50 protein-coding genes (1 of these 50 only partly in view) are annotated in these 55,773 nt (G+C 71.5%); 29 read left to right on the top strand and 21 right to left on the bottom strand.

Annotation, left to right across the window (positions count from 1 at the left end):
- A protein-coding gene (gene rmuC, locus ACSBPG_RS27665) for a DNA recombination protein RmuC (protein ID WP_435540471.1) crosses the window boundary here: on the top strand, positions 1-1,121 show its 3' portion. The gene continues 292 nt to the left of window position 1, outside the view; the window shows 1,121 of its 1,413 coding nt (coding positions 293-1,413); the start codon falls outside the window, past its left edge; the stop codon is at positions 1,119-1,121.
- A 10-nt stretch (positions 1,122-1,131) separates the two neighbouring features.
- Here the strand turns inward: rmuC and ACSBPG_RS27660 are convergent, their stop codons facing one another.
- Positions 1,132-1,791, bottom strand: a complete 660-nt coding sequence (locus tag ACSBPG_RS27660; protein ID WP_435540470.1) for a hypothetical protein — start codon at positions 1,789-1,791, stop codon at positions 1,132-1,134.
- A gap of 304 nt (positions 1,792-2,095) precedes the next feature.
- On the opposite strand from ACSBPG_RS27660, the gene ACSBPG_RS27655 reads away from it, so the two are divergent.
- From ACSBPG_RS27655 to ACSBPG_RS27645, 3 genes are all read left to right on the top strand, one after another.
- Entirely contained in the window at positions 2,096-3,121 is a 1,026-nt protein-coding gene (locus ACSBPG_RS27655; RefSeq protein ID WP_435540469.1) for a glycosyltransferase family 2 protein, read from the top strand.
- On the top strand, positions 3,118-4,809 hold the full coding sequence (locus tag ACSBPG_RS27650; protein WP_435540468.1) for a glycosyltransferase family 39 protein: 1,692 nt from the start codon (positions 3,118-3,120) through the stop codon (positions 4,807-4,809). The genes ACSBPG_RS27655 and ACSBPG_RS27650 overlap by 4 nt, the downstream gene beginning before the upstream one ends.
- Positions 4,810-5,009: 200 nt before the next feature.
- Entirely contained in the window at positions 5,010-6,209 is a 1,200-nt protein-coding gene (locus tag ACSBPG_RS27645) for a serine hydrolase (RefSeq protein ID WP_435540467.1), read from the top strand.
- Here the strand turns inward: ACSBPG_RS27645 and ACSBPG_RS27640 are convergent.
- Together ACSBPG_RS27640 and ACSBPG_RS27635 are read right to left on the bottom strand one after the other, a co-directional pair.
- Positions 6,196-7,887 (bottom strand): methyl-accepting chemotaxis protein, encoded by a 1,692-nt coding sequence (locus ACSBPG_RS27640; protein WP_435540466.1) that lies wholly within the window; start codon positions 7,885-7,887, stop codon positions 6,196-6,198. The genes ACSBPG_RS27645 and ACSBPG_RS27640 overlap by 14 nt on opposite strands.
- 466 nt (positions 7,888-8,353) lie before the next feature.
- Positions 8,354-9,301 (bottom strand): AEC family transporter, encoded by a 948-nt coding sequence (locus ACSBPG_RS27635; protein WP_435540465.1) that lies wholly within the window; start codon positions 9,299-9,301, stop codon positions 8,354-8,356.
- Positions 9,302-9,454: 153 nt separating this feature from the next.
- Between ACSBPG_RS27635 and ACSBPG_RS27630 the strand changes: the two genes are divergently transcribed.
- From ACSBPG_RS27630 to ACSBPG_RS27605, 6 genes are all read left to right on the top strand, one after another.
- Positions 9,455-9,859, top strand: coding sequence for a tellurite resistance TerB family protein (locus ACSBPG_RS27630; protein WP_435540464.1), 405 nt, complete (start codon positions 9,455-9,457; stop codon positions 9,857-9,859).
- A gap of 2 nt (positions 9,860-9,861) precedes the next feature.
- A complete protein-coding gene (locus tag ACSBPG_RS27625; RefSeq protein ID WP_435540463.1) occupies positions 9,862-10,749 on the top strand; it encodes an NAD(P)-dependent oxidoreductase in 888 nt (295 codons plus the stop codon).
- Positions 10,750-10,870: 121 nt separating this feature from the next.
- Complete coding sequence (locus ACSBPG_RS27620; RefSeq protein WP_435540462.1) at positions 10,871-11,527, top strand: 2OG-Fe(II) oxygenase; 657 nt, start codon at positions 10,871-10,873, stop codon at positions 11,525-11,527.
- Between the two features lie 299 nt (positions 11,528-11,826).
- Positions 11,827-13,734: a hypothetical protein gene (locus ACSBPG_RS27615; RefSeq protein ID WP_435540461.1), complete on the top strand. Its 1,908-nt coding sequence runs from the start codon at positions 11,827-11,829 to the stop codon at positions 13,732-13,734.
- 21 nt (positions 13,735-13,755) lie between these two features.
- Positions 13,756-14,760: a thioredoxin-disulfide reductase gene (gene trxB / locus ACSBPG_RS27610; RefSeq protein ID WP_435540460.1), complete on the top strand. Its 1,005-nt coding sequence runs from the start codon at positions 13,756-13,758 to the stop codon at positions 14,758-14,760.
- 102 nt (positions 14,761-14,862) lie between these two features.
- Positions 14,863-15,099, top strand: coding sequence for a hypothetical protein (locus ACSBPG_RS27605; protein ID WP_435540459.1), 237 nt, complete (start codon positions 14,863-14,865; stop codon positions 15,097-15,099).
- 134 nt (positions 15,100-15,233) lie between these two features.
- Here ACSBPG_RS27605 and ACSBPG_RS27600 read toward each other — a convergent pair whose 3' ends face one another.
- Both ACSBPG_RS27600 and ACSBPG_RS27595 read right to left on the bottom strand, forming a co-directional pair.
- Positions 15,234-15,701, bottom strand: a complete 468-nt coding sequence (locus ACSBPG_RS27600) for a Dps family protein (RefSeq protein ID WP_435540458.1) — start codon at positions 15,699-15,701, stop codon at positions 15,234-15,236.
- 154 nt (positions 15,702-15,855) lie between these two features.
- Positions 15,856-17,148, bottom strand: a complete 1,293-nt coding sequence (locus ACSBPG_RS27595; protein ID WP_435540457.1) for a diguanylate cyclase domain-containing protein — start codon at positions 17,146-17,148, stop codon at positions 15,856-15,858.
- A 305-nt stretch (positions 17,149-17,453) separates the two neighbouring features.
- Here ACSBPG_RS27595 and ACSBPG_RS27590 point away from each other — a divergent pair, with 305 nt between their 5' ends.
- From ACSBPG_RS27590 to ACSBPG_RS27580, 3 genes are all read left to right on the top strand, one after another.
- Complete coding sequence (locus ACSBPG_RS27590; RefSeq protein WP_435540456.1) at positions 17,454-18,383, top strand: 2-dehydropantoate 2-reductase; 930 nt, start codon at positions 17,454-17,456, stop codon at positions 18,381-18,383.
- Positions 18,384-18,580: 197 nt separating this feature from the next.
- Entirely contained in the window at positions 18,581-20,617 is a 2,037-nt protein-coding gene (locus tag ACSBPG_RS27585; protein WP_435540455.1) for an elongation factor G, read from the top strand.
- An 89-nt stretch (positions 20,618-20,706) separates the two neighbouring features.
- A complete protein-coding gene (locus tag ACSBPG_RS27580; protein WP_435540454.1) occupies positions 20,707-21,093 on the top strand; it encodes a hypothetical protein in 387 nt (128 codons plus the stop codon).
- Here the strand turns inward: ACSBPG_RS27580 and pncA are convergent.
- From pncA to ACSBPG_RS27565, 3 genes are all read right to left on the bottom strand, one after another.
- Entirely contained in the window at positions 21,080-21,736 is a 657-nt protein-coding gene (pncA, locus tag ACSBPG_RS27575; RefSeq protein ID WP_435540453.1) for a bifunctional nicotinamidase/pyrazinamidase, read from the bottom strand. The genes ACSBPG_RS27580 and pncA overlap by 14 nt on opposite strands.
- Positions 21,737-21,877: 141 nt before the next feature.
- Entirely contained in the window at positions 21,878-22,666 is a 789-nt protein-coding gene (fabG, locus tag ACSBPG_RS27570) for a 3-oxoacyl-ACP reductase FabG (RefSeq protein ID WP_435540452.1), read from the bottom strand.
- A 14-nt stretch (positions 22,667-22,680) separates the two neighbouring features.
- Positions 22,681-23,700 (bottom strand): phosphotransferase enzyme family protein, encoded by a 1,020-nt coding sequence (locus ACSBPG_RS27565; protein WP_435540451.1) that lies wholly within the window; start codon positions 23,698-23,700, stop codon positions 22,681-22,683.
- Between the two features lie 213 nt (positions 23,701-23,913).
- Here ACSBPG_RS27565 and ACSBPG_RS27560 point away from each other — a divergent pair, with 213 nt between their 5' ends.
- The 4 genes from ACSBPG_RS27560 to ACSBPG_RS27545 all read left to right on the top strand — a co-directional run bounded on the left by ACSBPG_RS27560 (position 23,914) and on the right by ACSBPG_RS27545 (position 27,971).
- A complete protein-coding gene (locus tag ACSBPG_RS27560; RefSeq protein WP_435540450.1) occupies positions 23,914-25,065 on the top strand; it encodes an ABC transporter substrate-binding protein in 1,152 nt (383 codons plus the stop codon).
- A 66-nt stretch (positions 25,066-25,131) separates the two neighbouring features.
- On the top strand, positions 25,132-26,238 hold the full coding sequence (locus tag ACSBPG_RS27555) for an ABC transporter ATP-binding protein (protein WP_435540449.1): 1,107 nt from the start codon (positions 25,132-25,134) through the stop codon (positions 26,236-26,238).
- A 5-nt stretch (positions 26,239-26,243) separates the two neighbouring features.
- Positions 26,244-27,149, top strand: a complete 906-nt coding sequence (locus tag ACSBPG_RS27550; protein WP_435540448.1) for an ABC transporter permease — start codon at positions 26,244-26,246, stop codon at positions 27,147-27,149.
- A 12-nt stretch (positions 27,150-27,161) separates the two neighbouring features.
- Positions 27,162-27,971 carry an ABC transporter permease gene (locus ACSBPG_RS27545; RefSeq protein ID WP_435540447.1) on the top strand — a complete coding sequence of 270 codons (810 nt, stop codon included), beginning with the start codon at positions 27,162-27,164 and terminating at the stop codon, positions 27,969-27,971.
- A 34-nt stretch (positions 27,972-28,005) separates the two neighbouring features.
- Here ACSBPG_RS27545 and ACSBPG_RS27540 read toward each other — a convergent pair whose 3' ends face one another.
- Entirely contained in the window at positions 28,006-28,716 is a 711-nt protein-coding gene (locus ACSBPG_RS27540; RefSeq protein ID WP_435540446.1) for a cysteine hydrolase family protein, read from the bottom strand.
- Positions 28,717-28,925: 209 nt separating this feature from the next.
- Between ACSBPG_RS27540 and ACSBPG_RS27535 the strand changes: the two genes are divergently transcribed.
- On the top strand, positions 28,926-29,747 hold the full coding sequence (locus ACSBPG_RS27535) for a DeoR/GlpR family DNA-binding transcription regulator (RefSeq protein WP_435540445.1): 822 nt from the start codon (positions 28,926-28,928) through the stop codon (positions 29,745-29,747).
- On the opposite strand, the gene ACSBPG_RS27530 is transcribed toward ACSBPG_RS27535, so the two are convergent.
- From ACSBPG_RS27530 to ACSBPG_RS27505, 6 genes are all read right to left on the bottom strand, one after another.
- A complete protein-coding gene (locus ACSBPG_RS27530) occupies positions 29,741-31,072 on the bottom strand; it encodes an aspartate aminotransferase family protein (protein ID WP_435540444.1) in 1,332 nt (443 codons plus the stop codon). The genes ACSBPG_RS27535 and ACSBPG_RS27530 overlap by 7 nt on opposite strands.
- A 404-nt stretch (positions 31,073-31,476) precedes the next feature.
- Positions 31,477-31,737: a DUF2283 domain-containing protein gene (locus ACSBPG_RS27525; protein ID WP_435540443.1), complete on the bottom strand. Its 261-nt coding sequence runs from the start codon at positions 31,735-31,737 to the stop codon at positions 31,477-31,479.
- Positions 31,738-32,018: 281 nt separating this feature from the next.
- Positions 32,019-33,224 carry a pyridoxal phosphate-dependent aminotransferase gene (locus tag ACSBPG_RS27520; RefSeq protein ID WP_435540442.1) on the bottom strand — a complete coding sequence of 402 codons (1,206 nt, stop codon included), beginning with the start codon at positions 33,222-33,224 and terminating at the stop codon, positions 32,019-32,021.
- A 143-nt stretch (positions 33,225-33,367) separates the two neighbouring features.
- Entirely contained in the window at positions 33,368-35,413 is a 2,046-nt protein-coding gene (locus tag ACSBPG_RS27515) for an ATP-binding protein (RefSeq protein ID WP_435540441.1), read from the bottom strand.
- Complete coding sequence (locus ACSBPG_RS27510) at positions 35,410-37,428, bottom strand: ABC transporter substrate-binding protein (RefSeq protein ID WP_435540440.1); 2,019 nt, start codon at positions 37,426-37,428, stop codon at positions 35,410-35,412. Before ACSBPG_RS27510 ends, ACSBPG_RS27515 begins: the two co-directional genes overlap by 4 nt.
- A 174-nt stretch (positions 37,429-37,602) precedes the next feature.
- Positions 37,603-38,577: a homocysteine S-methyltransferase family protein gene (locus ACSBPG_RS27505; RefSeq protein ID WP_435540439.1), complete on the bottom strand. Its 975-nt coding sequence runs from the start codon at positions 38,575-38,577 to the stop codon at positions 37,603-37,605.
- Positions 38,578-38,760: 183 nt separating this feature from the next.
- Here ACSBPG_RS27505 and ACSBPG_RS27500 point away from each other — a divergent pair, with 183 nt between their 5' ends.
- Both ACSBPG_RS27500 and ACSBPG_RS27495 read left to right on the top strand, forming a co-directional pair.
- The gene (locus tag ACSBPG_RS27500; protein ID WP_435540438.1) at positions 38,761-40,560 is read left to right on the top strand and encodes a hypothetical protein; all 1,800 of its coding nucleotides are present in this window, start codon (positions 38,761-38,763) and stop codon (positions 40,558-40,560) included.
- Between the two features lie 135 nt (positions 40,561-40,695).
- Positions 40,696-41,154, top strand: coding sequence for a c-type cytochrome (locus tag ACSBPG_RS27495; protein ID WP_435540437.1), 459 nt, complete (start codon positions 40,696-40,698; stop codon positions 41,152-41,154).
- A 43-nt stretch (positions 41,155-41,197) separates the two neighbouring features.
- Here ACSBPG_RS27495 and ACSBPG_RS27490 read toward each other — a convergent pair whose 3' ends face one another.
- Positions 41,198-41,878 carry a cytochrome b/b6 domain-containing protein gene (locus tag ACSBPG_RS27490; RefSeq protein WP_435540436.1) on the bottom strand — a complete coding sequence of 227 codons (681 nt, stop codon included), beginning with the start codon at positions 41,876-41,878 and terminating at the stop codon, positions 41,198-41,200.
- Between the two features lie 197 nt (positions 41,879-42,075).
- On the opposite strand from ACSBPG_RS27490, the gene ACSBPG_RS27485 reads away from it, so the two are divergent.
- Positions 42,076-42,324 (top strand): DUF4170 domain-containing protein, encoded by a 249-nt coding sequence (locus ACSBPG_RS27485; protein ID WP_435540435.1) that lies wholly within the window; start codon positions 42,076-42,078, stop codon positions 42,322-42,324.
- Between the two features lie 71 nt (positions 42,325-42,395).
- Entirely contained in the window at positions 42,396-42,911 is a 516-nt protein-coding gene (locus tag ACSBPG_RS27480; protein WP_435540434.1) for a metallophosphoesterase family protein, read from the top strand.
- A 52-nt stretch (positions 42,912-42,963) separates the two neighbouring features.
- Here the strand turns inward: ACSBPG_RS27480 and ACSBPG_RS27475 are convergent, their stop codons facing one another.
- Complete coding sequence (locus ACSBPG_RS27475) at positions 42,964-44,223, bottom strand: serine hydrolase (RefSeq protein WP_435540433.1); 1,260 nt, start codon at positions 44,221-44,223, stop codon at positions 42,964-42,966.
- A 342-nt stretch (positions 44,224-44,565) separates the two neighbouring features.
- On the opposite strand from ACSBPG_RS27475, the gene ACSBPG_RS27470 reads away from it, so the two are divergent.
- The gene (locus tag ACSBPG_RS27470; RefSeq protein WP_435540432.1) at positions 44,566-45,165 is read left to right on the top strand and encodes a hypothetical protein; all 600 of its coding nucleotides are present in this window, start codon (positions 44,566-44,568) and stop codon (positions 45,163-45,165) included.
- Here ACSBPG_RS27470 and ACSBPG_RS27465 read toward each other — a convergent pair.
- Positions 45,146-45,907 carry a peptidase gene (locus tag ACSBPG_RS27465; RefSeq protein ID WP_435540431.1) on the bottom strand — a complete coding sequence of 254 codons (762 nt, stop codon included), beginning with the start codon at positions 45,905-45,907 and terminating at the stop codon, positions 45,146-45,148. The genes ACSBPG_RS27470 and ACSBPG_RS27465 overlap by 20 nt on opposite strands.
- Before the next feature lie 361 nt (positions 45,908-46,268).
- On the opposite strand from ACSBPG_RS27465, the gene ACSBPG_RS27460 reads away from it, so the two are divergent.
- From ACSBPG_RS27460 to ACSBPG_RS27440, 5 genes are all read left to right on the top strand, one after another.
- The gene (locus ACSBPG_RS27460; RefSeq protein ID WP_435540430.1) at positions 46,269-46,796 is read left to right on the top strand and encodes a phasin family protein; all 528 of its coding nucleotides are present in this window, start codon (positions 46,269-46,271) and stop codon (positions 46,794-46,796) included.
- A 258-nt stretch (positions 46,797-47,054) separates the two neighbouring features.
- On the top strand, positions 47,055-47,531 hold the full coding sequence (locus ACSBPG_RS27455) for a phasin family protein (protein ID WP_435540429.1): 477 nt from the start codon (positions 47,055-47,057) through the stop codon (positions 47,529-47,531).
- A gap of 327 nt (positions 47,532-47,858) precedes the next feature.
- The gene (clpS, locus tag ACSBPG_RS27450; protein ID WP_435540428.1) at positions 47,859-48,185 is read left to right on the top strand and encodes an ATP-dependent Clp protease adapter ClpS; all 327 of its coding nucleotides are present in this window, start codon (positions 47,859-47,861) and stop codon (positions 48,183-48,185) included.
- Positions 48,186-48,193: 8 nt separating this feature from the next.
- Entirely contained in the window at positions 48,194-50,506 is a 2,313-nt protein-coding gene (gene clpA / locus ACSBPG_RS27445) for an ATP-dependent Clp protease ATP-binding subunit ClpA (RefSeq protein WP_435540427.1), read from the top strand.
- 99 nt (positions 50,507-50,605) lie between these two features.
- Positions 50,606-51,718: a CaiB/BaiF CoA transferase family protein gene (locus tag ACSBPG_RS27440; RefSeq protein ID WP_435540426.1), complete on the top strand. Its 1,113-nt coding sequence runs from the start codon at positions 50,606-50,608 to the stop codon at positions 51,716-51,718.
- 100 nt (positions 51,719-51,818) lie between these two features.
- On the opposite strand, the gene ACSBPG_RS27435 is transcribed toward ACSBPG_RS27440, so the two are convergent.
- From ACSBPG_RS27435 to ACSBPG_RS27425, 3 genes are all read right to left on the bottom strand, one after another.
- Positions 51,819-53,105: a pentapeptide repeat-containing protein gene (locus tag ACSBPG_RS27435; RefSeq protein WP_435540425.1), complete on the bottom strand. Its 1,287-nt coding sequence runs from the start codon at positions 53,103-53,105 to the stop codon at positions 51,819-51,821.
- Between the two features lie 82 nt (positions 53,106-53,187).
- A complete protein-coding gene (locus ACSBPG_RS27430) occupies positions 53,188-54,345 on the bottom strand; it encodes a GNAT family N-acetyltransferase (RefSeq protein ID WP_435540424.1) in 1,158 nt (385 codons plus the stop codon).
- A gap of 78 nt (positions 54,346-54,423) precedes the next feature.
- A complete protein-coding gene (locus ACSBPG_RS27425) occupies positions 54,424-54,891 on the bottom strand; it encodes a RidA family protein (RefSeq protein WP_435540423.1) in 468 nt (155 codons plus the stop codon).
- Between the two features lie 391 nt (positions 54,892-55,282).
- Here ACSBPG_RS27425 and ACSBPG_RS27420 point away from each other — a divergent pair.
- Positions 55,283-55,773, top strand: a 491-nt coding sequence (locus ACSBPG_RS27420) for a flagellin (protein ID WP_435540422.1), incomplete at its 3' end; no start/stop codon positions are given.

Genomic DNA, 55,773 nt, shown 5'->3' with positions numbered 1-55,773 from the left:
CCGAGAAGCTGGCCCTGCTGGAGAAGGCCCGCGACGGCCTGGGCGAGGCCTTCAAGGCGCTGTCGGCGGAGGCCTTGAGCCAGAACAACCGCAGCTTCCTCGATCTGGCGCGCGAGACCCTGGCGACGACCCAGCAGGCGGCGCGCCACGATCTCGACACCCGGCGCACGGCGGTGGCCGACCTGGTGGCGCCGCTGCGCGAGGCGCTCGACGCCATGGGCCGCGAGGTCCAGGCGATGGAGAAGGCCCGCGCCGGCGCCTACGAGGGCTTGCGCCAGCAGGTGCAGTCGCTGGCCGAGAGCCAGGAGCGGCTGCGCGGCGAGACCGGCAACCTGGTGCGGGCGCTGCGCACCCCGGCGGCGCGCGGCCGCTGGGGCGAGATCCAGCTGCGCCGCGTCGTGGAGATGGCCGGCATGCTCGACCACTGCGACTTCCAGGAGCAGGCGAGCGTCGACACCGAGCGCGGCCGGCTGCGCCCCGACCTGCTGATCCGCCTGCCCGGCGGCAAGACCATCGTCGTCGACGCCAAGACGCCGCTCGACGCCCATCTCGACGCCGTGCAGGCCGAGGACGAGGCGCCGCGCCGCGCCGCCCTGGCCCGCCACGCCCGGCACGTGCGCGAGCACATGCGCCAGCTCGGCGGCAAGGCCTACTGGGACCAGTTCGCCGAGACCCCGGAGTTCGTGGTGCTGTTCCTGCCCGGCGAGAACGTCTTCTCCGCCGCCCTGGAGCACGACCCGGCGCTGATCGAGGCGGGCATCGAGCACCGCGTCATCCTCGCCACGCCGACCACGCTGATCGCGCTGCTGCGCGCCGTCGCCTACGGCTGGCGCCAGGAGGGGCTGGCCCGCAACGCGCGCGAGATCGCCACGCTGGGGGCGGAGCTGTACAAGCGCCTGTCCGACCTGGGCGGCCACATGGAGCGGCTGGGCGGCCAGCTCGGCAAGGCGGTGGCCTGCTACAACGGCGCGGTCGGCAGCCTGGAATCGCGGGTGCTGGTCACCGCGCGCCGCCTGCGCGACCTGGACGCCGTCCCGGAGGGCGCCGACCTGCCCACCGCCGAGCCGCTCGACCACCGGCCGCGGTCGCTGCAGGCGCCGGAGCTGCGCGGCAACGCGTAGGCGGGTCGGGTCAGGCCGCCCCCACCCCCGCCCCCACCGCCGGGCGCCGCGCGTCCGCCCACGCCCGCACCGTCGTCGGCCGGCCGGCGGCGTCCACCAGCCCGCGCTCCACCAGCTCGTGGGCGTGGCCGGCGAACCAGTCGGCGGTTCCCGGGCGGTCCCAGGCCTCCATCCAGTTCTGCTCCATGAAGGCGAGGATGGCGGGATGGCCCAGCTCGGCCTCCCACAGGATGCCGAGCAGCGAGGTCTGCGCCTCCTCGTGCATGCACTGCTCGAAGGTGAGGACCTGCTGGGCGCGCGCCTCGCGGCGGCGCGACGTCTCCGGCCCCGGCCCCAGGCCGTGCTCGAGCAGCCGCCGGCGCTCCGGGGCGGCGCACAGCCAGTGCGCCACCTCGTGGACGATGACGGTGGCCTCCACCTTGGTGCGGATCACCGTCCCGTCCCACATGAAGCAGGCGCTCGGCTCCTCGTCCAGGGTGCCGATGCCGTGGGCGTGGGCCAGCGCCACGCCGTCGGCGCGCTGCTCCGGCGTGTCGACGCCGCCGGCCACCGGCCAGGTGGCGGCGATGCGGCGGAACGCGGCGAGCGCCACGGGACGGTCGGCGAGATGGCCGGCGAAGGCGGCGAGCGCGGCCGGCAGATCGTCGGCGGGAATGGGGGTCAGGATCATCGCGGCATGGACGGTGACGGAACGGGCCGGGCTGTTGTGCCCAAAGGACGGCGCCGACCGCAAGGGGCGGGCGGTCGCAGGCCGAACATTTCACCGAATTAACCCAACCGGTCTACACCGTTCGGGAATATCCGCCTGCCGGCCTTGTTGATGCTGTCCAGGCAGGAGGCGATTTGCCGGTGGAGAGAGCCATGCTATATGACGTTCGGCGGAGGGTGCGGGCCGCCGGGTGCGGCGACGGTCGCGGCGGGAGCCGTCGGCCGTGACCCACATGACCCCGCTCCATGCCTCACCGCGAGGACCCATGGCCTGCGTCGCAACGCCCTACACGCCGGTACCGGCCGCCGACGGCGACCGCTGCCGCCTTTCCATCGTCATACCGTTCTACAACGAAGGGACCAACGTCGAGGCGCTGTTCGCCCGGCTGGTGCCGGTGCTCGACGGGCTCGGGCTGGCGTGGGAGGTGGTGTGCGTCGACGACGGCAGCCGCGACGACACGCTCGGCCGTCTGGTCGCCGCCCACGCCCGCGACCGCCGCATCAAGGTGGTCGAGCTGTCGCGCAACTTCGGCAAGGAGCTGGCCCTGTCTGCCGGCCTGGCGCACGCCCGCGGCGACGCGGTGGTGCCGATGGACGCCGACCTGCAGCACCCGCCGGAACTGCTGCCCGAACTGGTCGACCGCTGGCGCGCCGGCTACGACGTGGTGATCGCCGTGCGCCACGCCCGCGTCGGCCAGAGCCTCAAGCACCGCCTGTTCGCCCGCGCCTTCTACTGGATCTTCGACAATCTGTCGGAGGTGAAGCTGCCGCGCGAGGCCGGCGACTTCCGGCTGATGGACCGCAGGGTGGTCGACGTCCTCAACCGCATGCCGGAACGCACGCGGTTCATGAAGGGCATGTTCGCCTGGGTCGGCTTCCGCCAGACCAGCATCCTCTACCAGCAGGGCGAACGGGCCGGCGGCGACACCAAGTGGGGCTTCATGAAACTGCTCCGCCTGTCGATCGACGGGCTGACGGCCTTCTCCGACTTTCCGCTGAAGGTGTGGAGCCTCGTCGGCATGGCGGTCTCCGGCGTCGCCTTCCTCTACATCGTGGTGCGGCTGCTGCGCACCCTGCTGTTCGGCATCGACGTGCCGGGCTACGAATCGCTGATCGTCTCGGTCCTGTTCATGGGCGGCATCCAGCTGATCACCCTGGGGATCATCGGCGACTACCTCGGCCGCGTCTTCGCCGAGGTGAAGGGCCGGCCGCTGTTCATCGTCCGTGCGACCCACGGCTTCGCGGCGGCACCGGCCGAGCGCGCCGCCCCCGTCGAGGAGCGCGTGGCGTGAACCACCTGACCCCGATCCAGCTCCGCGACCGCGCCGCCAGCGCCGCCTATCCCCCTCGCCCGGCGTTCGCCTGGGACGACCTGACCCGCCTGCTGCTGCTGGCGCTCGTCGTGCTGGCGGCCCTGACCTTCCGCAACTACGCCATTTCCATCGACGAGGAGGTGCAGCACGTCTACGGCAAGAAGCTGCTGGCCTACTACCTCAGCGGCTTCGCCGACCAGTCGGCCTTCGCCTTCAAGGACCTGTTCTACTACGGCGGCCTCTTCGACCTGACGGTGGCGTCCCTGCTGCCGATCTCGCCCTTGTCCGAGTACGACACCCGGCACCTGCTGTGCGCCGCGGTGGGCATCGTCGGCATCGCCGGCACCTGGCGTCTGGCGCGCCATCTCGCGGGGCCGCGCGCCGGCTTCTTCGCCACCGCCCTGCTGGCGCTGAGCGGCGTCTATTACGGCGCCATGTTCAACAACACCAAGGACGTTCCCTTCGCCGCCGGCATGGTGTGGACGCTCTATTTCGCGACGCGCCTCCTCGACCAGGCGCCGCGGCCGCGCCGGGCGACGGTGCTGAAGTTCGGGCTGGTGCTCGGGATGACCCTGGCGACCCGCGTCGGCGGCGTGCTGGCGGCCGGCTATCTCGGCCTGGCGCTGCTGCTGCACTGGGCCCTGGTGTGGCGCCACCAGGGGCTCGGCCGGGCGGCCGAGGCGGCCCGCGGCACGGTGGCGGCGCTGCTGCCGGCGGTGCCGCTGGCGCTCGCCGTGGTCGCCGTGTTCTGGCCCTGGGTGGTGCAGGAGCCGGGCAACATCGTCAAGGCGCTGGAGGTGATGTCGAAGTTTCCGATCAATCTGGAGACGCTGTTCGACGGCCGCCTCGTCCAGGCGAACGACCCGCCGGCCCTCTACCTGCCCGTCTATCTCACCCTCAAGCTGCCGGAGGCGGTGCTCGTCGGCCTGGCGGCGGCCCTGGGCGTCGCCGCGGCGGCGCTGCGCCGTCCCGACCCGCTGGGCCTGCGGCCGGCCGCCATGGTCCGCCTGACGCCGATCCTGCTGGCGGCGCTGCTGCCGGTCGTCCTCTTCATGGCGATGCGCCCGACCGTCTACAACGGCGTGCGCCACTTCCTGTTCGTCGTCCCGCCGCTGGTCGTGCTGGCGGCGATCGGCGTCGACGGGCTGTGGCGGCTGGCGCAGCGGCTCGGCCGGCGCGCCACCCACGCCCTGGCGGCCCTGCTGACGGCGGTCGGCGTGCACGGGGCGTGGCAGCTCGGCACCATGCACCCCAACGAGTACGTCTACTACAACGCCCTGATCGGCGGCACCAACGGGGCGGAAGGCCGCTTCGAGCTGGACTACTGGGGGAACTCGATCCTCGAGGCGGTGCAGCGCCTGCAGGAGTTCGTCGAGCTGGAGAACGACGGCCGGCCGCCGCCGCGGCCCTACACGCTGGTGGTCTGCGGCAACGCGCTGGCCGCCCGCTACGAGCTGCCGCCGTACCTCAGGCTGGTGAACGGCCGGCCGGACTGGCGCGACGCCGACTTCTTCATCGGCTTCACCCAGGACCGCATCTGCCCCGACCTGCTGGACGGCCGGCCGATCCTCGAGGTGGAGGCGGACGGCGTGCCGCTGTCCATCGTCAAGGACCGTCGCCCCGCCCCCGCCGAGCCCGCCCCCAGCGAGGCCGCCCCGGGGGAGTGACCCCGCGCGCCGCCCCGGCCCGCCCGTTCGGGCCGGGGGCGTACCCCCGCGCCCCCGCGAAGTGCCCCGATCCGCTGGGCCGGCGCCCTTCGGCATGATCGCCGCCTGCACGGACGACACAGCACCGCCCGCCGCCAATCTGTCCCCCCACGGGTTCGCCCGGCCTCCCGGCCGGCCCGCGGTGGAGGGGATCGATGCGGATGCGCGGGGAGAGGATCGGTGTCGGGCTGGCGATCGCCGCCGTCATCGGGTTGGCCGTTCCGGCACGGGCCGACGCCACCGACCCGCTGCGCGATCTCGTTGCCCAGGTGGCCGAACAGCGCCTCGCCGAGGCGGGTCACGGCGGCCTCGTCGTCGGGGTGGTCCGCGACGGGCGGTCGCTGGTGGTCGGGCTGGGCAGCACGGGGTGGCCCGGCAGCGGCCCGCCGGACGGCCGCACGGTGTTCCAGATCGCCTCGCTGACCAAGCCCTTCACCGGCACGATCCTGGCGGAGCTGATCCGCAGCGGCCGGGTCGCCCCGTCCGACCCGCTGCGCCGCCACCTGCAGTCGGCGGCGCGGGTGCCCGACTTCCAGGGCCGGCCGATCCGCCTGGTCGATCTCGCGACCCACACCGCCGGGCTGCCCAACGTGCCGGAGACGCCGAACTTCTCGTGGGCCCGCCTGGCCGACCCGCGCAACCCCTACAAGCCGCTCACGCCGGCCGAGGTCGACCGCTGGCTGGCCGGCTACGAGCTGTCGGCGCCGCCGGGAACGCGCTTCAGCTACTCCAACGTCGGCATGGCGGTGCTGGGGGAAGCGCTGGAGCAGGTCACCCAGGCGAGCTACGCCGAGCTGCTGCGCCGGACGGTGACCGAGCGGTTCGGCCTGCACGACACCACCCTGACCCTCGACGCCGACCAGCGCGCCCGCAAGGCGGTGGGGCACGCCCGCGGCCAGGCCGTGCCGGACTGGGAGGCGCCGGCCATGCAGCCCGCCTTCGGCCTCTATTCCACCGCCGACGACCTGGTGCGCTGGCTGCGCGTCAACATGGGCGACTGCCCCGGCGGCTGCCCGGCGGCGGCCGTGCAGACCCTGGCGCTGGCCCAGTCCGTCCAGGTCGAGGGGCCGGCGCTGGCCGATCCCGGCAGCCTCGGCCAGGGGGCGATGGCGCTGGGCTGGTTCGTGGCGTGGGCGCAGGACGGTTCGCCGATCTTCTGGCACAGCGGCGCCACCGGCGGCTTCAACACCTACATCGCCTTTTCCCGCGCCCACCGCTGGGGGGTGGTGGCGCTGAACAACAGCGATCCCGCCCGCGTCGTCGCCGACCGGACCGCCATCGACCTGCTGCGCCTCTTCGAGGCCGACCGGCCGGAGCGGCTGGAGCGCCGCCCCGCCCGCCTGGCGCTCAGGCAGCCTTGATGCCGGCGAGGAAGCGCTCGACCTCGCCGCGCAGGGTCTCGGCCTGCTGCGACAGCTCGCCGGCCGCGCTGAGGACCTGACCGGCCGCGGTGCCGGTCTCGCCGGCGGCCTCGGTGACCTGGCCGATGGTGCCGCTCACCTCGTGGGTGCCCTGGGCCGCCTGCTGCACGTTGCGCGAGATCTCCGCGGTCGCCGCCCCCTGCTCCTCGATGGCGGCGGCGATCGAGGTGGAGATGTCGTTCACGGAGGTGATCACGCTGCCGATCTCGCCGATCGCCTTGACGACCCCGCCGGTCGCCTCCTGGATCGCCGCGACCTGGGCGGCGATGTCCTCGGTGGCGCGGGCGGTCTGGTTGGCCAGGCTCTTGACCTCGGAGGCGACGACGGCGAAGCCCTTGCCGGCCTCGCCGGCGCGCGCCGCCTCGATGGTGGCGTTGAGCGCCAGCAGGTTGGTCTGGCCGGCGATGCTGGTGATCAGCTGCACCACGTCGCCGATCTTCTGCGCCGCGTCGGCGAGGCCCAGCACCCGCGCGTTGGTGCGCGCCGTTTCCTCCACCGCCCGGCCGGCCACCGTGGTGGAGCGGGCGACCTGCTGACCGATCTCGCCGATGGAGCCGGCCATCTCCTCGGCGGCGGCGGCCACGGTCTGGACGTTGGCGCTGGTCTGTTCGGCGGCGCTGGCGACGGTGGTCGACTGGCTGCTGGTCTGGCGGGCGATCGCCTCCATGCTGCGCGCGGTGGCCTCCAGCTCGGACGCCGCGGCGGCGACGGTGCGCAGGGCGCCGGTGGCGCTGCGCTCGAACCCGGACACCAGCGTCTCGATCCGCTCGGTGCGCCGCAGCTTGGCCTCCCGCTCGGCCGCCTCGGCCGCGGCGAGGCGGTCGGCCTCGATCAGCCCGTCCTTGAAGACCTGCACCGCCCGCGCCATGGCGCCGATCTCGTCCTTGCGCTCGGTCTCGGTCACCGGCGTGTCGAGCTCGCGCCGCGCCAGACGGGCCATGATGCCGGTCAGCGTCTGAACCGGGCGGGAGATGGTCGACACCATGGCGACGCCGGCGAGGACGGACAGCACCAGCACGAGTGCCATCGCCCCGGCGATCCACCAGCGGGCGTTGAGGTAGACCGCCTCGCCGGCGTCGGCGACGCTGCGGCCGATCCGCGCGTCCGTGTCGACCAGCTGTTGGAGCAGGTCGGTGGCCTGCCCGAACGCCTGGCGCGACTCGCCGCGCGACAGCCGGAACGCCGCGCCGCTGTCGCCCGACCGCGCCAGCGGCAGCAGCCGTTCCTTGCTGATGGCGAAATAGGTGTTCCAGGTGTCGGTGAAGCGCCGATACAGGTCCTTCTCCACCTCGGCGCTCAGCTTCGCCTCGAACCGCCCGCGGGCCTTGCCGAGGTTGTCGAGAGCCTTGGCCATGCGGGCGTCGGCGTCCTCCCGGTCCTCGGCCGTGGCGGCCATGATCGAGGCGATCTCCTGCACCCGGTAGCTCTGCACGGCCGCGTTGATCGCCCCGAGATGCTCGACGCTGGGCAGCCAGTTGTCGCGCACCTCGGCGGCGGAGTCGTTCACCGTCCCCAGGCGTTCGATGGCGAACGCTCCCAGTCCGGCCGTCGTCAGCAGGACGAGGGCGAAGATCGCGAGCACTTTGGCCCGGATCGTCAAATCCGTGAATGCGGTCATGGCGTCATCTCCGTTGGCCGCGCCGCACGACGGCGGGGCGATGGACTCTTGGGTCGAGCGGTCGGGAACGATGCCTGACGCTCGGGATAGCCCGCTGGCCGCTCTTCGCCCCACCACCAATCATACGATCATATGCATAGGATTTCTGGGAGTACAGTAACGAAATGCGACATAAAGTCTCAAATCCACTAAAGCAACAGATAGGAAACAATATATGACTTTTAAAAATCATACGTTGACGTTCTAATTTCCGAAATGCAGGCGAATCATATTCGGTCACGGCGCTTCATTACATTGGTTTGCAGCAGAAACAATCAGAGATTTACGGTCCGATACACAAGCATACGGTGAAGAAGTGCGCAAAATCGCGCCGAGAACACCTTGTATCCTTCTGTATTGATCAACTGTCCCGACGCCAGCGGGCGGGCGAGGCGCGGAAGGGCCGTGCCGGGCGGGGCGAACAGTGTCAGGAGGCCGGCGCGTACAGGGCCAGCAGGACGCTCAGCGTCACCACGCTGAGGATGGTGGAGATCAGAATGGCCGCCGAGGTGCGCTCCACGTAGATCCGGTACTGGGAGGCGACGACGAAGGTCAGCGCCCCGGTCGGCAGCGCCGCCAGGATGATCGCCGAGGCCGCCCAGAACGGGTCGAGGGGGAAGGGACCGGCGATCAGGGCCCAGGTCAGCGCCGGCTGCACCAGCAGCTTCAGCGCGACGATCCAGCTCATCTCCAGGAGGTCGGCCCGCAGGCGCCGGCCGGCCAGGAAGAGGCCGATGGCGACCAGCGCGCACGGTCCCGCCGCCGCCCCCACCAGCTCGCAGAAGGTGACCACCGGGCGCGGCAGGTCGACGCCCGGCAGCAGCACCGACCACAGGACGCCCAGCACCGACGAGACGATCAGCGGGTTGCGCGACACCGCCCGGCCGACGTCGGCCAGCGAGCGGGCGAGGCCCTTGCCGTGGCTCTGCACCAGCTCGAGCCAGATCACGGCGATGCCGACCATGATCGCGCTCATGATGACGGTGGCGAGGATGGCCGGTGCCAGCCGTTCCGCCCCGAAGGCGGCGAGGAACAGCGGGATGCCCATGTAGCCGGTGTTGGAGAAGCAGGCGGTCAGCCCCTGCATGCACAGGACGGCCGGCTTCTCCCGGTGCAGCAGCCAGCCCAGCAGCGCGCCCAGCGCGTAGGTCGCCAGCATGGCGCCGAGGAAGGCGCCGATGAAGGGGCCGTTGAACAGCTCGGGCAGAGGTCGCCGGGCCGTGCCGACGAACAGGACCGCCGGCAGCGCCATCCAGTAGACGAACTTGTTCAACGCCTCCGACGAGGAGTCGCCCAGCAGCTTCGCCTTCCCGGAGAGGAAGCCGGCGAGGATGATGGCGAAGACGGGAAGGGCGACGTTGAGGACGGCGGACATGGGCGCAGACTTTAGGGCAGCGTCCCTGTCCCGTCGAGGGGGCCAGCTATCCGATTGCGGCATCCCTCCCCTGAGAGGCGCGGCGGAGTAGCCCTTGACGGCCGATTGCGGCCGGGCGACCTTCGCTCGCTCCCGCCGCCTTCAGGAGGTCCGATGCTCGACCATCACAGCGCGCTCATCTACGTCATGGTTCTCGTCTCCGCCTCCGATGGGGACATGACCGATGCCGAGCTGGAGACCATCGGCGAGAACGTGAAGTATCTGCCGATCTTCGCCGATTTCGACGTCGACCGGCTGACCGCGGTGAGCCGCGAATGCACCCGCCTGCTGGCCGAGGAGGCCGGGCTGGACAAGACGCTGGAGCGGATCAAGGAGGCGCTGCCGGCGAAGCTCTACGAAACGGCCTACGCCGTCGCCTGCGACATCGCCGCCGCCGACGCCGCCGCCAGCCAGGAGGAGCTGCGCCTGCTGGAGCTGCTGCGCCACAAGCTGGGCGTCGACCGGCTGTGCGCCGCCGCCATCGAGCGCGGCGCCCGCGCCCGCCACATGAGGCTGTGACCATGGACACGCGCCCCGACCTCGCCGGCCGCACCGTCGGCTTCATCGGCCTCGGCCTGATGGGCCGGCCGATGGCGCGGGCACTCGCCCGCTGCGGCGCCTCGCTCGTCATCCACAGCCGCAGCCGCGGCCCGGTCGACGAACTGGCCGGCGAGGGCATGACGCCGGCGGCCGACCCGGCCGCCGTCATGGCCGCCGCCGACACCGTGGTGCTGACCTTGACCGACACCCCGGCGGTGGAGGCGGTGACCGAGGGGCCCGGCGGCCTCCTGGAGTCGTTGCGCCCCGGCTCCCTGGTGATCGACATGGGGACGAGCGCCGTCGGCGCCACCCGCCGCCTCGCCGCCCGCGTCGCCGAGCGGGGCGCCGGCTGGGTGGACGCTCCGGTGTCGGGCGGCACCGTCGCCGCCGAGGCCGCCACCCTGACCATCATGGCCGGCGGCGACGACGCCGCGGTGCAGCGCGCCTGGCCGCTGTTCCAGGCCATGGGGCGGCGGATCACCCACGTCGGCGCCGTCGGGGCGGGCCAGGTGGCGAAGGCGGCCAACCAGGTGATCGTCGCCCTGAGCATCGGCGCCGTGGCCGAGGCGCTGGCGCTGTCCCGCGCCGCCGGCGTCGACCCGGCCCGCGTGCGCGAGGCGATCCGCGGCGGCTTCGCCGAATCGCGCATCCTGGAGCTGCACGGCGAACGGATGGTGACCGGCAACTACGCGCCGGGCGGCCGCGCGGCGGTGCAGCTCAAGGACCTCAACCAGGCGCTGGCGCTCGCCGCCGACTCCGGCGTCGAGCTGCCGGCCGTGGCGCTGAGCCGCACCCTCTACGAACGGCTGGTGGAGCGGGGCGACGGCGCCCTCGACCACGCCGCGCTCTACCGCCTGTTCACCGACTGACCGCGGCGCCGGCGGAGGGGCGCCCCCTGCGACATAAGAGCGCTCCCCCCCGGCCAATTCTCACCCGGTGCCGGGACGTCGTGCCATAAGGGCGGAAAACACGCGCCTTCGGAACACGTCCATGACCTCACCCGCCACCGTCCGCCAGAGCTTCCTCGCGTGCCTGGATCGCAGCACGCTGCTGACCGATCCCTACCACCACTGGCTGCTCAGCGGCGCCCTGCCGGACGACGCGGCGGAAGGCATCGCCGCCCTGCCCTGGACGCCGCCGGCGGTGGGCGACACCCACGGCAAGCGCGAGACCAACAACGCGTCGCGGACCTACTTCAGCATCGCGAACCGCGCCGCGCACCCCGTGTGCGAGGCGGTGGCGCAGGCCTTCCAGAGCCGCGACGTGACGGCGGCGGTCGAGCGGACCTGCGGCGTCGATCTCGCCGGCACCTTCCTGCGCATCGAGTACTGCCAGGACACCGACGGCTTCTGGCTGGAGCCGCACACCGACATCGGCGTCAAGAAGTACACGATGCTGATCTACCTGTCGCGCGACCCCGGCTCGGAAGACTGGGGCACGGACATCACCGACGCCGCCGGCAACCTGATCCGCCGCGCGCCCTACGCCTTCAACGACGGGCTCATCTTCATCCCCGGCACCGACACCTGGCACGGCTTCGCCAGGCGCCCCATCGCCGGCGTGCGCAAGTCGATCATCGTCAACTACGTCGGCCCGGAATGGCGCGCCCGGCACGAGCTGAGCTTCCCGGAACAGGCGGTGGCCTGATACCGTCGAGCGGAATGGCTGACACGCCTCCTGCCCCCACCCTCCCCACGGCTCCGCCGCGGGTCCCCTCCCTCCCCCGCTTCGCAGGGGAGGACCTGACTCCCTCCCCTGCGAAGCGGGGGAGGGCCGGGGTGGGGGCAGGAGGTGTGTCAGGGTTTCGGCTCGGGAGCATGAGGCGCGGGCGGCCCCGGGACGAGCGTCCCGCCCCTTTCCCGCGCCGCCGTCCGGTTTAGGTCTGTCGCTACCCCGATCGACGGGCTATAACCGTCGACCCGGCCAACGCGACCCAGTTCCTTGCCATGCCTTTGCGGATCGAGACCTTTTCCAACGCCACCGGCGGCTTCAGCTTCTTCAAGGCGGTCGGGCACCCGCTGGCGGCGCCCAAGGCGGCGGCGCTGGTGGAGCGGCTGGCGGCCGGCGGGCCGGTGGCGCTGGTCGACCCCCACGGCATGGCGGGCGGCTTCGCCGAGTTCTACGACCTCGCGCGCGTGCCGATCGAGGGCGTGTACGTCCAGGACGTCGAGGCGGTCGGCCGCTCCGTCCTCGGCCACACGGCCAAGCCGGTCACCGCGCTGCCGGCAAGCGGCGCGCGCACGGTGTTCATCGTCGCCTTCGACTCGCAGCGCCTGGAGAACGCCCTCGCCCACCTGGTGCCGGCGGGAGCGGCGGTGGTGTCGCTCGACGCCATGCGCCTGCCCGAGGACATGCTGACCGACACCGGCCATTACCTCGCCAGGTTCAACTGGGCCACCAACTTCGCCTGGCTGCGCGACGAGGGCGGGCGGCACACCCGGATCGTCTCCGCCAACTACTGGACCGGCTACGGCGCCAAGGCGCCGCGGCTGTGGGCCCGGCTGTTCGACGCCGGGGGCGGCGTGCTCGCGGAGTGGACCGAGGCGATGCCGCCGGCCGGCGGCACCGTGGTGATCGACAGCCGCGACGTGCGCTGGCGTTTCGGCCTCGGCGACTTCTGCGGCTCCCTGTTCCTGCACGTCATCGGCGCCGCCGGCCACGACGTGGTGAAGTACGCCCTCGACACCTACGGGGACGGCCCCGACGAGCTGTCGTGCACCCACGACGCCAACGCCTGGCCGGCCGAGCGCTACGCCGGCCTGCCGGCGCCCAAGGCGGACGAGCGGGTGCTGCTGTGGGTGCAGAACAGCCATCCCTGCGCCATCCCGGCCGGCGCCGTCGGCCTCAACCTGATGGGCCGCGACGAGGTGCGGCGGCTGGAGACGGAGGTCCCGCCCTTCGCCACCGTCGCCGTCGACACCCGCGACCTGTTCCCCGACGCCCGCTGGCCGCTGCAGTTCGAGGTGCGGGCGGGCAAGCACTTCGTGCGCCCGCGCTACGAGGTGCTCGCCGACAACGGCCGGCGCCGCATCGCCCACGCCAACGTCGAGCGCGCCGACCTGAAGCCCGACCCCCGGCTGGCGGTCCTGGAGCCGCTGCTCGGCAAGGGCCACGTCCTGCCCGCCCCGCTGCTGCCGCCGGAGCGCTGGCGCACCATCCTGTTGCCGACGCCCATGAGCACGGCACAGGAGGCGCTGCCGGTGCAGGCCGTCGCCTACGACGCCTCGGGCCGGGAGGTGGCGCGCCACCGCTTCGGCAACCTGGGGCGCGCCGACAGCGTGGCGCTCGACGTGACGGAGCTGCTGGACGGCACCGCCCTGCCCGGCGGCTGGGGCCATGTGGAACTGCTCTACGACTTCGCCGCCGGGGACTGCGCCGACGGCTGGCTGCACGCCCTCTTCCGCTACGAATGGCGGGCCAGCGGCCACGCGGCGGAGACCAGCTTCGGCAGCCACATCTTCAACACCGTGCTGACCTACCGCGACGAGCCGCAGAGCTACCACGGCCGGCCGCCCGGCCTGTCGACGCGGCTGTTCCTGCGCCTCGGCCCGGACCCCTGGGACACCTTCTGCCACCTCGTCTATCCCGCCTCCACGCCGTGGCACGAGTCGAGCGACACGCAGCTCGTGCTGACCCGGCGCGACGGCGTCGAGGTGGCGCGCCGGCGGATCGCCATCCCCTGCGGCGGCTCGCGGCTGTTCCAGTACACCACCACCTTCACCCAGGCCGAACGTACGGCGGCCGGCGAGCACGCGTACGTGCTGATCCGCGACCCCACCTGCCGCCTGTTCGGCTATCACGGCTGCCTGACCGGTGACGGCGCCTTCAGCCTCGACCATATGTTCGGTTTCTAGGATTCACGCGAGATCGTCGCCATGGCCACCACGCATCATTCCAAGGTCCTGATCATCGGCGCCGGCCCGGCCGGCTACACCGCTGCCATCTACGCCGCGCGCGCCAACCTGCAGCCGACGCTCGTCCAGGGCATGCAGCCCGGCGGCCAGCTCACCATCACCACCGACGTCGAGAACTATCCCGGCTTCGCCGACCCCATCCAGGGCCCCTGGCTGATGGACCAGATGCAGAAGCAGGCGGAGAACGTCGGCACCCGGACGGTGTTCGACCTGATCGTCGACGTCGACTTCACCAAGCGCCCCTTCGTCGCCACCGGCGACTCGGGCGACGTCTACACCGCCGACGCCGTGATCATCGCCACCGGCGCCCAGGCCCGCTGGCTGGGCCTGGACAGCGAGGAGACCTACCGCGGCGCCGGCGTCTCGGCCTGCGCCACCTGCGACGGCTTCTTCTTCCGCGGCAAGGAGGTCGTGGTGGTGGGCGGCGGCAACTCGGCGGTCGAGGAGGCGCTCTACCTCACCCACCACGCCTCCAAGGTGACGGTGATCCACCGCCGCGACAGCTTCCGCGCCGAGAAGATCCTGCAGGACCGCCTGTTCGCCCACGAGAAGATCGCGGTGGTGTGGAACGCCGTCGTCGAGGAGATCGTCGGCGAGGGCGGCCAGAGCTTCGACAACCCCAAGCGCGTCACCGGCGTGCGCGTCCGCGACGTGAAGAGCGGCGAGACGTCGATCGTTCCTGGCGAGGGCGTCTTCGTCGCCATCGGCCATTCGCCGGCCACCGAGGTCTTCAAGGGCAAGGTGAAGATGGACGAGGGCGGCTACATCCTCACCGCCCCGGACAGCACGGCCACCAACATCCCCGGCGTCTTCGCCGCCGGCGACGTCAAGGACAAGGTGTTCCGCCAGGCGGTGACGGCCGCCGGCATGGGCTGCATGGCGGCGCTGGAGGTCGAGCGCTGGCTGGCGACGCGGGAGCCGGCCGCCGGCGCCCACGCCGTGGAGAGCCCCGCCGGGTCGTGGTGAGCGCGGGCGGCCCCGGCGGCGCTCTGACGGACCGCCCGCTCCCTCCCGCGGCCCCGGCGGCGGGACGGAGCGGGCGGCCGAACCGGTAAGGACGGCGCAGGCATGGCGAAGCCGATGGGAAACGGACGGGACCGGCTGGCCCGGGCGCTGCTGGCCGCCGCGGCCGCGGTGTCCGCCGCGAACACCGCCATCCTGTTCCTGGCGAATCTCTGGGACACGACGGGGCGCCTGTTCAGCGGCGCGAACGGCGTCGGCACCTCGGCGTACGGGCTGCCGCTCCTGCTGTCGCTCGTGGTCACCCTGCTGCTCGGGCTCGGCCTGTACCTGCTGCGGCGCTGACGCTCCCTCCCCGGCCGGGCCGGGGAAGGGGCTCAGGACGGATCACCCTCAAGGAGATGCGTGAACCGCCACCCCCGGCCGGGCGGGGGATCGGCCACGCGCCGCCCCCCTGCGGCGGCGCGCGTCCTTCCGGCTTACGCCAGCAGGCTGCGCAGCATCCACGCGGTCTTCTCGTGGATCTGCAGGCGCTGGGTCAGCAGGTCGGCGGTCGGCTGGTCGTTGGCGGTCTCGGCGGTCGGGAACACCTTGCGCGCCGTGCGCGCCACCGCCTCATGGCCCTCGACGAGCTGGCGGATCATGTCCTCCGCCTGCGGCACCGCGGTCTCCTCGCGGATCGTCGACAGCTCCGTGTACTGCGAGAAGCTGCCGGGCGCCGGGAAGCCGAGGGCGCGGATGCGCTCGGCGATCTCGTCCAGGGCGTTCCACAGCTCCGTGTACTGCTCCATGAACATGGCGTGCAGCGTGTTGAACATCGGCCCGGTGACGTTCCAGTGGAAGCTGTGGGTCTTCAGGTACAAGGCGAAGGTGTCGGCGAGCACGCCGCTCAGCCCGTCGGCAATGGCCTTGCGGTCGCCTTCGGCGATTCCGATGTCGATCTGCATGGTATCGTACCTCCAATGGTCTTGATGCCCGTTCGCGGCGGAACCCGCCGGCGGGCCGTGGTCGGCACCCGGGAACAGGGTACCGCAGCGAGATGAATTAGAACAGTTCTAGTCTGTCGCACCCCCTCGCCCCGCTCTTCGCCGCCGGCGGCCATCACAGCTCGTCCAGGCAGCCGACGGGATCGGCGGAGTAGAAGCGGAAGGCGTTGCGGCCGCCGGCCTTGGACCAGTACATGGCGGCGTCGGCGTTCTTGACGAGCTGCGCCGACGCGTGCCCGTCCCGGGGATAGACGGCGACGCCGATGGACACGCCGATGCGCACCTCGCCGACGTCCAGCTCGAAGGGCCGGCCGACCGAGTCGATGATGCGCGCCGCCACGTCCGCCGCCTCCTCGTCGCGCGACAGATCGGTCAGCAGTATCACGAACTCGTCGCCGCCCAGGCGCGACACGGTGTCGTACTCCCGCACGCAGGCCCTCAGCCGGTAGGCCACCTCCAGCAACAGCTCGTCCCCCACCTCGTGCCCGTAGGTGTCGTTCACCTGCTTGAACAGGTCGAGGTCGAGGAACATCAGCGCCAGCAGCTTGCCGCTGCGGTGGGACCGGGCGATGGCCTGGTTGAGGCGGTCCTCGAACAGGGCGCGGTTGGGCAGCTCGGTCAGCGGGTCGAAGTGGGCGCGCTGCCAGGCCCGGCGCTCCGCGTCCTTGCGCTCGGTGATGTCCTCCTTGACCGCGACGAAATGGCGGATGGCGCCGCCGGCGCCGAGGACGGGGGCGATCGAGGTCTTCTCCCAGTAGCACTCGCCGTTCTTGCGGCGGTTGTAGAATTCGCCACGCCACTCCTTGCCGGCGCGCAGCGTCTTCCACATGTCGCGGTAGACCTCCGCCGGGGTGTGGCCGCTCTTGAACAGCGCCGGCGTCCGCCCCAGCACCTCCGCCGCCGTCCAGCCGCTGGTCTCCGTGAACTTCGGGTTGACGTAGTCGATGACGCCGCGCGGGTCGGTGATGACGATGGGCACCGGGCTGTTCTCCATGGCCGCCAGCAGGGTCTGCACGCGGTCCTCCAGGCGGGCCCGCTCGCTCTCGCCGGCGCGCAGCGCCGCGGCGTTGCGCTTGAACACGTCGACGGCGCGCGCCATGGCGCCGATCTCGTCGGCGCGCGCCGTCTCCGGCACGGCGACGTCGGCGTCCCCCTCGGCCAGCCGGTGCATCGCCCGGGTGATCCGCGACAGGGGCCCGAGCACGCGGCGCTGGACGTAGAGCAGGGTGCCGGTCATGGCGGTGAAGGCCAGCACCGTCAGCAGCGCCTGCAGCACGAAAGCGGTGGCCAGCCCCGACGCGTCGCCGCCGCCCGCCCGCGCCATCGCCGCGACGCCGGTCCACGCGCCATGGATGGCGACGGCGGAGCCGGCCAGGAACAGCAGGGAGACGGCGAACAGAAAGGCCACCAGCGTCCCGCCGATCAGGCGGGGCGCAGCGGAGGCGGGGTCGGAACCGGCGGGTCGGTCGGTACGGGAGATGCGTGCCTCCACGCCGAAACGGCGGCACGGCGACGGAGGCCTCCCGGAGGGGAGGTCCGCCGTCGCCCCTGCCGCGGGCGGCCGCTGAACTGTTTGTCCGCATTGTTGGCGGTCGCGGCGCCAGCGTCAAGCGGTTAAGCCGCCGTTAAGCCGCCGCTCGCCGTCTCTTGCCGCGCGGCGCCGCGCGGGTCCACTATGGCCGGCGGCGGCGGAGCGGAAACGGAGGACACGCCATGCGGATCGCGGTGATGGGCAGCGGCGGTGTGGGCGGCTATTTCGGCGCGCGGCTGGCCGCGGCCGGCGCCGACGTGACCTTCCTGGCGCGCGGCCGCCACCTCGCGGCCATCCGGCACCAGGGGCTGCGGGTGGTCAGCGACGCCGGCGACCTCCACCTGGAGCGGCCGGCGGCCAGCGACGACCCGGCGACGGTGGGGCCGGTGGACGTCGTGCTCTTCTGCGTCAAGCTGTGGGACACCGAGGCGGCCGCCGCCCAGTGCCGGCCGCTGCTGAAGCCGGGCACCGCGGTGATCACCCTGCAGAACGGCGTGACCGGCACCGACGCGCTGGCCGCCGCCCTGGGACGCGAGCACGTGGTCGGCGGCGTCGCCCACGTCGCCGCGACGATCGCCGCCCCGGGAACGATCCGCCACACCGGCACGCTCGCCCGCATGACCTTCGGCGAGCTCGACGGCCGCCGCTCGGAGCGGCTGGAGGCGTTCCACGCGCTGGCCGAGCGGGCCGGCTTCGACGCCATCCTCAGCGACCACATCCTGCGCACGATCTGGGAGAAGTTCGCCTTCCTGGCGCCGCTCAGCGGCCTCACCGCGCTGACCCGCCAGCCCGTCGGCGTCATCCGCTCGGTGGCGCCGACGCGCGCCCTGTTCTTCGACGCCGTGGCCGAGGTGGCAGCGGTCGCCGCCGCCCACGGCGTGCCCCTCGGCGCCGACCTGGTCGATCGGGTCGCGGCGCTGGTCGACGGGCTGGTGCCCGGCATGCGCTCGTCCATGCTGAACGACCTGGAGCGCGGCGCCCGGCTCGAGTTGCCGTGGCTGTCCGGCGCGGTCGTCCGGCTGGGCGCCGGGCACGGCGTGCCGACCCCGGTGCACCGGGTCGTCGCCGCAGCACTCGCCCCCTACGCCGACGGGCCGCCGGGCGCCGGCTGACCGGCCGCCCCCCGCGGCCGTGTGCCGCCTTTTTTTCCATCGACAGGCCGCCCCGGCCGGGTGAAGCTTGACGACGAAAAAGACCGGCACACCCAACGCACGAGCCGCGGCGCGGCGACCCCAGGTGGCGGCCGCCGGCCGCGGCCGACCGCGGCGAGACGCGCGCGGTTCGTGCCCAAGCCATCCGGGAGGTCTGCATGCCCCACACCCAGGTCCCGACCGCGCGCTGCGCTGCACTGGTCGGCCCCTATCTCAGCGGCAAGACGACGCTGCTGGAAAGCCTGCTGTCGGCCACGGGGGCCGTGACGCGCAAGGGCAGCGTGAAGGACGGCAACACCGTCGGCGACGCCTCGGCCGAGGCCAAGGCGCGGCAGATGAGCGTCGAGGTCTCCCTCGCCTCCACCGAGTATCTCGGGGAACGCTGGCACTTCCTCGACTGCCCCGGCTCGGTCGAGCTGGCCTACGAGACGCAGTGTGCGCTGATGGCCTGCGACGTCGCCGTCATCGTCGCCGAGCCGCAGCCGGAGAAGGCGGTCATCCTGGCCCCGCTCTTCAAGTTCCTCGACGACTACAAGATCCCCCACCTGCTGTTCATCAACAAGGTGGACACCCTGGTCGACCTGCGCGTGCGCGACGTGGTGCAGGCCTACCAGGCGGTGTCGTCGCGGCCGCTGGTGCTGCGCGAGGTGCCGATCCGCGAGGGCGACAAGATCACCGGCTACGTCGACCTGGTGAGCGAGCGCGCCTACCACTACAACCCGCACCAGGCGTCGGACCTCGTGAAGATCCCCGAGTCCATGAAGGACCGCGAGGCCGAGGCGCGGCAGGAGATGCTGGAGGCGCTCGCCGACTTCGACGACGCGCTGCTCGAACAGCTGCTGGAGGAGGTGACCCCCGACGCCACCCGGGTCTACGAGGACCTCGCCAAGGACTTGGCGTCGGACCTGATCGTGCCGGTCTTCCTCGGCTCGGCCGAGAACGATGGCGGCATCCGCCGCCTCCTGAAGGCGCTGCGCCACGAAGGCCCGGACGTGAGCGCCACCGCCGAGCGGCAGGCGATCCCGGAGAACGGCACCACCGTCCAGGTCTTCAAGAGCTTCAACGCCGCCCATGCCGGCAAGCTGTCCTTCGCCCGGGTGTGGCGCGGCAGCGTCAGCGACGGCATGACGCTCGGCGGCGAGCGGGTGTCGGGCGTCTATCGCATGATGGGCCACAGCCAGGAGAAGCTGGCCCAGGCCGGCCCCGGCGAGGTGGTGGCGCTGGGCCGGCTGGACAAGGCGACGACCGGCGACGTCCTCAGCGACAAGGGCAATCTGGGCCGGCCGGAGCTGTGGCCGGAGGTGCCGGCCCCGGTGTTCGCGCTGGCCGTCCACGCCGAGAACCGCAACGACGAGGTGAAGCTGACCGGCGCGCTGCAGAAGCTGGTGGAGGAGGACCCGTCGCTGCTGTTCGAGCAGGCGGCCGAGCGCGGCGAGCTGGTGCTGTCCGGCCAGGGCGACATCCATCTGCAGATCGCCATGGACCGCCTGCGCAGCAAGTACAACGTCGCCGTCAAGGGCCACGCGCCGCAGGTCCCCTTCAAGGAGACGATCCGCAAGGGCACCGAGCACCACGCCCGCTTCAAGCGGCAGACCGGCGGCCACGGCCAGTTCGCCGACATCCAGGTCGAGGTGAAGCCGCTGCCGCGCGGCGCCGGCTTCCAGTTCGAGGACGCCATCGTCGGCGGGGTGGTGCCGCGCCAGTTCATCCCGGCGGTCGAGGCCGGCGCGCGCGACTACACCGCCCAGGGGCCGCTCGGCTTCCCCGTGGTCGACTTCATGGTGCGCCTGGTGGGCGGCCAGTACCACGCCGTCGACAGCTCGGAGATGGCGTTCAAGACGGTGGCCCGGCAGGCCATGCAGGAGGCCCTGCCGAAGTGCGAGCCGGTGCTGCTGGAGCCGATCCTGCAGGTCAGCATCGCCGTGCCCAGCGAGTACACCTCCAAGGTGCAGCGCCTCGTCAGCGGCCGCCGCGGCCAGATCCTCGGCTTCGACGCGCGGCCCGGCTGGCAGGGCTGGGACGAGGTGAAGGCCTACATGCCCCAGGCCGAGATCCACGACCTGATCGTCGAGCTGCGCTCGCTGTCGCTGGGTGTGGGCACCTTCACCTCGACCTTCGAGCGCCTGCAGGAGCTGACGGGCAAGATGGCCGACAAGGCGGTGGAGCAGCGCAAGGAGATGCTGGCCGCGCAGTAGCCCGGCCGCTAGACTGACGCGGTGGGGGGCCGTCCCGGCCCTCCCCGCGGGGGCCGACGCCGCCCGCGGACCCGTGAAGGAGACGACGGATGGCGATGGGCGGCAAGATCGTCGGCGAGTTCGTCAAGGGCCGGGTGGACAAGCTGCTGACCCCCGAAAGCGCCGACAAGGCCAGCCGCCACCGCGTGCGGCAGTTCCTGGAGACCATGGAGGCGGCGGTGCTGGAAGCCAACAGCACCGTCATCGGCCAGCAGATCCCGCACCTCAACCAGGAGACCTTCCTGCGCCTCGCGGTGCGGGTCGCCGAGCTGCGGGCCGACTACATCCGCGCCGGCCTCAAGGCCGCCGAGAACCGCCACCCCGATCCCGCCGCCATCGCCGAACTGGCCCGCCTGCGCCAGGCCTACGAGGAGCTGGTGGCGGTGTTCGAGGCGGCCGAGCGGGTGATCGAGCGCGGCTACGTCAAGCTGGGGTAGCGATCCGCTCCGACCGGATCACCTCGACCCCGGCCGCCGCCATCCGCCGGCGCGCCGCGGCCAGGGTGCCACCGTCGGCGTCGGGCAGATCGATAGCGCGGCAGCCGTCCTCCACCACCACCGCCGCGAACCCGTGGCGCACCGCGTCCTCGGCCGAGAACGCGACGCAGAAGTCGGTGGCGAGCCCGACCAGGAAGACCCGCGTGACGCCACGCTCGCGCAGGTACCCGGCCAGCCCGGTGGGGGTCGTCCGGTCGTTCTCGTAGAAGGTGGAATAGGAATCGATCCCGGGGTGGAAGCCCTTGCGCACGATGAGGTTCGCCCCCGGCACGTCGAGGTCGGGGTGGAACTCCGCCCCGCGCGTGCCCTGCACGCAGTGGTCCGGCCACAGCACCTGGGTGCCGTAGGGCATCTCCGCCGTGTCGAACGGCGCCTTGCCCGGATGGGACGAGGCGAAGGAGGCGTGCCCGGGCGGATGCCAGTCCTGGGTCAGCACCGTCGCCGCGAAGCGCCGCGCCAGCCGGTTGCACACCGCCACCACCGCGTCGCCGTCCGGCACCGCCAGCGCGCCGCCGGGACAGAAGTCGTTCTGCACGTCGACGACGATCAACGCATCGGTGCGCCGGGGAACGAAGGAAGCCATGCGCGGGTGTCCGTCTTCCGGTGGGGGCGAAGCGGCCGCCCTGGTGCGGCTCGCGGCCCCTCCCCCGGGGAAACGGAGGAGGGCCGCCCGCAGTATGGGCTTCCGCGGCGGCCGCGCAACCCTGCGGACGGGCTCCCCCGCTCAGGCGGCGTCCATCTCCTCCAGGGCCGACAGCGACTCCGGCAGGATCTGCCCGCCGTCGACCACCATGCCCTGGCCGGTGACGTAGGCGGCCTCGTCGGTGGCGAAGAACAGCGCGGCGTTGGCGATGTCGCGGACCGAGCCGAGGCGGCGCATCGGCACCGAGGCCTCCATCTTGGCGATGTAGTCGGGGCCGAGGCCGTCGAGCCCTTCGGTGGCGATGTTGCCCGGCATCACCGCGTTGACCGTGATGCCGTACGGCGCCAGCTCGATGGCGGCGGTGCGCATGAAGCCGAGCTGCCCGGCCTTCGAGGCGCCGTAGTGCGACCAGCCGGGATAGCCGGTGACCGGGCCGGTGATCGACGAGGTCAGCACGATGCGCCCGGCGCGCTTCGCCTTCATCGCCGGCAGGCAGGCGGAGACCGAGAGGAAGGTGCCCTTCAGGTTGGTGGCGATGACGGCGTCGAAGTCCGCCTCGGTCATGGCGCCGAGCTTGGCGGCCGGGAAGATGCCGGCGTTGGCGCACAGGATGTCGATGCCGCCGAAGCTCTCCACCGCCGCCCCGGCCATGGCCTCGGCGTCGGCGGCCTTGGACACGTCGGCGGAAAACGCCAGCGCCGTTCCGCCGGCGCCGGCGATCTCGTCGGCCACGGCCCGCGCCCCCTCGATGGAGCGGGCGACGACCAGCACCTTGCAGCCGATCTCGGCGAAGCGCAGCGCGATGCCGCGGCCGATGCCCTTGCTGGCGCCGGTGACGATGACGCTGCGGTCTTTCAGGGAAGCGAACATGGTCGGGTGGTTCCTCAAGCGGCCGGTTGGGTCGGGAAGGCGCCGTCGACGAGCGCGCGGGCGAGCCGGACGGTGCCGGCGGTGTAAGCCTGCCCCATCGCGCGGGCGAAGGGGATCTCGGCGTGGGAGGCCAGCCACGCCGTGAGCAGGATGCGGCGCAGGACGACGAAGGTGGGGATCTCCGCCACCTCCTCGTCCGACAGGGGCGCCTCCCGGCGGTAGCCGGCGACCCAGGCCGCCATCAGGTCGGGGACGATCGGTTCGTGCTCGATGAAGCTGATCGCCGCCGCGAAGTCGTAGACGAACCAGCTCAGCCCGCAATCGTCGAAGTCGATCACCTGGAGCCGGTCGCCGTCGACCAGCAGGTTGGCGAGCCGCAGGTCGGCATGGACGAGGCCGAAGCGCTCCGGCCCGGTGCCGAACCGCTGCAGGCGGGTTTCGATCAGCGCGAGCGCGCGCTCGATCGCCGCCTCGCCGGCGCGGTCGAGCCCGAGGCCGGCGCGCCACGGGCCCCAGTGGGCGTCCGGGCCGACCATCGCCTGGTAGTCCCAGACCTTGCGGCGGAATCCCGCCGGGCGCGCCCAGCTCCGGGCGTGGGCGTGCATGCGGGCGGTCAGCCCGCCCAGCACCCCGAACCAGCGCACCAGGTCGGCGTCGGCCGCCGGTTCCCGGCCCGCCACGCGGGTGAAGGCGACGGCGTGGCGGGCCGGGCCGCCGGCCGGCGAGTCCAGCCGCTGCACCAGCACCCCGTCTGCCCCCGGCACCGGGGCCGGCGTCTCGACGATGCCGTCGGCCCGCAGCGCTGCGATCCAGGCCAGCTCGGAGGCGATCTCGTCGGGCGCCGAATAGCCGACGCGGTGCACCCGGAGCACGAGGTCGCGGCCCTCCGCCGGGTCGCGCAGGCGGAAGGTGGCGTTCTCCGACAGGTTCAGCAGCTGCACCTCGGTGCCGGCGGGCAGCCCCCAGCGCGACACGCCCCGCTCCACCATCGCCGTCAGGTCGGCCACGACCTCCGGAGCGTATTCGCCCGCCATCCGAAACCCTCCCCGCCCGCTCGCCTCCGCGCGCCCGTGTCGTGTGGCGCCATGTGTGACTTCCATCATGTCTCGGCCAAACCATGTTGTAAAGACCATGATTCATGATGTAAGTTCCACATATATGCACCAAGGCGGCCCGCTTCCGGGCGGAATCCGGGCAAGAGCGAGTTGGAAGTTCAACATTTGCGCAACCGCGAAGGGGGTTCTGGCATGCGTGAGGTTTCCCGCCGTTCGATACTCCAGGCCATGGGCGCCGGCGCGGCCGCCCTGGCCGGCCCGGCCGCGTTCGCGGGCAAGGCGCGCGCCGCCGGCCGCGACAAGGAGCTGAACATCCTGTGCTGGGAGGGCTACAACTCGGCCCAGGTGCTCGACCCCTACCGGGAGCTGAAGGGGGCGACGGTCAAGGCGGAGTCGGCCACCAACGACCCGACCATGATCAACCGGCTGCGCGCCGGCGAGACCGGCGTGTGGGACCTGATCAACGTCAACAATCCCTGGGCCCGCAAGGTGCTGTGGCCGGAAAAGCTGATCAAGCCGCTCGACCGCGCCACCTTCGAGCCGTTCTTCAACACGATGATGCCGGAGTTCAAGGCGCCCTACCGCTGGTCGATGAGCGACGACGGCAAGGACCTGCTGGGCATGGCGCAGCGCTTCGGACCCTACTGCTTCGTCGTCAACACCGACAAGATCAGCCGCGCCACCGCCGAGGACCAGGGCTGGAACCTCTGGAACGACGCCGCGCTGGCCGGCCGCTACGGCATCCTGGAATCCGACGACTGGAACGTCTTCAACATCTTCGTCGTCGCCGGCATCGACCCGTTCAAGACCCACACCGCCGACGAGATGGCGACGTTCGACGAGACGGCCAAGCGCGTCTTCAAGGGCGCCAAGATGATCGGCGACATCGCCACCATGAACCAGGCCCTGGTGTCGGGCGAGATCGACCTCCACCTGACCGGCGGCACCTACTCCGTCTCGCCGGCCCGCGCCGAGGGCTTCGGCAACCTGCGCGCCATCACGCCCAAGAGCGGCCCGATGGCCGGCGGCAAGGGCGGCATCGCCTGGATCGAGATCACCTCGCTGGTCGCCAACCCCAACCCCACGCCGCTGGCCGAGGATTTCCTGCGCTACGTCCAGGACCCCAAGGTCGCCCACACCGTGGCCTTCGCCGAAGGCACCTTCAACCCGGTGGCGCAGATGGGCAATCCGGATTGCTTCAAGCTCTTCACCAGGGAGGAGCTCGACGCGATCCAGTGGGATTCCCTGGAGGAGGAGATGAACCGCTCGGTCGCCTACGACATCGTGCCGGACTACGACAAGGCGCTCGACCTGATGACGGCGGCCAAGCGGTCGCGCGGCTGACGCGTCGATCCCGGCGGGGCGGCCGGCGACGGCCGCCCGTCCTTCGTTCCACGGAGCCTCACCGTCATGCAAGCAGCCGTCGCAACGGCCACCGCAACGGCCACCGCCGCCGAAACCCCGCCCCTGCTCCTCGGCCTCGTCGGCGTGACGAAGACGTTCGACGGGTTCACCGCCGTCGCCGGCATCGACCTGACGGTGCGGGAGGGCGAGTTCTTCACCATCGTCGGCCCGTCGGGATCGGGCAAGACGACCCTGCTGCGCATGCTCGCCGGCATGGACCGGCCGAGCGGCGGCGACATCGTCCTGCGCGGCGCCAGCATCGCCGGCCTGCCGCCCAACCGGCGGCCGACCTGCCTGGTCTTCCAGTCGCTGGCGCTGTTCCCGCACATGACGGTCGGCCAGAACATCGAGTTCCCCCTCAAGGTCCGCAACGCCACGGCCGAGGCGCGCCGCAGCCGGGCGCTGGAGCTGATGGAGATGGTGCGGCTGCCGGAGAGCTACTACGCCAAGAACGTCATGAAGTGCTCCGGCGGCGAACGCCAGCGCGTGGCGCTGGCCCGCGCCTTCGCCTACGACCCGGAGATCCTGCTGTTCGACGAGCCGCTGTCGGCGATCGACTACAAGCTGCGCAAGATGCTGGAGAAGGAGCTGAAGGACCTGCACCGGCGCTCCGGCAAGACCTTCATCTACATCACCCACTCCCTGGAGGAGGCGATGGTGATGTCCGACCGCATCGGCGTGATGAGCGCCGGCCGCCTCGTCCAGGTCGGCACGCCCGAGCAGATCTACACCCGCCCCGTCAACCGCTTCGTCGCCGAGTTCATGGGCGAGACCAACGTCCTGCCGGTGCGCTCCGACGGCTACGGCAAGTTCGCCGTCGACGGGCTGCCGGGCAAGGTCGCGGTCACCGGCCACGGCGACCGGCTGGACGGCTTCATCGTCGTGCGGCCGGAGTTCGTCAACCCGGTCGCCGCCGCGACCGACGCCGACAACGTGCTGTCCGGCCGCATCGCCGCCGACTACGCGCTGGGGTCGCGCATCCAGTACCACGTCGAGGTCGGCACGCGGACCATCCTGATGGAGCAGCCGCGCGGCGCGCTGGGCGCCGCGCGCACCGGCGGCGCGGTGCTGATCGGCTGGAACGCCGACGACGCCGTCTTCGTGGCGGAGTGACGCCGATGGCGGACGTGGCCTCCCTTCCCGCGGCCAAGCCGGCGCTGCCCCGCCTGCTCGTGCCGCACCTGCTGTCGGCGGGTGCCCGCTGCGCCGTGCCGGTGCTGGCGCTGCTGCTGCTGGGCTTCCTGGCGCCGCTGATCGCCGTGCTGGCGTTCTCCTTCGCCGAGCCGCGCACCTTCGACCTGTTCGCCACCTTCACGCTCGCCAACTACGCGGAGATCCTCGACCCGGCCAACTCGGTCTGGATGTCGTTCGCGTGGTCGCTCGGCCTCGCCGCGCTGACGGTGGCGGTGCTGGCGGTCGTCAGCTACCCCATCGCCGTCGGGCTGGTGCGCGTGTTCGGCCGCTGGTCGCCGCTGCTCTCGATCCTCTTCGTCTTCCCGCTGTTCATCTCCGAGAACGTCCGCCTCTACGGCTGGGTGCTGTTGTTCCTGAAGAACGGCGTCCTCGACGGCACCTTGAAGCTGCTGGGCGGGGCCGGGCCGGACGTGCTGTTCTCGCCCGGCATGATCCTGTTCGGCATGGTCTACACCTACCTGCCCTTCATGCTGTTCCCCACCGTGCTCGGCCTGTCGCTGCTGCCGCGCGACGTCGTCGACGCCGCCGGCGACCTCGGCGCCAGCCGCTTCCAGGTGTGGCGGGACATCGAGCTGCCGCTGGCGATGCCGGGCATCCTGATCGGCATGCTGCTGACCTTCGCGCTGGCCGCCGGCGCCGTCGGCGAGGCGAAGATCGTCGGCGGCCAGTCGCTGATCGTCATCACCCACGACATCGAGATCGCCTTCACCTACTCGCAGAACTGGCCGCTGGGGTCGGCGCTGGCGGTGCTGCTGACGCTGGTCATCGGCGGCCTCACCCTGTTCGCGCTGTCGAAGCTCGACCTCGACCGCATCCTCGGCCGCAAGTGAGGGGCCACAGGCATGGAATCGAGCCAGTCCGCCCGCCGCGCCCGCGCCTTCATCTGGACCTGGACCGTCCTCGTCCTGGCGGTGGTCTACCTGCCGGTCGTCTGCAGCGCGCTCGCCGCGCTGTCGAAGTCGCGCTACTTCCTGTTCCCGGTCCGCCAATGGTCGCTGGAGTGGTGGCAGCGCACCGTCGACTCCATCGAGATCGGCGTGCTGGTGCAGACGTCCCTGGCGATCGCCGCGGTCGTCACCCTGGTCTCCGTGGTGCTGGCCTTCTTCGGCGCCCTGGCCTTCGCCCGCTACGACTGGAGGGGGCGCACCCTGTTCCAGAAGGCGATCCTGCTGCCGATCTTCTTTCCCCAGCCGGTGCTCGGCCTGGCGCTGCTCCTGTGGTTCAACACGCTGGGGCTGCCGCTGTCGTGGAAGACGGCGGCGCTGGCCCACCTGGTGTGGATCACGCCGGTGGTGACCTTGGTCATGGCGATCCAGGTCTACGGCTTCGACGCCACGGTCGAGGACGCCGCCTTCGACCTCGGCGCCAGCCGCTGGCAGGTGCTGACGCAGATCACCCTGCCGATCCTGTGGCCCGGCATCTGGTCGGGCATGCTGTTCGCCTTCCTGCTGTCGTGGGGCAACTTCCCGCTGTCGCTCTACACCGCGGGAGCCGACGCGACGGTGCCGAAATGGCTCTACAACAAGATGGTCGCGGGCTACACGCCGATGGTGCCGACGCTCGGCACCATGAGCACCATCGGCGCGGTGGCGGCGATGGCGCTGGGCGCGCTGGTGGTCCGGCTGGTGCAGAAGCGGCGGGCGGCGGCGTAGCGTGCCGGGAGGGGCGCCACCGCCGCACCGCCGCTCAGGCCGGCAGGTATCCCATCACGTCGTCGGCGCTCATGACGTGTCCGTAGATCATGTTGATGATCGCCAGCTCCTGGCGGTGGAGCTCGTCGGACGCGGCGGCGCAGCCGTCCTCGACGACGATCACCGAGAAGCTCTCGTCGGCCAGGCTGCGCACCGTGGAGGAGACGCACTGGTCGGTGAAGATGCCGCAGCACACCACCTGGGTGATGCCGAGGTTGGTGAGGATGAGGCGCAGGTTGGTGCCGGTCAGCGCGCTGTCGGTCGTCTTGGTGACGACGATCTCGTCGCCCTCCGGCGCGATCGCCGCGACGATCTGCGCGGCGTGCTCGTCCTTGGGCAGCAGGAGGTTGTTCCAGCCCGGCAGCTTCTGGCTGAGCGAGCGGTCGCGCCCGTCGCGGGTCTGGCAGGCGATGCGCGCGAACAGCACCTCGTGGCGGTCGCTGCGGAAGCGGTCGAGGAGGCGGCGGATGGTCGGGACGACGACGGCGTGCATGCGCTCGTGGAACGGCGTCCAGGCGTCGTAGGTCGCGCGCTCGGCGGGCGTGAGCGACGCCGGGTCCGGGCGCTCCAGGTAGGTGTTCTGGACGTCGATCACCAGCAGGGCCAGCCGGCCGCGCTCCAGCACCGGGTCGTCCGGCTCCGGCGCGTCGCGGTAGTAGAGGGAACGGAAGGCGGTCTTCCAGGTCCCGCCGGGGCTCGTCGTCATGGGGCAGCATCCCGATCGCTGGTGGCTGGGGAAAAAACACGCTGGAGCACGATCGCTTTCGGCCGATCCGGCCAAAAGCGTGACTCTTGCCCCAAACATTCGAATCTGGAGCGGGATTCACACTCCAGGCGATTCCACCGGGAGTGATCCCGCTCTATGGTCCGGCGGGCGCCGGACCGACGAAGACGCACGAACAGAGCATTGGGGACATGAGCGACAACGCCAACACCACCGCCCGCCTGTCGAAGGCCGAACGCCAGGCGCGCATCGTCAACGAACTCCACGCCGGCCCGACGTTGCGGGTGTCCGAGCTGGCGGCCACGCTCGGGGTGTCCACCGAGACGATCCGGCGCGACCTCGACGAGCTCGGCTCGCAGGGCCTGATCAGCCGGACCTACGGCGGCGCCGTGCGTCCCTTCGGGCCGGAACCCAGCATCCGCGAGCGCCACCAGATGCTGGTGCCGGAGCGCGAGGCCATCGCCGCCGCCGCGTCCCCGTTCATCAAGCACGGCGACGTCGTCATCATCGGCGGCGGCGCCACCACCACCCACGTCGCCCGCCGGCTGTCGGCGGAGAAGCGCGACCTCACGGTGTTCACCGACGCCTTCGCCGTCGCCACCGTGCTGGCCGCCAACCCGACGATCCGGGTGATGATCTGCCCCGGCCGCTACAACGGCCACGAGGGCTGGGTCAGCGGCCCCGACACCATCGACTATCTCGGCCGCATCTACGCCAACCACGCCATCCTGGGCGCCACCGGCCTGGCCGAGGACGGGCCGAACGAGGCCAGCATCGACGCCGCCGCGACCTACCGCGCCATGGCGATGCGGGCGACCGAGGTCACCGTCGTCGCCGACCACACCAAGTTCGAGCGCGCCGCCATCTCCGTCTTCGCACACTGGCCGCAGGTGACGCGCCTCGTCACCGACGAGACGCCGGACGGGCTCCTCGCCACCTCGCTCGGGCGGGCGGGCGTCGACGTGATCGTGGCGCGGCTCGGCTACCGCCGCGCGGACGCCCGGGATCAATAGCCGAGCGCCGTCAGCGCGTCGTCCGTGGCGGCCGCCACGGTGTCGGCGTCGGCGCGCGAGAAGCACAGCGGCGGGCGGACCTTGAGGATGTGCCCCAGGGGGCCGGCCGCGCCGATCAGCACCCGGCGGTCGCGCAGCGCGTTGATGAGGGCGGTGGCGATCTCCGGCGCCGGGACGCGGTCGCCGTCGGCGCCGACCAGCTCGACGCCGGTGAACAGGCCGGCGCCGCGCACGTCGCCGATCACCGGATGACGGGCCGCCACCGCGCGCAGCACCCGGCGCAGGTGGTCGCCGACGGTGCGGGCGTTCTCCATCAGCCCCTCGGCCTCGAGCACCTCCAGCACCGCCATCCCGGCGGCCGCCGCCGCGGGCGACCCGCCGAAGGTGTTGAAGTAGCCGACCCGCTCGCAGAAGGCGTCGAGGATCTCCGGCCGCGTCACCACGCCGCCCATGGGATAGCCGTTGCCCATGGGCTTGCCCATGGTGACGATGTCGGGAATGCCGCCATGGCGTTGGAAGCCCCACATCGCGTCGCCGGTGCGCCCGAACCCCGGCTGCACCTCGTCGGCGATGAACAGGCCGCCGGCGGCGTGGATGGCGGCCACCGCGCCGTCCAGGAAGCCGGGGGGATCGGCGTAGACGCCGTCGCTGGAGAAGATGCTGTCGACCAGCAGCGCCGCCGGCTTGACGCCCTGCGCCCGCAGGGAGGCGATGGCCGCCTCGACGGCCGCCGTGAAGGTCGGCCCGAGCGCCTCCGGCGGGACGCGGTAGCCGTCGGGCGCCGGCACGACGCGCACCGTGGCCGGCGGCGCCCCGACCTTGAAGGAGCTGGGCGACACGTCGGTCACCGCGGCGGTGTTGCCGTGATAGGCGGTCGCCGTCACGATCACCCCGGTCCCGCCGGTGAAGACCTGCGCCTGGCGCAGCGCCAGGTCGTTGCTCTCGCTGCCGGTGCAGGTGAAGGTCACGTTGGACAGCCCGTCCGGGAACGTCGACAGCAGGCGCTCGGCGTAGGCGTGGGTGGCGGCGTGGAGATAGCGGGTGTGGGTGTTGAGCTGGCGGAGCTGCGCCGCCACCGCCTCGACCACGCGCGGGTGGCAGTGCCCGACCGACGGCACGTTGTTGTAGACGTCGAGATAGGCGGTGCCGGCGGCGTCGTAGAGCCGGCACCCCTCGCCGCGGACGAACTCGATCGGATGTTGGTAGAACAACACCGACGCCGCTCCGAAGAGCCGTTCCCGCTGCCGCACCAGCTGCGCCGTGCGGTCGTCCAGGCCGTCGGCGCCGCTCCTGTCGAAGGCGTTCAACGCGAGAATCTGCTTCATCGTCCGGGCATCCTGCGCGGTGAGGAGCCTGGCTGCGGAAACGCCTCCACACCCCAGGCGGCATGTGTAGGATGCAACATTTCACGTTGCTTCTGCAACATATTGATGTTGGACGATGCCACACAAAGGCGTCGCGTCCCACGGCGTCGGAACGCCCCGTTCGATCGAATGCGCGAGCCCGGGGATTTTCCGTCTGCCGCGCCGGGAGAGGAAGAAACGTCGACACACTGCCGACATGCGTGAGCACGACAGCCCGGCCCGGACGAGGGCAATCCTGCCCGTGGGTCAATCCGATTTCGGAGATCCAAGCGCGGCGGGCCGGCCAACACGACTTGGCCGCAGAGTCGTCATCGTCGGCGTCCGCCGACCATACGGAGGCGTCCGCCGGGAGTGGTTCTCGGCCGTCACGCCGCCGCAGCCGGCCCGAGGAGCGCCGCCCGCCGCGCACGCAGGGCGGCCGCGATGTGTTCGGGATGCTCCGACGCCCGCTCGATTTCCCAAGCGAACGGCTCCCCGTCGGGGCCGTAATGGATCACCAGATCCTCACCGGCATCCTCGCCGCCGATCTCGGCGGCATCGTGCCCTGGCGCCGCAGCCGGCCAAGGGCGGAGTTGGATCAGCAGAGTGTCGGTCGTGGCATCGTAACGGATGGCCGGCTCGGTCATGGCTTGAACCTCCGATCCAGAAAGACCGTGTGCACCGTCTCCCCATCGTCAAGTGTGACGACGCGAAGCCACCGCTTCAAGCGAGGCACCCAGCCCCATCGCCGTATCCGCCCGTTCGGCTGCGTCTCGACACGCGTCGGAGCGGCAAGCACCGCCAAAACGTCAGCATCGGCGATCTGCGCCCGGTCCTCCAGCGCACGATTCTGTTCGAAGTGAACCGTGCGCCAGAACGGAGGGGGAGGAAGGCGCGGTGGCCGGGTCACCACCGCGCCTCCGTCCCGTCATCCCCGCAGGCTGCCGCAGAAGCGCTGGATGCGGCGGCAGGCCTCCTCCAGCTCCTCGGTCGAGGTGGCGTAGGAGATGCGGAAGTGCGGGGCCAGGCCGAAGGCCGAGCCCTGGACCACCGCCACCCCCTCGGCCTCCAGGAGCGCCGTCACGAAGTCTTCGTCGGTCTCGATGACCTTGCCGTCCGGCGTCGTCTTGCCGATCGTGCCGGCGCAGGACGGGTAGACGTAGAACGCCCCTTCCGGCTTCGGGCAGGCGATGCCGTTGGCCTGGTTCAGCATCGACACCACCAGGTCGCGGCGCTGGCGGAAGATCTCGCAGCGCTCGGCGATGAAGTCCTGCGGGCCGTTCAGCGCCTCGACCGCCGCCGCCTGGCTGACGGAGGCGGGGTTGGAGGTCGACTGGCTCTGGATCACGCCGATCGCCTTGATCAGCTCCTTCGGGCCGCCGGCGTAGCCGATGCGCCAGCCGGTCATGGCGTAGGCCTTGGAGACGCCGTTCACCGTCAGGGTGCGGTCGTAGAGCTTGGGCTCCACCTGGGCCGGGGTGCAGAAGGCGAGGCCGTCGTAGAGCAGGTGCTCGTACATGTCGTCGCTCATCACCCAGACGTGGGGATGGCGCACCAGCACGTCGGTCAGCGCCTTCATCTCCTCGCGGGTGTAGGCGGCGCCCGACGGGTTGGACGGCGAGTTCAGGATCAGCCACTTGGTCTTCGGCGTGATCGCCGCCTCCAGGTCGGCGGGGCGCAGCTTGAAGCCCTGCTCGGCCGGGCAGGCGACGGGCACCGGCGTGCCCTCGGCCAGCTCCACCATGTCGGGATAGGAGACCCAGTAGGGCGCCGGGATGATCACCTCGTCGCCGGGATTCAGGGTCGCCATCAGCGCGTTGTACAGCACCTGCTTGCCGCCGGTGCCGACGGTGATCTGGTCCGGCGCGTAGGTCAGGCCGTTCTCGCGCGCGAACTTGGCGCAAATCGCCTTCTTCAGGGCGGGGGTGCCGTCGACGTTGGTGTACTTGGTGTCGCCGGCCTGGATCGCCTTGACCGCCGCCTCCTTGATGGAGTCCGGCGTATCGAAGTCCGGCTCGCCGGCACCGAGGCCGATGACGTCGCGGCCGGCGGCCTTGAGCTCGCGGGCTTTCTGGGTGACGGCCAAGGTCGGCGACGGCTTGATGCGCGACAGGCGGGAGGCGAGAATCGACATGGCGCTTGTGCCCCTGGTGGGTCCCCAACGACGGTGGACGGAAAAAAGCGTGCGACCTTACTGCCGCATCGGTGGGCATGCAAGGCGCGCCGGGGCGTATTTCACGGAATGGAGCGCCGTCGTGGCCGCCGTGCCATGGCCCCCTACTCCGCCGCGCCGGCCGCTTCCAGCGCGCCGTCCTCCTGCAGCACGCGCGGCAGGCGCAAGGTGAAGGCGACGCCGCGGCCGATGCCGCTGGACACCGTCACCTTGCCGTGCAGCGTGCCGGTGACGATGTTGTGGACGATGTTGAGGCCGAGGCCGGAACTGCCGGCGCCGCGGCGGGTGGTGAAGAACGGATCGAAGATCTTCGACAGATGGTCCGGGGCGATGCCGCGCCCGTCGTCGGAATAGACGATCTCCACCGCCGACGGGTCGGGCGCCGACACGGCCAGGCGGAGGTGGCCGGCCACCCCCTCGTCGTAGCCGTGGACGATGGAGTTCATCACCAGGTTCGTCACCACCTGCGACAGCAGCCCGGGATAGCCCACCATCTCCACCGACCGGTCGCAGTCGATCTCGATGCGGTGCGGCGTCTTGCGCAGGGTCGGCGACAGGCTGGCGACGATGTCTTCCAGATAGCGCCGCAGCTCGAACGGACGCAGCAGCTCCGCGGTGCGGTCGGTGGCGACCAGCTTGAAGCTCTGGATGAGCGAGGAGGCGCGCTCCATGTTGTGCAGCAGGAGCCGCGCCGCCTCGTCGGCCAGGTCGAAATAGGCGAGCAGCTCGGCCCGTTTCAGCGCGCCCGCGCGCAGCAGCTCCGCCACCGCGTGGGTGCGGTCGGCGAGGTGGGAGGCGGCGGTCACCGCCACGCCGACCGGCGTGTTGATCTCGTGCGCCACCCCGGCGACCAGCGCGCCGAGCGAGGCCAGCTTCTCCGAACGCACCAGCTCCGCCTGGGCCCGGTTCAGGCTCTCCAGCGTCTCCTGGAGGTCGCGGTTGGCCCGCTTCAGCGCCCGCGTCCGCTCCTCCACCTGCTGCTCGAGGATGAGGCGGGCCTGGCGGTGCAGGGTGATGTCGCGCCCGGTGCCGCGGTAGCCGGCGAAGGCGCCGTAGGCGTCGAAGACCGGCAGCCCGGCGAGCCGGGCGAAGCGCTCCTGGCCGTCGCCGTCGCGCCAGGCGACGTCGAACTCGTGCACCGGCTGGCGGCGGCGCAGCAGATCCATGAAGCGCGGCCAGCCGCCCTCCTCGGCGGCGTCCACCCCGAGCTCGTCGGCACGGCGGCCGAGCGGCGACGACACCGGCTGCACGAGATCGAAGAAGCGGTCGGACACCGCGGCGTAGCGCAGCTCGGCATCGAGCTCCCAGTACCAGTCCGACGAGGCGGCGGCGAAGTCGCGGAAGCGCGCCTCGCTGCGGCGCAGCTCCGCCTCCATGCGGTCGCGCTGGCGGGCGCGCTGGTCGAGGTCGGCCGCCATGGCGTTGACGCCGCTCTCCAGGAGGCCCAGCTCGTCGGCGCCGACGCCGAGCGCCGGCACGTCCTTCTCGCCGGCGCCGATGCGGCGCACGAACCCGGCCAGCGCGCCGATGCGGCGCAGCACCGTCGCCTTGAAGGCGAGGAAGATGATGGCCGAGGTCAGCACCACGCAGAGCAGCGAGGCGACCGCGACGTGCAGGATCACCGCCGCCTTCTGGCCGGTGAGCGCGGTGGTGTTGACGCGGATGTAGGCGAACAGGGTCGGCACGTCGGCGCCGCGCACGAAGAGCGGCGTCACCGACACCAGCGAGGTGTGCCCGCTGTCGGTCACCTCCACCAGGGTCGGCCGGCGCCGCTCGGCGGAGAACCAGGCGGGGTCGATGCCGCCGATCTGCCGCACGTCGCGGCCGAGATGGGCGGCGTCGAGGGCGTGGAAGACGTTCCAGTTGGCGCCCACCACCATGCCCTGCTCCAACTCCTGGCCGATCAGGTTGGTCATGATGGCGCGGTCGGCCACCGCGTCGTAGGCCAGCACGCCGCTTTCCATCAGGCTGCCGGGCACGGTGATGCGGTCGCGGGTGCGGCGGTCGGCCTCGTCCGACAGGCGCTCCACCGCGTAGGCGCCGATGAAGGCCAGCACGACCACCTCGACCGCGACCACGGTGGCGCCGATGCGGAAGGCCACGCTGCGCAGCAGGCGGCGCCAGGGTCCGGGCGGCGGCGCGGCGGTCACGGCGCCACCATGAAGTACTGCGGCGGGTTGGTCGGTCCCGGCGTCGGATAGATCCAGCTTTCGGTCATCGCCGCCGGCACGTTGGCGAAGGAGGCGCGGACGATGCCGTCGTTGCCGGGCACCAGGGCGATGCCGAGGGTGTAGAACTCGTCGGCGGCGATCTCCAGCACCTCGCGCATCAGCCGGTCCTGGCGGTCGGGGTCGGTGGTCTCGGCGATGCGGCGGTAGAGGTCGACCTGGCGCTTGACGGCCGCCGGCGGCTCGACGGCGCCCGGCCGGCCCGGGTCGTTGTGCCACACCGCCCAGCCCGGCGCGGCCTGCGAGTCGGGAAAGCAGGGAACATAGGCGTAGGCGTCGAGGATGGCGTCCATGCCGCCGTCGGCGTAGCCGACCGCGGCGTCGAAGCGGTTCGCGGCGATGCGGTCGATGAGGTCGCGGCGCGACACCTCGCGCACCGTCACCTCGACGCCGACCGCGCGCCACTGCCGGGCCACCATCGCCATGGCCGCGGCGTGGTGGGCGCGGTCGCTGCGCACCAGGACGGTCAAGGACAGCCGCCGCCCGTCGGGCAGCAGCCGCACCCCGTCGCCGTCGCGGACCCCCAGCCCCTTGGCGTCGAGGATGCGTCCCGCTTCGACCGGGTCGTGGTCGAGATGCTGGCGCGCCAGGCGCTCGACGTAGAAGCGCGAATCCGGGCGCGGCGCCATCTGGTAGGGCTCGCCGCGGCCGCCGAACACGCGCTCGATGATGGCCCGGCGGTCGATGGCGCGCGACAGCGCGACCCGCACGTCGCGGTCGGCGAGGACGGCGCGCAGCACGGGATCGGGATGGGTCAGGTTGAGGATCAGCGGCACCTCGTTGCTCACCGACGGCTGGATGGGCAGCGGCCGGTGGTCCTTGGCGAACAGGTCGGCCAGCAACGGCTGCATGCCCGGCGACACGACGTGGCGGGCCTGCAGATCGATGCGGCCGCCGGCCAGCAGGCGGGCGAACGCCGTCTCGTCGGCGGCGGCGTAGACGTCGACCCGGTCCAGGTAGGGAAGCTGCTGGCCGGCCGGATCGACCTTCCAGTAGTAGGGGTTGCGTTCGGCCACGTAGACCGGCGGATCGCCCGGCTCGAGGCGGTCGAGCACCCAGGCGTAGAGGGTGGGAATCGGCTCGGCCCGCTGCACGCCGCCGGCCGGGTCCGGACGGCGGCGCAGCAGGGACGCCGGGTCGGAGCGGTTGAGGAAGGTGCCGGCCTTGAGGTGGAACAGCTCGGTCCAGTCGGCGACCCCGGCCGCCGCCACCTCGGCGGCGATCCCCTGCGGGTTGTAGCGGCGATGGTAGCGGGACAGGGCGTGGCGGGGATGCTCGGTCAGCGCCCGCCACTCCTGGCCCGACGCCAGGGCGGCGACGAACAGGCTGTTGGGCGTCGCGAAGTGGAAGCGCACCGTGTGCGGGTCCGCCACCTCCAGGCGCACGCCCTGGGGTCCGGTCGGCATCCAGCGCGGCGGCCGCGGCGTCAGCTCGGGGTCGAGCAGCACGTCCTCGACCCAGAACCGAATGTCCTCGGCGGTGAACGGCACGCCGTCGGACCAGCGCAGCCCCGGGCGAAGCTGGAAGGTGACGGTGCGGGCGTCGTCGCTCAGCCGGAACGACTGCGCCACGTTCGGCACGACGCGCCGCCACGCCGGGTCCCAGCGCACCAGCGGCTCGTAGCCGATGCTGCGGTAGAGCAGCAGCCCGTCGCCGTCGCCGACCATCGCCATGCGCCAGACGCCGCCGTAGCGGCCGACCCGCTCCTCCACCGGGATCAGCAGCGGGTTGCCGGGCAGCCGCTCGTCCACCGCCGGCAGCGTCCCGGCGGCCACCCGCTCGGCCAGGCCGGGCGCCTCGCGGTAGAAGGCGGCGGCGGCGCTGCCGCACAGCGCCACCACCACGGCGAGAACGGCCGTCGCGCGACCGGCGACGCCCGCCGCAGCGCGGGCGCGGCGGACGGATCGCGACGGGAACGGGGGCGCGCTCGACGGCATGGCAGTCCCGGTGCGGCGGCGTCAAACAACCTCTCCGGTAGAGGTACCATGAAGAGACAGGCCGCGAAAGACGCATGCCGCCGGCCGACGTTCGACGTCGAAGCATCGGACCTGCCGCCGACGGCGAGCGCCGACGAGGCGGACCGGACGGCCCGCCGACGCCCCCGGCCCGGGCTACGGCCGCGCCGGAACGGTGCCCGCCGGGACCGGTGGGCGTAGAACGGCGTCGCAGATCCGCTCGATGTGGCGGTGATCGGTGCCGCAGCAGCCGCCCAGCACGTTGATCCAGGCGAAGCGCGCGCGCAGCGCCGCGTAGTCCTCGCCCAGCTCCACCGGATCGCCGTCGTCCAGGTCCGGCGCCGCGTCGAGCTCGGCGTGGCTGCGCCGCGAGGCGTTGGCCCGCAGACCGCGCAGCCGCCGCACCCACTCCGCCTCCCCCAGCGCGTCGCGGAAATGGCTGGGGTGGGCGCAGTTGATCATGTAGTAGGCGGGTGCTCCGCCGGTCGCCGCGTCGACCTCGGCGACGGCGTCGCCCAGGGACTGCCCGGTCGGCAGCCGGCCGTCGGTCTCGACGGTGAAGGAGACCACCGCCGGCAGGCCGCGGGCGGTGGCCGCGCGGACGACGCCGATGGCCTCGGCGCTGCTGGTCATGGTGACCGCGGTCACCAGGTCGGCCGCGGTTCCGGCGAAGACGCCGGCCTGGAAGCCGTGGTAGTCCTCGGCCTCCGCCGCGGACATCGGCGCTCCAGGGTCGTAGCCGTCGCCGCGCGGACCGATGCAGCCGCTGATCGGCATCGGCGAGCGGTCGGTCTCCAGGGCCGCGCGCAGCTCGACGAGGAGGTCGACGGCACGGCGGTTCGCCTCGGCCAGGGCGGCGGCGTCGTAGCCGAGCCGCGCCCCCCAGTCCGGGCTCGCCCGCCAGGTGGCGCTCTCCAGGACGAACCCGGTGTGGTGGCGCCGGGCGATGGCGGCGTGCCGCTCGTAATAGCGGCGCAGGGCCGCCCGCCCCTCCGCGTCCTTGAGGAGATGGAACGCCGCGAAGAAGGGCAGGTCGAGCCTGTCGTGGAAGATCAGCGTCGTTTCGATGCCGCCGTCGGTGAGAAACACGCCGCCGTCGAGCTGCGGCAGGCGCTGGCGATGTCCGGCCATGGGGCCGTCCTCCCTTGTTGGTCGAGGTGCGGACCGGGTGCTCCGGTCCGTCACCCTTCAAGGCGTGGGACGTCGCCTCACGATGTGAGGCGGCGACGGCGCGCTGGTGTCCGGACCCGTTGCTCTGCTATAGACGGATCGTCTTCATGCACAACGATGCGCGCGACGGATCGAGGCGCAGTCATGGAAAACCGCGGCCACGTGGTGGCCGTGCTGCCGGTCCCGATGGCGGGCGGGGACGAGGGCGAGCGGCTCGTCGCCTTCGGCCTGCTCGAAGACATCTGCGCGGAGCTGACCCGCTTCCCGACCCTGCAGGTCATTTCCTGGATGTCCGGTCTGGCGGTGGCGGACCGCCCGGAACGGCGGATCGGCGAGGAGCTGGGAACGACGCACGTCCTGCGCGGCCGCGTGGAACGCGCCGGCGAGCGGCTGCGGGTGACGGCGAACCTGGTGGAGTGCGCCCGCGGCACCCAGCTGTGGAGCGAGCAGATCGACGGCGCGGCCACCGACCTGTTCGGCCTGCGCGACGAGTTGGTGGCGCGGATCGCCGCCACCCTGGCGGCACGGCTGGACGACACCGCGCTCAAGGAGGCGCGCCGCAAGCCGACGGACAGCCTGGCCGCCTACGAGCTGACCCTGCGCGGCCTGCTGCTGCTGCGCCAGGGCACGGTGGAGGCGGACGTCCAGGCCCGCGCGCTGTTCGAGCGCGCGCTGGCGCTCGACCCCCACTACGCCCGCGCCCAGGCCGGGCTGTCGCTGTCGTGGTTCAACGAATGGAGCTGTCAGCACTGGGAGCGCTTCGCCGAGAACGGCCGGCGCGCCTACGAGCACGCCCACGCCGCCCTCGCGCTCGACGACGCCGATCCCATGGTGCACGTCGTCATCGGCCGCGTGCACCTCTACCGCCGCGCCTTCGAGCGGGCCTCCTGGTACTTCGACCGGGCGCTGGCCCTGTGCCCGCACGACGCCGAGACGCTGATCCAGCTCGCGATCGCCGAGACCTACCTCGGCCGGCCGGAGGTCGGCGCCGCCCGCGCCGCCAAGGCGATGCGGCTCAACCCCTACCATCCCGACCACTACTACGCCTACGCCGCCTTCCCCCATCTCATGCGGCGGGACTTCGCGACGGGGCTGGAGCTGATCGGCAAGGCGCCCGACGTCGGCTTCGTCGATCTCCCGGCCTACGTCGCCATCGCCCTCCTCCACCTCGGCCGCGCCGCCGAGGCGGCCGAGCGCTTCGCCGCTTACGAGGCGGCGTTCCGCACCCGCATCCTCGGCGGCCGCGAGCCGGCGCCGGGCGAAGCCTTCCGCTGGCTGCTCGACATCAACCCGTTCCGGCGCGGCGAGGACGTCGCGTTCCTGGCCGAGAGCTTCCGCAGGCTGGGCGGGGCGACGACCGGCGCCGCCGGGGCGGCGGCCGGCCGGCCCGGGCGGCGCGAGCCTGCCGGCGGCGGCAGCGGCGCCCTGCTGCGCCACGGCGAAGGCTGGGTCGTCGATTACGGCGGCCGGCAGGCGCTGCTCGGCGATCTCAAGGGGCTGCACGACCTGTGCCGCCTGCTCACCGCGCCCGGCGAGCCGGTGCACTGCCTCGACCTCGTCGACGGCGTCGGCGATTCCTTCGCCGGCGACGCGGTGCTCGACGAAACCGCCCGGCAGTCCCTCAAGGCGCGCATCCGCGACCTGCAGGAGGATCTGGCCGAGGCGGAGGACCACAACGACGGCGGCCGCGCCGAACGCTGCCGCGAGGAGCTGGACCGGCTGGTCGACGGCCTGTCGAAGGCGCTGGGGCTCGGCGGGCGGCAGCGCCGCCTCGGCAGCCTCGCCGAGCGCGCACGCACCACCGTGACCTGGCGCCTCCGCCACGCCGTGCGCAAGATCACCGCGGTGCACGATCCGCTCGGCCGCCACCTCGCCAACAGCCTGCGCACCGGGACCTTCTGCGCCTATCGGCCGGAACGTCCGGTGGCGTGGCGCGTCGATTGAGGTGGCGCGCGGATCGACGGAGGGCGCCCGCCGCGGACGCCTGCTGCACGGCGTCGCAGGCCGGCGCCCCGGCTTGACGGCGGGTCCGGCCGGGGTGTGTAAGTGAGCATCTTCTAATTTACAGTGAGAGGATCGATGCTCATCCGCATCCCGCCCACCGCCCTGCTGGCGCTGGCCGGCCTGATCGCCGCCGCCGGTGCCGCCGTCGGGACGGCCCGGGCCGACGAGGCCCCGATCGTCGCGACGCGCAAGGACGGCTTCGAGGCCAACAAGAAGTCCATGGGGGCGATCAAGGCCATCCTGGAGACGGGGCAGCCGATGGCCGCCGTCGGCGACCACGCGCGCGCGATGGGCGCCTTCGCGGCGACGATCCCATCGTTGTTCCCGGCCGGATCGGACCAGGGCGACACCGAGGCCCGGCCGGAGATCTGGAGCCGCTTCGACGACTTCACGGCCAAGGCCAAGGACTTCGAGACCGCCGCCAAGGCCCTGGAGGAGGCCGCGGCCGGCGGCGATGCGGCGGCCGTCGGCAAGCGATTCGCCGCCGTCGGCGCGTCCTGCAAGGCCTGCCACGACCAGTACAAGGAGGATTGACGCGCCCCCGCCCCGCGCCGGCCGCGGGGCGGGAGGCTTCCGCTCAGGCGGCGTTCACCACCGCCGCCACCACGGCCGCGGCCGCGGCCAGCGCCAGCAACGCCGCCGCCGTCGGGGCCCGCCGCGGCGCCGCCGGCGGGCCGCCGGCCGGCACCGTCTTGCGGCCCGTCAGCATCGGCCGCACCAGATTCTCGCCCTTGACCAGCAGGTGCAACAGCACCGCCGCCACGTGCAGGGCGACGAGGACGACCAGCACGTCGATGGCGGTCCGATGGAGGGTGCTGAGGGTGCCGACCAGCGACGACGGCGCCAGCCCGACCAGCGGACCGTCGTGGAGGATCTCGTCGGTGGTGAACAGGCCGCTGACCGCCTGCAGCAGCAGGAAGGCGAGCAGCGCCATCACCATCGCCCCGCCGAGGGGGTTGTGACCGAGCACCGGCGGACCGCCGCGGCGGCGCAGGGTCCGGACATAGGCCAGCATCGCCGCCGGCCCCTTGAGGAAGTCGGCGAAACGTGCGGTCTGGCTGCCGACGAAGCCCCAGATCACCCGGAACAGCAGCAAGGTGAGCACGAGATAGCCGACGACGAAGTGCAGCTCCATGGCGCCGCGCTTGCCGGAGATGAAGGCCACCGCCACCAGCCCCGCCAGCAGCCAATGGAAGACGCGGGTCGGCAGGTCCCACACCAGGATCTGGCGCGGACCGCCGGTGTCCGGCCGGTCCATATATCAGCTCCCCCTCATGTTCCGTCGCGCCGAGAATGCCCCGGAACCCTGCGGCCGCCCATGCGACAAATCGGCCGCGCCCGGCCGCCGCCAGCGGGGAAAGAAAGCTTGGGTGCAGCGCATCAACGGACTTGAAGAGGGACCGTCCGGGCGGATATCACCTGTCGATTTCCGCCCCAAGAAGAACAGGACGCGCCATGCCCGACAAACAGTTGCTCCACCTCGTCTTCGGCGGCGAGCTGGTCCGCCCGGACAGCCAGGAGTTCGTCGATCCGTCGAAGCTGCACATCGTCGGCATCTTCCCCAACTACGATTCCGCCTACAAGGCTTGGCGCGCCGCCACCGGCGCCACCATCGACGACGCCCACCAGCGCTACTTCATCGTCCACCTCCACCGGCTGCTCGACCCGGCGGCCACCGGCAAGGCGGACGACCACGGGCACTGAACGGCAGCGGCGGTGAACGCGCCGGCGCCCGCGTCGTTGTAGGAACAGACGGCGACAGCGCAGGCGACAGGATGACGGTCTTCTTCACCGCCGACACCCATTTCGGTCACGCCGGGGCGATCAGCCGCTTCCGCCGGCCCTTCGCCGGCGTGGCCGAGATGGACGAGGCCATGGTGGCGAACTGGAACGCCACCGTCGCGGCCGGCGACGAGGTCTGGCACCTCGGCGACTTCGCCCTGCGCCGCACGCCCGAGGCGATGGCGGCTCTGCTGGACCGGCTGCACGGCACCAAGCACCTGATCACCGGCAACAACGACGGTCCGGCCACCCGCGCCCTGCCCGGCTGGGCGAGCGTCGAGGCCTACGCCGAGCTGGTGCTGGACGGCACCCGGCTGGTGCTCTGCCACTACGCCTTCCGCACCTGGAACGGCATGTACAAGGGCGCGCTGAACCTGCACGGCCACAGCCACGGCCAGCTCAAGGGGATGACGCGGCAGGTCGACGTCGGCGTCGACGTCTGGTCCTTCCGCCCGGTCACGCTGGCCGAGCTGACCGCCCCGCGGCGCCGCCGGGCAGCCGGCCCGTGACGCCCCGCGGCGCACGACTCGCCGCGGCGGCACGGTGCCGGCGGATGCGGGACTACAGCCCTTCGCTGGGCGCCACCGGCATGCAGCGCTGGCCGGCGCGCTGCAGCTGGTCGCAGATGGCGCGCGCGTCCTTCTCGCCGAAGCCGATGAGGCGGGCGCGGTAGACCGTGCCGCGGCGCGTCGGCACCTCGGTGATGCTCTTCTCCGCCCCGGCGAACAGGCGCGGCAGCTTCTTGGAGGCGCTGGCCAGCGCCTTCTGGCTGGACGCGCGGTTGGAGAAGGCGCCGACCTGGACGCCCCACTGGTCCGCGCCGGCCACCGGCTTCACCGCCGCCCGGGCGGGGCGGACGGACACCGGCTTGGCGTCCGGCGCCGGCGGGGCGGCGAGGGCCACCAGGGTGGCCGGCTTCTTGTCGGGCACCGGGGCGCCGACCGCCGCCTGGACCTTGACGGCCTTGGCCTCGGAACGGGCGGCCGCGCCGGGCGGCAGCGGCTTGGCGTCGGGCAGCGGCACCTCGTCCGGCGCGACGCTGGCGATCAGCGCCGGCATGTCCCTGGTCGGCGCCGTCTTGCCGAACGAGCGGTCGAGCAGCTCGGCGACGCGGTTGTCGCGCCACGCCGTGGTGCGGCCGCCGAGCACCACCGCGATCAGCCGCCGGCCGCCGCGCACCGCCGACGCCGCGAGGTTGAAGCCGGAGGCCCGGATGTAGCCGGTCTTGATGCCGTCCATGCCGTCGTAGCGCGACATCAGGCGGTTGTGGTTGCGCAGGCGCTTGCCGCCGTAGACGAAGTCGCGGCGGCTGAAATAGGGATAGTACTTGGGATGGTCGGCGATCAGGGCGCGCGACAGGATGGCCATGTCGCGCGCCGTCGTCACCTGCTCGTCGTCGGGCAGGCCCGAGGCGTTGCGGAACACCGTCGTCCGCATGCCGAGCTGGCGGGCCTTGCGCGTCATCAGCTGGGCGAACTGCCACTCGCTGCCGCCCATCGCTTCCGCCAGCACCACCGCGGCGTCGTTGGCCGACTTCGTCACCAGCGCCAGGATCGCCTGCTCGGCGCGCAGGGTCTGGCCGGCGCGCACGCCCAGCTTGGTCGGCGGCATGCTCTGGGCGTGCGCCGACACCGGCAACGCCTGGTCGAGCTTGAGACGCCCGTCGTCCAACGCCTCGAAGGCCAGGTAGAGGGTCATCATCTTGGTGAGCGACGCCGGATAGGTCTGCGCGTCGGCGTCGTCCTGATGCAGGACGTCGCCCGTGCGGGCGTCGACGACGATCGCCGCGTACTTCGCGGCGAGAACGGGCGACCCCGCCATCGCCGCCAGGAAAACGAACAGTCCGGCCAGAGCGCGCCACGGCGCGCGTGCCGCAGGCCGCCCGAACGATGAGTCGACGTACAATCCGCCTACCGTGTGAGCGAGGCGCTGCGTCACGGTCATGGTGCCCCCGGAAAAGTGTGATTGCGGCCTGCAATCGCGATGGTAAATACGAGACAAATCAGTGTCTAGCGGGAATTCGTTAATTTCCTGCTTCCAGACGTCGCGGCGAGCTGTGACGAAAAGGGGCCGCGGCTCGACGAATCGGCTTAGACCGCCTGCGCCCATCCGTACAGGCGGCCTCCCCTTCCAGCGATCGCGGAGCAGCGCTATATCAGGTCAATGGCTCGTTCACGACGCGGCCCCCTGCGGGGTGGCATCCTCCTGGCGGCCGTCCTGGCGACGGCGGGCTGCGCCTCCCCGGGCGCGGTGGAGGGCACCGCGGCCGGCCCGTCGACCTGGCTGAGCTACCTCTCGGGCGAGGACCTGCGCGCCGCCTGCCGCCAGGACGACAGCGACCGCTTCCGCCTCATCGTCAACGCCGACTACAACCAGCACGTCCGCGCCTACGACGTCGTCGCCGACGCCGAGAACGGCGGCGCGATGCTGGAGGCCCGGGTCGTCCTCGCCGCCGACATCGCCCGCATCGACCTGGTGGCGCCGCTCGACACCGGGCAGGGCGAGGTCGCCCGCACGCGCCTGACGCCCCGCCAGTTCGCCGCCTTCGTCCTCGGCCTCTACGAGAGCGGCGCCTTCGATCCGGTGCCGCAGGACGCGCTGCTGCGCTCGCGTGGCATCCACTGGATGGTCCAGGGCTGCCACGCCGGCACCTGGTTCTTCAACGTCCATCCCTACCCGGCCGACCGCTTCGCCGACGTCCGCTTCGGCCCCGGCGGACCGGCCGCCGTTCCGCCGCTGCCGCCTACGGCGTCTCCTCGTTGAGCGCGATCACCCGGAGACGGTCGGGCACCAGGGCCTCGACCCAGGGGCCGTCGGGCATGCGGCGGGCCAGCTCGGTGATGTTGCGGTTCCACCACAGACGCTGCTCGACGAGGTCGTCGTAGTCGAAATTGGCCTGCCGCCACTGATGGTCGGCGGCGCTGTAGGAGACCATGTCGATGGGAAACCCGACGTCGGCGGAGGAGAAGCGCGTCGAGTCGAAGGACAGGTAGGCGATCTTCAGCGCCGTCTGCATCTCCGTGTCGTAGCGCAGGGAGCGGTCGAGGATCGGCTTGCCGTAGGCGGTGGCGCCGATCGACAGGTAGGGTGTGCGCTCGTCCACCTCGATCCAGTTGCCCTCGGGATAGACCAGGAACATGGTGGGTTCCGGGTCCTCGGCGAGCTGGCCGCCGATCAGGGCGTGCAGGTTGAAGTGCAGGTTGGAGGCCTCCAGCGCCTCCTTGTCCTCCTCCGCCACCTGGCGCAGGCAGTGGGTGAAGGCGCCGACCGCGTCGAGCATGGTGGAATAACCCTCGCCGCGCCGGCCGTGCATGTCGCGGCGCAGATAGGCCAGCGCCTTGTCCCGCACGCTGCGCAGGCCCGAGTTCATGATGAAGAAGCGGTTGGGGCCGCCGCCCATCATCGTCACCTTGCGCGCCGAGGAGAGCTGAGTGCCGCTGGTGATCCGTCCGTCGGACAGGGCGATCAGGCCGTCGCGGATCTTGATGCCGAGGCAGTAGGTCATGAACGAGCGATCCCGGTTGAGACGCCGCGGGTCCGCCCCGCGGCTTGCGCCGCCGCCCGCGCGTGGACGCCACGCCACCGGCTCCCGGCCGTGACAAGATAGGCACCGGAGGCGGTAAATCATCCGTTAAGGGAACCACCGCCGCGGGGGCCCGCGACATATTGTGCGTCGCACAATTTTGTCGTTGACAGGATGGCCGGCTTCCTCATATTTCGCTCATGCTGCAACGCAGCACCGATGCCGCGGCCGGCCGGTTCGTCCGCCGAGCCGGGATCCCGGTCCCGGCGTCCATGGCGAAGCCACCCGCGCCGCCGCGCCACGCCGCGGCCGATGCGGTCGATCAAGGAAGGAAATCGCAGACATGACCACCACCGTGAAGGCGAAGCCCGCCGTGAGGACCATCGAGGACGTCGCCGCCGAGGCGAAGGTCAACTTCGAAGGCATCGTCAAGGCCCAGCAGGAGCAGGCCCAGCAGCACTTCGCGCAGACCATTGCCGCCACCAAGGAGCAGGTGGAGAAGGCCTCGGCCCAGCTGCTGAAGGGCTACGAGGACATGACCGCCTTCGGCAAGGAGAACGTCGACGCGATGATCCAGTCCGGCACCGCCGTCGCCAAGGGCGCGGAGGAGCTGAGCAAGGAGATGGCCGCCTTCGCGCAGGCGTCGTTCGACAAGCAGGTCGCCACCGGCAAGGCCTTCCTGGCGGCGCGCAGCATCCGCGAGGTGGTCGATCTGCAGAACGCCTTCGTCAAGGCGTCGGTCGACGCCCTGGTGGCGGAATCGGCCAAGCTGCAGGAGATGTCGACCAAGGTCACCAGCGACGCCTTCGCGCCGCTGAGCGCCCGCCTCGACGCCGCGGTGACCCGCTTCTCCAAGCCGCTGTCCGCCTGACCGGCGGCGCTCCGGCGCCACGTACGGGAGCCCGGGGGGCAGGCGCCGCCCGGGCTCTTTTCGTGCCCGGTGCCGGCCGCGGAACTTATTGTGCGGCGCACAAAAAGCCGTTGACAGCCGCCTCTCCCCGGCGGTATGGTCGGCTATGCTGCACCGCAACAAAACGGTGCGGCGGACGCCCCGGACCATCGCCTCGCGCCAGGTTGCCATTCATAAGGGGTCGGCGCGGGTGCACCCAGGAATGCGAGAGGAACCGACATGAACGACAAGATCGCCGCCACCGTGAAGAGCATGGAAGACGCCGTCGCCACCGCCAAGCAGAACCTCGAGGGCCTGGCCAAGACCCAGCGCGAGCAGATGGAGAAGGCGTCGGCCCAGATGCTGAAGGGCTACGAGGACCTGGCCGCGCTGACCAAGGAGAACGTCGACGCGCTGGTCCTGTCGGGCACCATCGTCGCCAAGGGCGCCGAGGAGGCCGGCAAGCAGATGGCCGCCTTCACCCAGTCCTCCATGGAGAAGAGCGTCGCCGTCGGCAAGGCCGCCTTCACCGTCAAGACCCTGCGCGAGCTGATCGAGCTGCAGAACGCCTTCGTCAAGCAGTCGGTCGACGCCATGGTCAGCGAGACCGCCAAGATGCAGGAGCTGTCGGCGAAGATCGCCAACGAGGCGCTCGCCCCCATCAGCGCCCGCGTCGACGCCACCGTGAAGACCTTCGCCAAGCCGCTGGCCGCCTGACCCGTTCCGGCACGCCGCGAGGGGGGATCCTCCACCGGGAGGGTCCCCGACCGGAAGGGCCCGGCGGCTTCGGCCGCCGGGCCCTTTCGCGTTCCGGCCCCGCCGGCGGCGCCGGCCCGCCTCACCCGTCCGGAACTGGTGCGCTTCCGGACGGAGCCGTTGTGCTTAGCGCGTCGGCGCTGCGCCTATTCGGGGGTAGCCGCACCCGAACGAAACGTCGGGGACATCTCCCAAATGGGTAGAAAGATGACGGCGCCCCTTCCCACGGCGCCAAGACTCCTCATATCATTCCAGGGGAGACACATCGCGATGATCGACTGTTAACCCATGGCCGATTCGGACAGACAAGGGGACGAGGGCACGGGCACCGGCATTGCCGTCAAGGCCAAGCCGAAGACCAAGAAGCCCTCGATGTACAAGGTCTTGATGCTGAACGACGACTACACACCTATGGAGTTCGTCGTCCACGTCCTGGAACGCTTCTTCAGCAAGTCGCGGGAGGAGGCAACGCGGATCATGCTGCACGTACACCGCAGGGGCGTGGGCGTGTGCGGCGTGTTCACGTACGAAGTTGCGGAGACGAAGGTGACCCAGGTGATGGACTTCGCGCGCCAGCACCAGCACCCGCTTCAATGCACGCTAGAAAAGGACTAAGCAGACACATGCTGTCGCGCAACCTGGAACAGACGCTGCATCGGGCCCTCGCGTATGCCAACGAGCGCCGGCACGAATACGCGACGCTCGAACACCTGCTGCTCGCCTTGACCGAGGATCAGGACGCGACGGCGGTGCTGCGTGCGTGCGGGGTCGATCTGGACCGCCTGCGTGCGGAACTCTCGGATTACCTCGACAACGAACTGGCGAACCTGATCACGAACAGGCCGGACGACGCCAAGCCGACGGCCGGCTTCCAGCGGGTCCTGCAGCGGGCCGCGATCCACGTCCAATCGTCGGGTCGTGAGGAGGTGACGGGAGCAAACGTGCTCGTTGCCTTGTTCTCAGAGCGCGAGAGTCACGCGGTCTACTTCCTGCAGGAGCAGGAGATGACCCGGTTCGACGCGGTGAACTACATCTCTCACGGGATCGCGAAGGCCCCCGGCCGCTCCGAGTCCAAGCGGGTGGCGGGTGCCGACGACGACGCGGCGGCGGAGAAGGTCGTGAAAAAAGGCAGCGAGGCCCTTGAGGCCTATTGCGTGAATCTGAACAAGAAGGCGGCGAGCGGCAAGATCGACCCGCTCATCGGCCGGGAGCAGGAGGTCGAGCGGACCATCCAGATCCTGTGCCGGCGGTCGAAGAACAACCCGCTCTACGTCGGCGACCCCGGGGTCGGCAAGACGGCCATCGCCGAGGGTCTGGCGCGCCGCATCGTCCACGGCGAGGTGCCGGAGGTGCTGAAGACGGCGACGATCTTCGCCCTCGACATGGGCTCGCTGCTGGCCGGCACGCGCTACCGCGGCGATTTCGAGGAGCGCCTGAAGGCGGTCATCGGCGAGCTGGAGGCGCACGACGGCGCCATCCTGTTCATCGACGAGATCCACACGGTGATCGGCGCCGGCGCCACCTCGGGCGGGGCCATGGACGCGTCGAACCTGCTGAAGCCGGCGCTCGCCTCGGGTGCCCTGCGCTGCATCGGCTCGACGACGTACAAGGAGTACCGCAACTACTTCGAGAAGGACCGCGCCCTGGTCCGCCGCTTCCAGAAGATCGACGTCAACGAGCCGACGATCGAGGACGCCATCAAGATCCTCCAGGGGATCAAGGGCTACTACGAGAAGCACCACCGCGTCGCCTACTCGAACGACGCGATCCGCACCGCGGTGGAGCTGTCGGCCAAGTACATCGGCGACCGCAAGCTGCCGGACAAGGCGATCGACATCATCGACGAGGTGGGTGCGGCGCAGATGCTGCTGCCCGAGAACAAGCGCAAGAAGAAGATCTCCGTCAAGGACGTGGAGGCGGTGGTCGCCAAGATCGCCCGCATCCCGCCGAAGTCGGTCAGCCGCGACGACAAGGAGATCCTCCTCAACCTGGAGCGCGACCTCAAGACCATGGTGTTCGGCCAGGACAAGGCCATCGATGCCCTGGTGTCGGCGATCAAGCTGGCCCGCGCCGGTCTGCGCGAGCCGGAGAAGCCGATCGGCAACTACCTGTTCACCGGCCCGACCGGCGTCGGCAAGACCGAGGTGGCCCGCCAGCTCGCCCACACGCTGGGCATCGAGCTGACCCGCTTCGACATGTCGGAGTACATGGAGCGCCACACCGTGTCGCGGCTGATCGGCGCCCCGCCGGGCTACGTCGGCTTCGACCAGGGCGGCCTGCTCACCGACGCCATCGACCAGCATCCGCACTGCGTGCTGCTGCTGGACGAGATCGAGAAGGCGCATCCGGATCTGTTCAACATCCTTCTGCAGATCATGGACCACGGCAAGCTGACCGACCACAACGGCAAGACGGTCGACTTCCGCAACGTCATCCTGATCATGACGTCGAACGCCGGTGCCGCCGACCTCGCCAAGCCGGCCATGGGCTTCGAGCGCCAGAGCCGCGTCGGCGAGGACATGGAGGCGGTGGAGAAGCTGTTCACGCCGGAGTTCCGCAACCGTCTCGACGCGATCATCCCGTTCGCGGCGCTGAGCCAGGAGGTGATCGCCCGCGTCGTCGACAAGTTCGTCATGCAGCTGGAGGCCCAGCTGGAGGACCGCGGCGTGACGATCGAGCTGACCGACGAGGCCCGCGAGTGGCTCGGCAAGAAGGGCTACGACCCGCTCTACGGCGCCCGGCCGCTGGGCCGCGTCATCCAGGAGCACATCAAGAAGCCGCTGGCCGAGGAGCTGCTGTTCGGCAAGCTCGCCAAGGGCGGCACGGTGCGGGTGCGGATCGAGGACGGCAATCCGGTCTTCGAGTACGTCGAGGGCAGCCGCAAGCGCCGTTCCGACAGCGACGAGGACGAGATGGTGCACGAGATGGTGGACTGATCCACCGCCCGTGTGACGCGACGGACGGGGGCCTTCGGGCCCCCGTCTTCGTTTTTCCGGGTATGATGGGGCATGAATCCCTGCCGTGGAGCCCGCCCCATGCCCCTCGCCTTCCTCGCCGGCGTGCGCGTCGTCGACCTCGGGCAGTACCTGCCCGGCCCCTACGCCGCCCAGATGCTGGCCGACCTCGGCGCCGACGTCGTCAAGGTGGAGCCGCCGGCCGGCGACCCGCTGCGCCGCCTCGGGCCGGTCGACGGCGACGGCACCACCTTCGCCTACAAGCTGCTGAACGCCGGCAAGACGGTGGTCCGCCTCGACCTGAAGAGCGCCGACGGCCGCGCCGCCTTCGAGGCGCTGGTCGCCCGCGCCGACGCCCTGGTCGAGAGCTTCCGGCCCGGCGCCCTGGCCCGGCTGGGGCTGGGGCCCGAGCGGCTGCGCGCGCTCAACCCCGGCCTCGTCCACGCCAGCCTGTCGGGCTGGGGGTACGACGGGCCCTACGCCGGGCGCGCCGGGCACGACCTCAACTACATGGCGGTCGGCGGCGGCCTCGCCGAGTCGGGGACGGCGGAGCGGCCCGGCATCAGCCACCCGCCGGTCGCCGACTTCGCCAGCGCCCAGCACACCGCGCTGTCGGTGGTGGCCGCGCTGTTCGGGCGGGCGCGCGACGGGCGCGGCGTCTTCCTCGACCTGTCGATCATGGAGACGGTGCTGTCCTGGCAGGGGCTGAACCTGACCGCCGCGGCCCGCGGCACGCTGCCGCGGCGGGGCGAGGGGCTGCTGTCCGGCGGCGCCGCCTGCTACGGCGTCTACCGCACCGCCGACGGCCGGTTCGCCACCCTGTCCGCCCTCGAGGCGAAGTTCTGGGAGGCCTTCTGCCGGGCCGTCGGGCGTCCCGACTGGATCGCCCGGCAGGACGAGCCGCTGCCCCAGAGGGCGCTGACCGCCGAGCTCGCCGCCCTGTTCGCCGCCCGCCCGCTGGCCGACTGGCAGGCGCTGCTCGACCCGGTCGACTGCTGCTTCGAGGCGGTGCCGGACACCGCCGCCCTGCCCGACCACCCGCACGTCGCCGCCCGCGGCCAGGTGCGCCGCGGCGGCGGGCCGGAGCCGTTGGTCGAGACGCGGCTCGGCATCCGCGCCGACGGCGGCCCGCCGCCCGACCGCACGCCGCTGGCGGAAGCGGACGCCGACACGGTGCTGGCGCGATGGCGGTGACCAGAGCGGATCGCGTAAATCGGAATCGATGTGAAGCGTGAATCCGCCCGTCAGACAAAGACGTAGAGTTCCGTGCGTTTCTCGTTAGACGCACGGAACTCTAATCCACGGCGCCGGCCATCCGCTTGAGGGCGCCGCGCCGCAGGCCGGTGGTGACGGCGCGGCCGAGATCGCAGCCGGCATCGTCGCAGTCCCGCATGTCCGCGGCGGCCAGGTTCGCCCGGTCGAACCGCGCGTCGGTCAGCCGCGCCGCGGTGAACCGGGCACCGCGCAGGTCGGCCTGGCACAGCACGGCGCCGCTGAGATTGGCCGGCCAGGACCGCCCGGACGGGGTGCCGTCCGGGTTGCGCAGCTCCATCGGCCCGAAATCCGCCGAAGCGGCGAAGGCTCCGGTCAGGTCGGCCCCGGAGAGGTTGGCACCGGACAGCACCGCCTGATCGAGCTTGGCGCCGGTCAGCCGCGTGCCGGACAGGTCGGCGAGCGCGAGATAGGCGTTGACCAGCGATGCCTTGGCGAGGTCGGCGCCGCGGAACAGCGCGCCGGACAGGTCGCAGGCCGACAGGTCCAGCCCGCCGAGGTCCATGCCGGAGAAGTCGGCGCGCGTGCCGCGCCGGCCGACGGAATTGATCCACTGGATGTGCCCGTCCAGCATGGAGCGCACGGTCTCCGGCAGGTTTCCCGGGTTCTTCAGATAGATGGCGCCGTCGAGGTTGGCCCCGGTGACGTCGGCGGCGCCGAGGTCGACGTTGCGCAGCACGGCCTCGCGCAGGTCGGCGTTGCGCAGGCAGCAGCGCGACAGGTCGGCGCCGCTCAGCACCGCCTGCTTCAGCTTGGCGCCGCTGAAGTTGGCGTCGGTGAGATCGGCGCCGGCGAGGTTGGCGGAAAACAGGTTGGCGTTGGTGAAGTCGCCACGCGTCAGCGACGCCAGCGACAGGTCCGCTCCGGACAGATCGGCATCCTTGAAGCGCACGTCGTCCAGCGCGGCGTCCCTCAGCGTGGTGCTCCGCTCCTCCTCCACCTCGCGTCCCTCGCGGAACGACAGGATGCGGCCTGGGCGCAGGTCGGCGCCTTCGAAGTCCGTGGCGCGCAGGTTGGCCTTGAGGAAGGTGGTGCCGCGCAGGTCGGCGCGCAGGAAGGAGGAGCCGGTCAGGGTCGCGCCGCTGAAGTTCGCCCCGAAGAGGTCGCACATGGCGAAGTTGACCTCCTCCAGCTCGGCGTCGGAGAAGTCGCACTGGGTCAGCACCGCCATCTTGAGGTTGAACCCCTTGAGGCGCAGTCCCGAGAGGTCCGCCCTCTTGGCCTGCAGGCGCAGGCCGCCGGGCTGCATCTTCAGGTACTGAAGGTGGCTGCGCACCTTCTTCAGGAAACTCTGCGTCCGCTCCGTCATGCCCTGTCCCGCGCCGGCCCTGGGAGTCGATGCTGACACCGCTCCCCGTCGCGACTCAAGACCGATCGCCAGCGAACGGTCGTCATCCCTCCTGCCGGTAGGGCGAATCCCCGCACAGCAGGGCGATCTCGCCGCTCATCGCCGCGCGCTCGCGCTCGAGATGGGCGGCCAGCACCCGGCGGAATCCCGGGTCGCGCACCCAATGGGCCGAATAGGTCGGCACCGGCAGGTAGCCGCGCTGGATCTTGTGCTCGCCCTGGGCGCCGGCCTCGACGCGGGCCAGCCCGCGCGCGATGGCGACGTCGATGGCGCGGTAATAGCAGGCCTCGAAGTGCAGGAATCGGTAGCGCCCGTCGGAGCCCCAGTTGCGGCCGTACAGCGTGTCGGACCCCGCCAGGTTCAGGGCCCCCGCCACCCATTCGCCGCCGTCCTCGCACAGGATCAGCACGACGGAGTCGGCCATGGTCTCGCCCAGCCGGTGGAAGAAGGCGCGCGTCAGGTAGCCGCCGCCCCACTTGCGCTCGGTGGTGTCCATGTAGAAGCGGTAAAAGGCGTCCCAGTGCTCCGGCCGCAGATCGTCGCCGGTCAGCACGTGCAGGCGCACGCCGCTCTCGGCGACGGTGCGCCGCTCCTTCTTGATGGCCTTGCGCTTGCGGGCGTTCAGCGCGGCGAGGAAGTCGTCGAAGCTGGTGTAGCCCCGGTTCTCCCAATGGTACTGGACGCCCAGCCGCTGCAGCCAGCCGGCCTCGCCCAGGCGCTCCCACTCCGCGCGCGTGGAAAAGGTGACGTGGGCCGACGACAGGCCGTTGCCTTCCGCCACCTGCCGCACCGCCTGGATCAGCGCCGCCGTCACCTCCGGCCCGGCGTCGGGGCGGCGCAGCAGGCGCGGGCCCGGCACCGGGGTGAAGGGCACCGCCACCTGGAGCTTGGGATAGTAATCGCCCCCCGCCCGCTCGTAGGCGTTCGCCCAGGCGTGGTCGAACACGTATTCGCCGTACGAATGGGACTTGGCGTACATGGGCGCCGCCCCGACGATGCGGCCTGCGGCGTCCAGGGCGGCGAGATGGACCGGCTGCCAGCCCGTCTTCGTCGTGGCCGACCCCGACTCCTCGAGCGCGGAGAGGAAGGCATGGCGCAGGAAGGGGTTGTCCGGTCCGGCGCAGGCGTCCCACTGGCCGGGATCGGCCGCCGCGATGCCGTCGAGAATCCTGACGGTGATGGTCTCCCGGCCTTCGGCCATGCGCGTCCCTTCGTCCCCGTTTGCGCCCACCCGCAGGGACTTAGGCGGACCCGTCCGGGGCGGCAAGAGCGCGGCCGGTCATGCCAGCTCGAACACCGCGTCGACCTCGACCGCCACGCCGAGCGGCAGCGACCCCGCGCCGACGGCGATGCGGGCGTGCCGGCCGGCGTCGCCCAGCACCTCGGTCATCAGCTCCGAAGCGCCGTTGATCACCACGGGATGCTCGGTGAAGTCGGCGTCGCAGTTGACGTAGCCGCCCAGCTTGAGGCAACGGACCACGCGGTCGAGGTCGCCGCCGCAGGCCGCGCGCGCCTGCGCCAGGATGTTGAGCCCGCACAGGCGCGCCGCCTGCTTGCCCTCGTCGACCGAGAGGTCGCGGCCGACCTTGCCGATGAAGCGCCGTTCGCCGTTCCACACGGTGATCTGGCCCGACACGTAGAGCGTCGTTCCCGACAGCGTGTAGGGCACGTAGGCCGCCACCGCCGGCGCCGCCTGCGGCAGCTCGATCCCGAGTTCGCGCAGCCGCGCCTCGATGCGTCCCGCCATGTCTCGTCCTCCTGTCCGTGCGGCGGTCCGCCGCGGCCGCCGTTCCTTCCGCCGACGATAGCCGCCCGGGGCCGTACGGCAAAGGGCCGCCGTGCAGGGCGCGCCCGGTCGCGCCGGGCGGGTCCACGGAAATTTTCGCCCGCGCCGCCCGGCAAGACCGGCCCGACCCGGCAAAGTTTTCCACAGCCACCCGGAATCTTTTGGCCACCGCTCCAGGGCGGCGTCCGCCTCATCCGGCTAAGGCATTGATCCATAAGGGACCACACCGTTTCCACAGCGGCCGGCGCGGATTGGCACGGCGATTGAGTATCCCGGAGCGACGCTCAAACACGTTGCCTCGCTCGGCCCCGCTCACCCGGCCGCGAGGCCGGCCTCAGAAGGAGACGGAGCCATGGCCATCAACGACGTTGCCCTCACGGCATCGATGCGTGCCAACCTGCTGCAGCTGCAGAGCACGGAAACGAAGATCGCGCAGAAGCAGAACATCCTCGCGACCGGCAACAAGATCAACTCGGCCCTCGACGGCCCGACCGCCTTCTTCGCGGCGAAGGGCCTGACCCAGCGTGCGGGCGACCTGACCGCGCTGAAGGACTCGATGGGCCAGGCGATCAGCACCATCAAGGCGGCCGACAAGGGCCTGACGGCGATCGAGAGCCTCATCGAGCAGGCCCGCGGCCTGACCACCGCCGCCTACTCGGCCCTCGGCAACGACGCCGGCTCGATCGCCACCCGCAAGGCGCTGGCGGCGCAGTTCAACTCCCTGAAGGGCCAGATCGACAAGCTGGCCGAGGACAGCGGCTACCAGGGCAAGAACCTGCTGGCCGGCAACGGCATGCGCCTCGACACCACGAGCACCTCGCGCGCCGCGGTCAACACCATCCA

The organism is Azospirillum sp. ST 5-10 (genome assembly GCF_051225715.1).
Taxonomy (GTDB): Bacteria; Pseudomonadota; Alphaproteobacteria; order Azospirillales; family Azospirillaceae; genus Azospirillum.
This window is presented reverse-complemented; position numbering and strand designations above follow the sequence as displayed.

What these genes read in the sequence shown, in the direction of transcription:
- ACSBPG_RS27620 (WP_435540462.1), top strand. Translation starts at nt 10,871, where the DNA reads ATGACCTCACCCGCCACCGTCCGCCAGAGCTTCCTCGCGTGCCTGGAT.
- ACSBPG_RS27520 (WP_435540442.1), bottom strand. Translation starts at nt 33,224, where the DNA reads ATGTCGATTCTCGCCTCCCGCCTGTCGCGCATCAAGCCGTCGCCGACC.
- pncA (WP_435540453.1), bottom strand. Translation starts at nt 21,736, where the DNA reads ATGGCTTCCTTCGTTCCCCGGCGCACCGATGCGTTGATCGTCGTCGAC.
- ACSBPG_RS27560 (WP_435540450.1), top strand. Translation starts at nt 23,914, where the DNA reads ATGCGTGAGGTTTCCCGCCGTTCGATACTCCAGGCCATGGGCGCCGGC.
- clpA (WP_435540427.1), top strand. Translation starts at nt 48,194, where the DNA reads ATGCTGTCGCGCAACCTGGAACAGACGCTGCATCGGGCCCTCGCGTAT.
- ACSBPG_RS27455 (WP_435540429.1), top strand. Translation starts at nt 47,055, where the DNA reads ATGAACGACAAGATCGCCGCCACCGTGAAGAGCATGGAAGACGCCGTC.
- ACSBPG_RS27580 (WP_435540454.1), top strand. Translation starts at nt 20,707, where the DNA reads ATGGCGATGGGCGGCAAGATCGTCGGCGAGTTCGTCAAGGGCCGGGTG.
- ACSBPG_RS27525 (WP_435540443.1), bottom strand. Translation starts at nt 31,737, where the DNA reads ATGACCGAGCCGGCCATCCGTTACGATGCCACGACCGACACTCTGCTG.
- trxB (WP_435540460.1), top strand. Translation starts at nt 13,756, where the DNA reads ATGGCCACCACGCATCATTCCAAGGTCCTGATCATCGGCGCCGGCCCG.
- ACSBPG_RS27540 (WP_435540446.1), bottom strand. Translation starts at nt 28,716, where the DNA reads ATGACGACGAGCCCCGGCGGGACCTGGAAGACCGCCTTCCGTTCCCTC.
- ACSBPG_RS27585 (WP_435540455.1), top strand. Translation starts at nt 18,581, where the DNA reads ATGCCCCACACCCAGGTCCCGACCGCGCGCTGCGCTGCACTGGTCGGC.
- ACSBPG_RS27600 (WP_435540458.1), bottom strand. Translation starts at nt 15,701, where the DNA reads ATGCAGATCGACATCGGAATCGCCGAAGGCGACCGCAAGGCCATTGCC.
- ACSBPG_RS27640 (WP_435540466.1), bottom strand. Translation starts at nt 7,887, where the DNA reads ATGACCGCATTCACGGATTTGACGATCCGGGCCAAAGTGCTCGCGATC.
- ACSBPG_RS27460 (WP_435540430.1), top strand. Translation starts at nt 46,269, where the DNA reads ATGACCACCACCGTGAAGGCGAAGCCCGCCGTGAGGACCATCGAGGAC.
- ACSBPG_RS27615 (WP_435540461.1), top strand. Translation starts at nt 11,827, where the DNA reads ATGCCTTTGCGGATCGAGACCTTTTCCAACGCCACCGGCGGCTTCAGC.
- ACSBPG_RS27565 (WP_435540451.1), bottom strand. Translation starts at nt 23,700, where the DNA reads ATGGCGGGCGAATACGCTCCGGAGGTCGTGGCCGACCTGACGGCGATG.
- ACSBPG_RS27605 (WP_435540459.1), top strand. Translation starts at nt 14,863, where the DNA reads ATGGCGAAGCCGATGGGAAACGGACGGGACCGGCTGGCCCGGGCGCTG.
- ACSBPG_RS27505 (WP_435540439.1), bottom strand. Translation starts at nt 38,577, where the DNA reads ATGGCCGGACATCGCCAGCGCCTGCCGCAGCTCGACGGCGGCGTGTTT.
- ACSBPG_RS27430 (WP_435540424.1), bottom strand. Translation starts at nt 54,345, where the DNA reads ATGGCCGAAGGCCGGGAGACCATCACCGTCAGGATTCTCGACGGCATC.
- ACSBPG_RS27625 (WP_435540463.1), top strand. Translation starts at nt 9,862, where the DNA reads ATGGACACGCGCCCCGACCTCGCCGGCCGCACCGTCGGCTTCATCGGC.
- clpS (WP_435540428.1), top strand. Translation starts at nt 47,859, where the DNA reads ATGGCCGATTCGGACAGACAAGGGGACGAGGGCACGGGCACCGGCATT.
- ACSBPG_RS27475 (WP_435540433.1), bottom strand. Translation starts at nt 44,223, where the DNA reads ATGGCGGGGTCGCCCGTTCTCGCCGCGAAGTACGCGGCGATCGTCGTC.
- fabG (WP_435540452.1), bottom strand. Translation starts at nt 22,666, where the DNA reads ATGTTCGCTTCCCTGAAAGACCGCAGCGTCATCGTCACCGGCGCCAGC.
- ACSBPG_RS27555 (WP_435540449.1), top strand. Translation starts at nt 25,132, where the DNA reads ATGCAAGCAGCCGTCGCAACGGCCACCGCAACGGCCACCGCCGCCGAA.
- ACSBPG_RS27655 (WP_435540469.1), top strand. Translation starts at nt 2,096, where the DNA reads ATGGCCTGCGTCGCAACGCCCTACACGCCGGTACCGGCCGCCGACGGC.
- ACSBPG_RS27490 (WP_435540436.1), bottom strand. Translation starts at nt 41,878, where the DNA reads ATGGACCGGCCGGACACCGGCGGTCCGCGCCAGATCCTGGTGTGGGAC.
- ACSBPG_RS27545 (WP_435540447.1), top strand. Translation starts at nt 27,162, where the DNA reads ATGGAATCGAGCCAGTCCGCCCGCCGCGCCCGCGCCTTCATCTGGACC.
- ACSBPG_RS27435 (WP_435540425.1), bottom strand. Translation starts at nt 53,105, where the DNA reads ATGACGGAGCGGACGCAGAGTTTCCTGAAGAAGGTGCGCAGCCACCTT.
- ACSBPG_RS27500 (WP_435540438.1), top strand. Translation starts at nt 38,761, where the DNA reads ATGGAAAACCGCGGCCACGTGGTGGCCGTGCTGCCGGTCCCGATGGCG.
- ACSBPG_RS27470 (WP_435540432.1), top strand. Translation starts at nt 44,566, where the DNA reads ATGGCTCGTTCACGACGCGGCCCCCTGCGGGGTGGCATCCTCCTGGCG.
- ACSBPG_RS27485 (WP_435540435.1), top strand. Translation starts at nt 42,076, where the DNA reads ATGCCCGACAAACAGTTGCTCCACCTCGTCTTCGGCGGCGAGCTGGTC.
- ACSBPG_RS27495 (WP_435540437.1), top strand. Translation starts at nt 40,696, where the DNA reads ATGCTCATCCGCATCCCGCCCACCGCCCTGCTGGCGCTGGCCGGCCTG.
- ACSBPG_RS27550 (WP_435540448.1), top strand. Translation starts at nt 26,244, where the DNA reads ATGGCGGACGTGGCCTCCCTTCCCGCGGCCAAGCCGGCGCTGCCCCGC.
- ACSBPG_RS27660 (WP_435540470.1), bottom strand. Translation starts at nt 1,791, where the DNA reads ATGATCCTGACCCCCATTCCCGCCGACGATCTGCCGGCCGCGCTCGCC.
- ACSBPG_RS27530 (WP_435540444.1), bottom strand. Translation starts at nt 31,072, where the DNA reads ATGAAGCAGATTCTCGCGTTGAACGCCTTCGACAGGAGCGGCGCCGAC.
- ACSBPG_RS27480 (WP_435540434.1), top strand. Translation starts at nt 42,396, where the DNA reads ATGACGGTCTTCTTCACCGCCGACACCCATTTCGGTCACGCCGGGGCG.
- ACSBPG_RS27535 (WP_435540445.1), top strand. Translation starts at nt 28,926, where the DNA reads ATGAGCGACAACGCCAACACCACCGCCCGCCTGTCGAAGGCCGAACGC.
- ACSBPG_RS27425 (WP_435540423.1), bottom strand. Translation starts at nt 54,891, where the DNA reads ATGGCGGGACGCATCGAGGCGCGGCTGCGCGAACTCGGGATCGAGCTG.
- ACSBPG_RS27630 (WP_435540464.1), top strand. Translation starts at nt 9,455, where the DNA reads ATGCTCGACCATCACAGCGCGCTCATCTACGTCATGGTTCTCGTCTCC.
- ACSBPG_RS27510 (WP_435540440.1), bottom strand. Translation starts at nt 37,428, where the DNA reads ATGCCGTCGAGCGCGCCCCCGTTCCCGTCGCGATCCGTCCGCCGCGCC.
- ACSBPG_RS27645 (WP_435540467.1), top strand. Translation starts at nt 5,010, where the DNA reads ATGCGCGGGGAGAGGATCGGTGTCGGGCTGGCGATCGCCGCCGTCATC.
- ACSBPG_RS27590 (WP_435540456.1), top strand. Translation starts at nt 17,454, where the DNA reads ATGCGGATCGCGGTGATGGGCAGCGGCGGTGTGGGCGGCTATTTCGGC.
- ACSBPG_RS27465 (WP_435540431.1), bottom strand. Translation starts at nt 45,907, where the DNA reads ATGACCTACTGCCTCGGCATCAAGATCCGCGACGGCCTGATCGCCCTG.
- ACSBPG_RS27635 (WP_435540465.1), bottom strand. Translation starts at nt 9,301, where the DNA reads ATGTCCGCCGTCCTCAACGTCGCCCTTCCCGTCTTCGCCATCATCCTC.
- ACSBPG_RS27440 (WP_435540426.1), top strand. Translation starts at nt 50,606, where the DNA reads ATGCCCCTCGCCTTCCTCGCCGGCGTGCGCGTCGTCGACCTCGGGCAG.